General features: G+C 67.4%; 56 protein-coding genes and 1 pseudogene (2 of these 57 running past the window's edge). 14 read left to right on the top strand and 43 right to left on the bottom strand.

Annotated features, from left to right (window positions below):
* Positions 1-209, top strand: the final stretch of a protein-coding gene (ilvD, locus tag BLV15_RS02100; RefSeq protein ID WP_090224207.1) for a dihydroxy-acid dehydratase. It extends 1,630 nt beyond the left edge of the window; only the last 209 of its 1,839 coding nucleotides appear in the window; its start codon lies beyond the left edge, outside the window; its stop codon occupies positions 207-209.
* Between the two features lie 85 nt (positions 210-294).
* Here ilvD and BLV15_RS02105 read toward each other — a convergent pair whose 3' ends face one another.
* The gene (locus BLV15_RS02105) at positions 295-654 is read right to left on the bottom strand and encodes a DUF1090 domain-containing protein (protein ID WP_090224208.1); all 360 of its coding nucleotides are present in this window, start codon (positions 652-654) and stop codon (positions 295-297) included.
* A gap of 184 nt (positions 655-838) precedes the next feature.
* Here BLV15_RS02105 and BLV15_RS02110 point away from each other — a divergent pair, with 184 nt between their 5' ends.
* Positions 839-1,300 (top strand): metallophosphoesterase family protein, encoded by a 462-nt coding sequence (locus BLV15_RS02110; protein ID WP_090224210.1) that lies wholly within the window; start codon positions 839-841, stop codon positions 1,298-1,300.
* A 63-nt stretch (positions 1,301-1,363) separates the two neighbouring features.
* Here BLV15_RS02110 and BLV15_RS02115 read toward each other — a convergent pair whose 3' ends face one another.
* Entirely contained in the window at positions 1,364-1,879 is a 516-nt protein-coding gene (locus tag BLV15_RS02115; protein ID WP_090224212.1) for a dihydrofolate reductase, read from the bottom strand.
* A 102-nt stretch (positions 1,880-1,981) separates the two neighbouring features.
* On the opposite strand from BLV15_RS02115, the gene BLV15_RS02120 reads away from it, so the two are divergent.
* A complete protein-coding gene (locus BLV15_RS02120; RefSeq protein ID WP_245728120.1) occupies positions 1,982-3,373 on the top strand; it encodes a DUF2868 domain-containing protein in 1,392 nt (463 codons plus the stop codon).
* Positions 3,374-3,445: 72 nt separating this feature from the next.
* A complete protein-coding gene (locus BLV15_RS02125; RefSeq protein WP_090224213.1) occupies positions 3,446-4,816 on the top strand; it encodes a DUF3482 domain-containing protein in 1,371 nt (456 codons plus the stop codon).
* Here BLV15_RS02125 and cydX read toward each other — a convergent pair.
* Genes cydX through cydP form a run of 5 tightly spaced genes read right to left on the bottom strand, consistent with a single transcriptional unit; the run spans position 4,813 to position 8,255 of the window.
* Positions 4,813-4,926 carry a cytochrome bd-I oxidase subunit CydX gene (gene cydX, locus BLV15_RS21795; RefSeq protein WP_139210683.1) on the bottom strand — a complete coding sequence of 38 codons (114 nt, stop codon included), beginning with the start codon at positions 4,924-4,926 and terminating at the stop codon, positions 4,813-4,815. The genes BLV15_RS02125 and cydX overlap by 4 nt on opposite strands.
* A 31-nt stretch (positions 4,927-4,957) precedes the next feature.
* Complete coding sequence (locus BLV15_RS02135; RefSeq protein ID WP_090224217.1) at positions 4,958-5,296, bottom strand: NifB/NifX family molybdenum-iron cluster-binding protein; 339 nt, start codon at positions 5,294-5,296, stop codon at positions 4,958-4,960.
* A gap of 10 nt (positions 5,297-5,306) precedes the next feature.
* Positions 5,307-6,443, bottom strand: a complete 1,137-nt coding sequence (gene cydB, locus BLV15_RS02140) for a cytochrome d ubiquinol oxidase subunit II (protein ID WP_090224218.1) — start codon at positions 6,441-6,443, stop codon at positions 5,307-5,309.
* Between the two features lie 10 nt (positions 6,444-6,453).
* Positions 6,454-8,049, bottom strand: coding sequence for a cytochrome ubiquinol oxidase subunit I (locus BLV15_RS02145; RefSeq protein ID WP_090224220.1), 1,596 nt, complete (start codon positions 8,047-8,049; stop codon positions 6,454-6,456).
* A 2-nt stretch (positions 8,050-8,051) separates the two neighbouring features.
* Entirely contained in the window at positions 8,052-8,255 is a 204-nt protein-coding gene (gene cydP, locus BLV15_RS02150; RefSeq protein ID WP_090224222.1) for a cytochrome oxidase putative small subunit CydP, read from the bottom strand.
* A 183-nt stretch (positions 8,256-8,438) separates the two neighbouring features.
* On the opposite strand from cydP, the gene BLV15_RS02155 reads away from it, so the two are divergent.
* Entirely contained in the window at positions 8,439-9,758 is a 1,320-nt protein-coding gene (locus BLV15_RS02155) for a sigma-54 interaction domain-containing protein (protein WP_090224223.1), read from the top strand.
* A gap of 264 nt (positions 9,759-10,022) precedes the next feature.
* Here BLV15_RS02155 and BLV15_RS02160 read toward each other — a convergent pair whose 3' ends face one another.
* The 3 genes from BLV15_RS02160 to BLV15_RS02170 form a co-directional block, all read right to left on the bottom strand.
* Positions 10,023-10,817: a thymidylate synthase gene (locus tag BLV15_RS02160; protein WP_090224225.1), complete on the bottom strand. Its 795-nt coding sequence runs from the start codon at positions 10,815-10,817 to the stop codon at positions 10,023-10,025.
* Between the two features lie 110 nt (positions 10,818-10,927).
* Positions 10,928-11,722 (bottom strand): prolipoprotein diacylglyceryl transferase, encoded by a 795-nt coding sequence (lgt, locus tag BLV15_RS02165; RefSeq protein ID WP_090224227.1) that lies wholly within the window; start codon positions 11,720-11,722, stop codon positions 10,928-10,930.
* A 9-nt stretch (positions 11,723-11,731) separates the two neighbouring features.
* Positions 11,732-12,514, bottom strand: coding sequence for a sulfite exporter TauE/SafE family protein (locus BLV15_RS02170; protein ID WP_090224229.1), 783 nt, complete (start codon positions 12,512-12,514; stop codon positions 11,732-11,734).
* 159 nt (positions 12,515-12,673) lie between these two features.
* Here BLV15_RS02170 and BLV15_RS02175 point away from each other — a divergent pair, with 159 nt between their 5' ends.
* Entirely contained in the window at positions 12,674-13,429 is a 756-nt protein-coding gene (locus BLV15_RS02175) for an NRDE family protein (RefSeq protein WP_090224232.1), read from the top strand.
* A 13-nt stretch (positions 13,430-13,442) separates the two neighbouring features.
* Here the strand turns inward: BLV15_RS02175 and BLV15_RS02180 are convergent, their stop codons facing one another.
* The 14 genes from BLV15_RS02180 to BLV15_RS02245 form a co-directional block, all read right to left on the bottom strand.
* Positions 13,443-14,219 carry a ferredoxin--NADP reductase gene (locus tag BLV15_RS02180; RefSeq protein ID WP_090224234.1) on the bottom strand — a complete coding sequence of 259 codons (777 nt, stop codon included), beginning with the start codon at positions 14,217-14,219 and terminating at the stop codon, positions 13,443-13,445.
* A 72-nt stretch (positions 14,220-14,291) separates the two neighbouring features.
* Complete coding sequence (locus BLV15_RS02185; protein WP_090224236.1) at positions 14,292-14,594, bottom strand: DUF971 domain-containing protein; 303 nt, start codon at positions 14,592-14,594, stop codon at positions 14,292-14,294.
* A 19-nt stretch (positions 14,595-14,613) separates the two neighbouring features.
* Positions 14,614-14,799, bottom strand: a complete 186-nt coding sequence (locus BLV15_RS02190) for a hypothetical protein (RefSeq protein ID WP_090224238.1) — start codon at positions 14,797-14,799, stop codon at positions 14,614-14,616.
* Positions 14,800-14,802: 3 nt separating this feature from the next.
* A complete protein-coding gene (gene fdxA / locus BLV15_RS02195; RefSeq protein WP_090224239.1) occupies positions 14,803-15,126 on the bottom strand; it encodes a ferredoxin FdxA in 324 nt (107 codons plus the stop codon).
* 62 nt (positions 15,127-15,188) lie between these two features.
* Entirely contained in the window at positions 15,189-16,148 is a 960-nt protein-coding gene (locus BLV15_RS02200; RefSeq protein ID WP_090224241.1) for a HEAT repeat domain-containing protein, read from the bottom strand.
* Positions 16,149-16,179: 31 nt separating this feature from the next.
* Positions 16,180-16,413, bottom strand: coding sequence for a 4Fe-4S dicluster domain-containing protein (locus tag BLV15_RS02205; protein ID WP_090224243.1), 234 nt, complete (start codon positions 16,411-16,413; stop codon positions 16,180-16,182).
* Between the two features lie 73 nt (positions 16,414-16,486).
* Positions 16,487-18,220, bottom strand: a complete 1,734-nt coding sequence (locus tag BLV15_RS02210; RefSeq protein ID WP_090224245.1) for a fumarate reductase/succinate dehydrogenase flavoprotein subunit — start codon at positions 18,218-18,220, stop codon at positions 16,487-16,489.
* 8 nt (positions 18,221-18,228) lie between these two features.
* Positions 18,229-18,975, bottom strand: coding sequence for a GntR family transcriptional regulator (locus tag BLV15_RS02215; protein WP_090224247.1), 747 nt, complete (start codon positions 18,973-18,975; stop codon positions 18,229-18,231).
* A 114-nt stretch (positions 18,976-19,089) separates the two neighbouring features.
* The gene (locus BLV15_RS02220) at positions 19,090-19,962 is read right to left on the bottom strand and encodes an ABC transporter ATP-binding protein (RefSeq protein ID WP_090224249.1); all 873 of its coding nucleotides are present in this window, start codon (positions 19,960-19,962) and stop codon (positions 19,090-19,092) included.
* Between the two features lie 51 nt (positions 19,963-20,013).
* A complete protein-coding gene (locus BLV15_RS02225) occupies positions 20,014-20,901 on the bottom strand; it encodes an ABC transporter permease (RefSeq protein ID WP_090224251.1) in 888 nt (295 codons plus the stop codon).
* 100 nt (positions 20,902-21,001) lie between these two features.
* Entirely contained in the window at positions 21,002-22,384 is a 1,383-nt protein-coding gene (locus BLV15_RS02230; protein WP_090224252.1) for an ABC transporter substrate-binding protein, read from the bottom strand.
* Between the two features lie 320 nt (positions 22,385-22,704).
* Entirely contained in the window at positions 22,705-23,451 is a 747-nt protein-coding gene (locus BLV15_RS02235) for a GntR family transcriptional regulator (RefSeq protein WP_090224254.1), read from the bottom strand.
* Between the two features lie 133 nt (positions 23,452-23,584).
* Positions 23,585-25,864, bottom strand: a complete 2,280-nt coding sequence (gene ptsP / locus BLV15_RS02240; RefSeq protein ID WP_090224255.1) for a phosphoenolpyruvate--protein phosphotransferase — start codon at positions 25,862-25,864, stop codon at positions 23,585-23,587.
* A 21-nt stretch (positions 25,865-25,885) separates the two neighbouring features.
* The gene (locus tag BLV15_RS02245; RefSeq protein ID WP_090225173.1) at positions 25,886-26,365 is read right to left on the bottom strand and encodes an RNA pyrophosphohydrolase; all 480 of its coding nucleotides are present in this window, start codon (positions 26,363-26,365) and stop codon (positions 25,886-25,888) included.
* 188 nt (positions 26,366-26,553) lie between these two features.
* Here BLV15_RS02245 and BLV15_RS02250 point away from each other — a divergent pair, with 188 nt between their 5' ends.
* Positions 26,554-27,207: a histidinol-phosphatase gene (locus BLV15_RS02250; RefSeq protein ID WP_090224257.1), complete on the top strand. Its 654-nt coding sequence runs from the start codon at positions 26,554-26,556 to the stop codon at positions 27,205-27,207.
* Here BLV15_RS02250 and BLV15_RS02255 read toward each other — a convergent pair.
* Genes BLV15_RS02255 through ilvA form a run of 4 tightly spaced genes read right to left on the bottom strand, consistent with a single transcriptional unit; the run spans position 27,199 to position 31,675 of the window.
* On the bottom strand, positions 27,199-28,422 hold the full coding sequence (locus BLV15_RS02255) for an MFS transporter (protein ID WP_090224259.1): 1,224 nt from the start codon (positions 28,420-28,422) through the stop codon (positions 27,199-27,201). The two genes, BLV15_RS02250 and BLV15_RS02255, sit on opposite strands and share 9 nt — an antisense overlap.
* Positions 28,422-28,889, bottom strand: coding sequence for a DUF2269 family protein (locus BLV15_RS02260; RefSeq protein ID WP_090224260.1), 468 nt, complete (start codon positions 28,887-28,889; stop codon positions 28,422-28,424). Before BLV15_RS02260 ends, BLV15_RS02255 begins: the two co-directional genes overlap by 1 nt.
* Complete coding sequence (locus BLV15_RS02265) at positions 28,886-30,157, bottom strand: SDR family oxidoreductase (protein WP_090224262.1); 1,272 nt, start codon at positions 30,155-30,157, stop codon at positions 28,886-28,888. Before BLV15_RS02265 ends, BLV15_RS02260 begins: the two co-directional genes overlap by 4 nt.
* Before the next feature lie 3 nt (positions 30,158-30,160).
* Complete coding sequence (ilvA, locus tag BLV15_RS02270; RefSeq protein ID WP_245728136.1) at positions 30,161-31,675, bottom strand: threonine ammonia-lyase, biosynthetic; 1,515 nt, start codon at positions 31,673-31,675, stop codon at positions 30,161-30,163.
* Positions 31,676-31,816: 141 nt separating this feature from the next.
* Here ilvA and rpiA point away from each other — a divergent pair, with 141 nt between their 5' ends.
* Positions 31,817-32,488 carry a ribose-5-phosphate isomerase RpiA gene (gene rpiA, locus BLV15_RS02275; RefSeq protein ID WP_090224266.1) on the top strand — a complete coding sequence of 224 codons (672 nt, stop codon included), beginning with the start codon at positions 31,817-31,819 and terminating at the stop codon, positions 32,486-32,488.
* 229 nt (positions 32,489-32,717) lie between these two features.
* On the top strand, positions 32,718-34,664 hold the full coding sequence (locus tag BLV15_RS02280) for an autotransporter domain-containing protein (RefSeq protein ID WP_245728121.1): 1,947 nt from the start codon (positions 32,718-32,720) through the stop codon (positions 34,662-34,664).
* 31 nt (positions 34,665-34,695) lie between these two features.
* On the opposite strand, the gene BLV15_RS02285 is transcribed toward BLV15_RS02280, so the two are convergent.
* From BLV15_RS02285 to BLV15_RS02295, 3 genes are all read right to left on the bottom strand, one after another.
* Positions 34,696-35,607, bottom strand: coding sequence for an SdiA-regulated domain-containing protein (locus BLV15_RS02285; protein ID WP_090224268.1), 912 nt, complete (start codon positions 35,605-35,607; stop codon positions 34,696-34,698).
* Between the two features lie 149 nt (positions 35,608-35,756).
* The gene (locus BLV15_RS02290) at positions 35,757-36,422 is read right to left on the bottom strand and encodes a fumarylacetoacetate hydrolase family protein (RefSeq protein WP_090224270.1); all 666 of its coding nucleotides are present in this window, start codon (positions 36,420-36,422) and stop codon (positions 35,757-35,759) included.
* A 114-nt stretch (positions 36,423-36,536) separates the two neighbouring features.
* The gene (locus tag BLV15_RS02295) at positions 36,537-37,928 is read right to left on the bottom strand and encodes an FAD-binding oxidoreductase (RefSeq protein WP_090225176.1); all 1,392 of its coding nucleotides are present in this window, start codon (positions 37,926-37,928) and stop codon (positions 36,537-36,539) included.
* Between the two features lie 220 nt (positions 37,929-38,148).
* Between BLV15_RS02295 and serA the strand changes: the two genes are divergently transcribed.
* Positions 38,149-39,378: a phosphoglycerate dehydrogenase gene (gene serA, locus BLV15_RS02300; protein WP_090224272.1), complete on the top strand. Its 1,230-nt coding sequence runs from the start codon at positions 38,149-38,151 to the stop codon at positions 39,376-39,378.
* A gap of 61 nt (positions 39,379-39,439) precedes the next feature.
* Here serA and BLV15_RS02305 read toward each other — a convergent pair whose 3' ends face one another.
* Both BLV15_RS02305 and BLV15_RS02310 read right to left on the bottom strand, forming a co-directional pair.
* Entirely contained in the window at positions 39,440-39,934 is a 495-nt protein-coding gene (locus tag BLV15_RS02305) for a 2-thiouracil desulfurase family protein (protein WP_090224274.1), read from the bottom strand.
* Positions 39,935-39,938: 4 nt separating this feature from the next.
* Positions 39,939-40,571: a 2OG-Fe(II) oxygenase gene (locus BLV15_RS02310; RefSeq protein WP_407072470.1), complete on the bottom strand. Its 633-nt coding sequence runs from the start codon at positions 40,569-40,571 to the stop codon at positions 39,939-39,941.
* Between the two features lie 105 nt (positions 40,572-40,676).
* Between BLV15_RS02310 and BLV15_RS02315 the strand changes: the two genes are divergently transcribed.
* On the top strand, positions 40,677-41,426 hold the full coding sequence (locus BLV15_RS02315; protein WP_090224278.1) for a DUF2059 domain-containing protein: 750 nt from the start codon (positions 40,677-40,679) through the stop codon (positions 41,424-41,426).
* A gap of 48 nt (positions 41,427-41,474) precedes the next feature.
* Here the strand turns inward: BLV15_RS02315 and bipL are convergent, their stop codons facing one another.
* On the bottom strand, positions 41,475-42,422 hold the full coding sequence (gene bipL / locus BLV15_RS02320; protein WP_217632868.1) for a phospholipase BipL: 948 nt from the start codon (positions 42,420-42,422) through the stop codon (positions 41,475-41,477).
* Between the two features lie 90 nt (positions 42,423-42,512).
* Between bipL and BLV15_RS02325 the strand changes: the two genes are divergently transcribed.
* Together BLV15_RS02325 and BLV15_RS02330 are read left to right on the top strand one after the other, a co-directional pair.
* Positions 42,513-43,088, top strand: coding sequence for a DUF6436 domain-containing protein (locus tag BLV15_RS02325; RefSeq protein ID WP_407072472.1), 576 nt, complete (start codon positions 42,513-42,515; stop codon positions 43,086-43,088).
* 93 nt (positions 43,089-43,181) lie between these two features.
* On the top strand, positions 43,182-45,566 hold the full coding sequence (locus tag BLV15_RS02330) for a penicillin acylase family protein (protein WP_090224282.1): 2,385 nt from the start codon (positions 43,182-43,184) through the stop codon (positions 45,564-45,566).
* A 108-nt stretch (positions 45,567-45,674) separates the two neighbouring features.
* Here BLV15_RS02330 and BLV15_RS02335 read toward each other — a convergent pair.
* From BLV15_RS02335 to BLV15_RS02375, 9 genes and pseudogenes are all read right to left on the bottom strand, one after another.
* A pseudogene (locus BLV15_RS02335) lies at positions 45,675-46,400 on the bottom strand (AlgP family protein); the annotation flags it as partial.
* A gap of 178 nt (positions 46,401-46,578) precedes the next feature.
* Positions 46,579-47,049 carry a sigma D regulator gene (gene rsd, locus BLV15_RS02340; RefSeq protein WP_090224286.1) on the bottom strand — a complete coding sequence of 157 codons (471 nt, stop codon included), beginning with the start codon at positions 47,047-47,049 and terminating at the stop codon, positions 46,579-46,581.
* A gap of 274 nt (positions 47,050-47,323) precedes the next feature.
* Complete coding sequence (locus BLV15_RS02345; protein ID WP_090224287.1) at positions 47,324-47,818, bottom strand: disulfide bond formation protein B; 495 nt, start codon at positions 47,816-47,818, stop codon at positions 47,324-47,326.
* Positions 47,819-47,909: 91 nt separating this feature from the next.
* Positions 47,910-49,103: a heme biosynthesis protein HemY gene (locus tag BLV15_RS02350; protein ID WP_090224289.1), complete on the bottom strand. Its 1,194-nt coding sequence runs from the start codon at positions 49,101-49,103 to the stop codon at positions 47,910-47,912.
* Positions 49,100-50,227 (bottom strand): uroporphyrinogen-III C-methyltransferase, encoded by a 1,128-nt coding sequence (locus tag BLV15_RS02355; RefSeq protein ID WP_090224290.1) that lies wholly within the window; start codon positions 50,225-50,227, stop codon positions 49,100-49,102. Before BLV15_RS02355 ends, BLV15_RS02350 begins: the two co-directional genes overlap by 4 nt.
* A gap of 16 nt (positions 50,228-50,243) precedes the next feature.
* The gene (locus BLV15_RS02360) at positions 50,244-51,011 is read right to left on the bottom strand and encodes a uroporphyrinogen-III synthase (RefSeq protein ID WP_090224292.1); all 768 of its coding nucleotides are present in this window, start codon (positions 51,009-51,011) and stop codon (positions 50,244-50,246) included.
* Positions 51,008-51,946, bottom strand: coding sequence for a hydroxymethylbilane synthase (gene hemC, locus BLV15_RS02365; protein ID WP_090224294.1), 939 nt, complete (start codon positions 51,944-51,946; stop codon positions 51,008-51,010). The genes BLV15_RS02360 and hemC overlap by 4 nt, the downstream gene beginning before the upstream one ends.
* Before the next feature lie 139 nt (positions 51,947-52,085).
* On the bottom strand, positions 52,086-52,829 hold the full coding sequence (locus BLV15_RS02370) for a LytR/AlgR family response regulator transcription factor (RefSeq protein WP_090224296.1): 744 nt from the start codon (positions 52,827-52,829) through the stop codon (positions 52,086-52,088).
* Entirely contained in the window at positions 52,826-53,908 is a 1,083-nt protein-coding gene (locus BLV15_RS02375; protein ID WP_090224298.1) for a sensor histidine kinase, read from the bottom strand. The genes BLV15_RS02370 and BLV15_RS02375 overlap by 4 nt, the downstream gene beginning before the upstream one ends.
* A gap of 150 nt (positions 53,909-54,058) precedes the next feature.
* Between BLV15_RS02375 and argH the strand changes: the two genes are divergently transcribed.
* Positions 54,059-54,923, top strand: partial view of an argininosuccinate lyase gene (argH, locus tag BLV15_RS02380; protein WP_090224299.1) — the 5' portion only. 530 nt of this gene lie beyond the right edge of the window; the window shows 865 of its 1,395 coding nt (coding positions 1-865); its start codon is at positions 54,059-54,061; its stop codon lies beyond the right edge, outside the window.

Here is a 54,923-nt window from a genome sequence, read left to right on the forward strand (position 1 = left end):
AGGTACTGATCGACATTCCGAAGCGCTCGATCAACCTGCTGGTGAGCGACGAGGAACTTGCCCATCGCCGTATCGAACAGGACAAGAAAGGCTGGAAGCCCGCCGCCCCGCGCGCGCGCAAGGTGACCACCGCGCTGAAGGCCTACGCCCTGCTCGCCACCAGCGCCGACAAGGGCGCGGTACGCAACAAGGCGCTGCTCGACGGCTGATCCCGACCGGCACGCCCACACGAAAAGCCCGGCAACCGCCGGGCTTTTTCGTTGCGATGCCCGCGTAACCCACACGCGGCGCGCGTTACTCGCGCATCAATTCCTCACGGGCCTCACGCAACTTGCGCTCGCGCTTGGCGATCTTCTTCGGGTCGCCGTCACGCTGGGCGTCGCGCAGGTCGGCCTCGCGCTTCGACACCTCGGCCTGCTTGGCCGCGATGCGATCCTTGCGGTCGGCAGCCCGACTCTCCTCGGTGCAACGCTCGCGCACCTGATCGAGGGCCGTGGAAAGCCCGTCGATCCGCGCGCTGTCGCCCTGCTGGCGGGCCTCGTCGAGCTTCTGCTGAAGCTCCTGTTCCTTGTCGGTACAGCTCTGCGCCGCTAGCAGGGGGCTGGCGAGCAGTAGCAGCGAAGACAGGGCGCAGAGGCGAACGAGCGTGCTCATCGGTAGATCCTTTCAGTAGTCAGCGGTGTATCGGCCATGCCCGCGCGGGCGCCTGGCGGAGCCTGTTCGCCCGCGGCGAACCTGAAACGGCAACAGATCAAGCCACTTCGCCGAAGATCCCTGTTTTCTGCCGGACGCTGTGCGAAGATGGCCCTTCGCGATCATTTTCTGCACAAGGGTAGTGATGAAGATCGGACTGATTTCGGATACCCACGGTCTGTTGCGCGACGAAGCGCTGGAGGCTCTGAAGCAGTGCGATCATCTGATCCACGCGGGCGACATCGGCAATCCCGGGATTCTCGTCGAGCTGGAGAGGATAGCGCCTCTCTCGGCGATTCGCGGCAACAACGATGAAGACCAGGAATGGGCCGCGGACATTCCCGAGCGCCTGCTGATCCGCTTCGGACGCGTCTGCGTCTATGTCCTGCATGACCTCAAGGCACTCGACCTCGACCCGGTCTCGGAAGGCATCGACGTGGTGATCAGCGGACATTCCCACGCCCCGCGGCAGGAGCTGCGCGACGGCGTGCTCTACGTGAATCCGGGCAGCGCCGGCCCGCGTCGCTTCAAGCTGCCGATCGGCATCGCCTACCTGCAGATCGACGGTTCGGCGGTCAGCGCCGAGTTGAAGACGCTGCTGCCCTGATTTCGGTGCTGGCGGTGCGCACGGCGCACCCTACGAACGCCTGCGCCGCGTGCACCAGTCGCCTCAGCGCCTGACCCACCCCTCGAACGCATAACCCGGCGCCTCGCCCTCGGCCGGATGCTCGACGCTGGAGACGCGCGCCCACTGCGCCTCATCGAACGCCGGGAAGAAGGCGTCGCCCTCGGGGCTGGCAGCAATGCGCGTGAGGTACAGCCGTTCGGCCTGATCCAGCGCCTGCGCATAGAGCTGCGCGCCGCCAATCAGCATCAGCTCGTCGGCACCCTGCTCGCGCGCCCACTGCTCGGCGCGCAGGAGCGCCTGTTCCAGGGTCGGAAAGACCTCGGCGCCGTCCAGCATCAGGTTGGGCTGGCGGCTGACCACTAGGTTGAGGCGCCCTGGCAGCGGGCGGCCGAGGGAATCCCAGGTCTTGCGGCCCATGATCACCGGTTTGCCGAGGGTCATGGCCTTGAAGTGCCTGAGGTCCGCCGGCAGGTGCCAGGGCATCTTGTTGTCGAGGCCGATCACGCGGTTCTGCGCGAGGGCGGCGATCAGGGCGAGGGGTAGCCGGGTCGTATTCATCCGCGGAGGATAACGGCTCGACGTCGGCGAATGAAGCCGCGCGGGTGAAGCCGGGGCGTCAAGCGGTTATCCTCGGGATCAATCCGTCAGACGAGCCGCCGCGTGCCCGATACCGCCCTGCCCCCGATCGCTCCCCTCGACCGCCTCTGGCTGACCGAAGCCGTGCGCCTGCGCGAAGAACACGGCGGCCCGCTGGAAGACACCGAGGCCAATCGCCGGGCGAGCGCTGCCGGCGGCGAGCTGGGCGCACGCATCGAGGCCCGCGCCCTGCTGCTGGCCGAACGCGACGGCCAGCGCGCCGCGCTGCTGCACTGGCGACAGGGCGCGCGGCTGGCGCTGTTGCTGCTGGCCCTGCTGGCTCTGGTCAGCGGCGCGAGCCTCGCCGTCGCCGCACTGGGCGACGGCCTGCGGCCGGTCAACGTGTTCTGGGCGCTGGGTAGCCTGCTCGGCCTGAACCTGATCACCCTGCTCGGCTGGGCGCTGGCGTCGGCGTTCGGCAACGGCGGCGGTGGCGCGCTCGGACGGCTCTGGCTGTGGCTCAGCGAAAAACTCGCCCGCGACGCCCAGGCCGCACACCTGCTGCCGGCGCTGCTGATCCTGCTGCGCCGCCAGCGTCTGAGCCGCTGGGGCCTCGGCCTGCTGGTGCACGGGCTGTGGACGCTGCTATTGGCGACCGCCGCCGTGACCCTGCTGATGCTGTTCGCCACCCGCCGCTACGGCTTCGTCTGGGAGACCACCATCCTCGCCGGTGACACCTTCGTCGCCCTGACCCAGGCCCTCGGCGCCCTGCCCGCGTTGCTCGGCCTGAGCGTGCCGGACGCCGCGGCGATCCGCGCCAGCGGCGCCCAGGCGCTGGTCGACGAAGGCGCGCGGCAGGCCTGGGCCGGCTGGCTGCTCGGCGTGCTGCTGGTCTACGGCCTGCTGCCGCGCCTGCTGCTGACGCTGTTTTGCCTGTGGCGCTGGAAGACCGGCACGCGGCGCCTGGCGCTGGACCTCGCGCTGCCGGGCTACCAGGTGCTGCGCGAGCGCCTGCAGCCGACCAGCGAACGCCTCGGCGTGGCCGATGCCGCGCCGGCGTCGCTGCCCGAGCACAGGGCCGGCGCGCTGATCGGCGACGGCCAGGGCGCGCTGCTGGTGGCCATCGAGCTGGACGACCGCCGCCCCTGGCCGCCGGCGCTGCCCGCGGGCGTCGCCGATGCCGGCATCCTCGACAGCCGCGAACAGCGCAATCGCCTGCTCGATCAGCTCAGCCGCTTCGCGCCAGCGCGCCTGGCCATCGCCTGTGACCCGCGCCGCTCGCCCGACCGCGGCACCCTGGCGCTGATCGGCGAACTGTCGCGCTGCGCCGCGGCCACGCGTATCTGGCTGCTCGCGCCGCTCCCCGGCGAGGCGCTGGACGGCGCCCGCCTGGGCGACTGGCACCAGGCGCTGGATGCGCTCGGCCTGAAGCACGGCGATGCGCCGCTGGGCTGGCTGGAGACGGGCCATGACTGAGCCGATCGAACGCCGGATGGATGACGCCCTTTTTTTCACCCACCAAGGCCTCCCGAACAGGGGTGAGCACCGATGAGCGCCCCGCTGAAGCTGGCCGTGGTCGGCCACACCAACGTCGGCAAGACCTCGCTGCTGCGCACCCTGACCCGCGACATCGGCTTCGGCGAGGTCTCGCACCGGCCGAGCACCACCCGCCACGTCGAGGGCGCGCGGCTGTCGGTGGACGGCGATGCGTTGCTCGAGCTGTACGACACGCCCGGCCTGGAGGACGCCATCGCCCTGCTCGATCACCTCGAGCGCAGCGAGCGGCCCGGCGAACGCCTCGACGGTCCGGCGCGGCTGGCGCGCTTTCTGGATGGCAGCGAGGCGCGCCAGCGTTTCGAGCAGGAAGCCAAGGTGCTGCGTCAACTGCTCGCCTCGGACGCCGGCCTCTACGTGATCGACGCCCGCGAACCGGTACTGGCCAAGTACCGCGACGAGCTGGCGGTGCTCGCCGGCTGCGGCAAGCCGCTGTTGCCGGTGCTCAACTTCATCGCCAGCCCGGCCACCCGCGAGGACGACTGGCGCGAGGCGCTGGCGCGGCTCGGGCTGCACGCGCTGGTGCGCTTCGACAGCGTGGCGCCGCCGCTGGATGGCGAGCGGCGCCTGTACGAAAGCCTGGCGCTGCTGCTGGAGCGCTCGCGCCCGCAGCTGGAGCGCCTGATCGCCGATCACGAGGCGCAGGCCCGGGCGCGACAGGAAGACGGCCGTCGGTTGATCGCCGAGTTGCTGGTGGATATCGCCGCCTGCCGGCGTCAGGTGGCGACTGAACCCGCCGTGGCAAGGTCCGCGGTCATGGCACTGCATGAAGACGTGCGGCGCCGCGAACAACAGTGCGTCGATGCCCTGCTGCGCCTGTATGCGTTCGACGGCGGAACGGCCGACGTCACGGATTTACCCCTGCTCGACGGCCGTTGGGGTGACGACCTGTTCAACCCGGAGACGCTGAAACAGTTGAGCGTCAACCTGGGGAGTGGCGTGGCGGCTGGCGCGGCGGCTGGCGCTGGTGTCGATTTGCTGGTGGGCGGCCTCACCCTTGGCGCCGCCGCCTTGGTCGGCGCCCTCGCCGGTGGCGGGGCTCAGACTGCGCGTCATTATGGCCAGCGCTTGCTGGGCAAGCTCCGCGGCCAGCGTGAACTCACCCTGGACGACGCCGTACTGCGGCTGCTGGCGCTGCGTCAGCGGCAATTGCTCGACGCCCTGGCTCGTCGCGGCCACGCCGCCCAACAGGCCATCCGCCTCGATCTGCGGCAGGACCCGGCATGGCGCCAGGGCGACCTGCCCGAACCGCTGCGCAAGGCGCGGGCGCACCCCCGCTGGTCGAGCCTCAACGCCGGCGCCGCGCTGCACCAGCCCGAGCGGGCGGAGCAGGTAGCAGCCCTTTCGGCGCAGCTGGCGCGCTAGTCGCCCTCACGGACGACGGCGCGCGCTTCCCGGGCGTCGCCGTACAGATTGGCGAGAACCGACAGCAGCAAGGCCAGACCAAGGCCGAGAATCCAGGCGAAATACCACATGACCATTACCTCATTGGATCGACGCGTCGCCTCAGCGGCGGCCGTCGAGACAGGGGAGTGACGGCGCGCCCTCGAGGAACCGGCGCACGGCCAGCTCCGGCGACTGCTCGTCGGTGATGAATACATTGATTCCGCAGCTGGCCAACGACGCCTGCAGGCCCGGGCGCATCCCGGCCGTCACCAGTACCTTGATCCGTCCGAGCGGGTGATCGGCGCCCGGAGGGCCACGATGCAGCACTTGGCCGGCGGTCAGTTCCAAGGTGCCCATCATCGGCCCGCCCCGGTCTCCGAATAGAAAGAATCGTCGGCAACGTCCGGCATGGCCGGTCACGGTGCGCCCATCCTGGCTGCTAACGCCGATCAGTCGCATGGCAGCCTCCTCAATAGGCACTCCTGTCGTGCTGGCGGATGAACTCCAGCGTCACCTTGCCGGCCATCACCCGGTACGCCCAACTGGTGTACAGCACGACGAGCGGCATGAAGATCAGCGTGGCGCCCAGCATCAGGCCCAGGGTGAAGTGCGAGGACACCGCATCCCAGGCCGTCAGACCGGAAGAAGGGTCGGTGGACGACGGCAGAATGAAGGGGAACAACGCCACCCCGGCAGTACCGATGACGCCCGTCATCGCCAGCGCCGAGGCCACGAAGGCCGAGCCCGGACGATTCAGCAAGGCCATGGCGAACCCCAGCGCCAACGCCCCTATCCCCAACCCCGGTACGCCCCAGAGCACCGGAGCCTGGCGGAAGTTGTCAAGCCAGGCACCCGGAACCAGCGCCACTGTTTTCGCCAGCGGATCGGGCAGCGCGTTGGGGGATGCGGCGATGGTGATGACATGCCCTGGCAGCAGCTGAACCCAAAGCCCCCCAGCAACGAAGCACACCAGTGCCAACCCCGCAAAACCCATGGCAGCGCGACGGGCACGCTGATAAACCGTGCCCTCGCTGCGCAGCATCAGGTAATGGCCGCCGTGGGCAGTGATCATCGCCGTGCTCAGCAGGCCGCATAGCAGCGCGAAGGGATTGAGCAGGGCCCAGAACGTACCGGTATAGGTGGAGCGCAGGTTGTCGTCGAAGTGAAAGGGCACTCCCTGAAGCAGGTTGCCGAAGGCCACACCGAAGATCAGGGGAGGCACCGCACCGCCAATGAACAGCCCCCAGTCCCAAGTGCTGCGCCAGCGCGGATCGCTGATTTTCGAGCGGTAGTCGAAGCCTACCGGGCGAAAGAACAGCGACCACAGCACCGCCAGCATGGCCCAGTAAAAGCCCGAGAAGGCCGTGGCGTACACCAATGGCCAGGCGGCGAAGATCGCCCCGCCGGCGGTGATAAACCACACCTGATTGCCGTCCCAGTGCGGACCCACGGTGTTGATCACCACGCGTCGCTCCGGGTCGCTGCGGCCGACGAAGGGAAGCAACGTGCCGACCCCCATGTCGTGGCCATCCATGATGACGAAGCCCACCAGCAGTACCCCTACCAGCACCCACCAGATGAGTTTCAAGGTCATGTAGTCGAGCATGGCGTTGTCCTCAAATATCCACGGGACGGGCAAGCGCACCGGACGGCGCCGCAGAGGCGCCGTATCGCCCGCTGCCGAGACACGCAGGGCCGAGGCGGGCGAACTTGATCATCAGGTACATCTCCACCCCCAGCAGCAGCGTGTAGAAACCGACAAAGCCGCCCAGCGAGCCATACAGGCTGGCCGGCGTCAGGCTGGACACCGACAGGTGCGTCGGCAGTACCCCGTAGATGGTCCAGGGCTGTCTGCCATATTCGGCGACGAACCAGCCCAGCTCGCAGGCCAGCCAGGGCGTGGGCAGGAACCACAGCGCCCAGCGCAGCAGCCACGTCTTCTGCATGAAGCTGTTCTTCAGGCTGAAGTAGAGCGCCAGGCCGAACAGGGCGAAGAAGGCGAAGCCCAGCAGCACCATCAGGCGAAAGCTCCAGAACATTGGCGCTACTTTCGGGATGGTGTCGCGAGCGGCCTGGGCAATCAGATCGGGGGTCACCTGGCTGTAGTCGCTGGTATAGCGCTGCAGCAGGAGGCCAAAGCCGAGATCGGCCTTGTGCGCCTCGAACGGTATCCGTGCCTGGGCCTTGGCCTGTTCGCTGGCCTCACGACTTCGCAATACCGCCAAGGCCTGCACGGCGACGGCGCCCGAAGCGATACGTTCGCGGTTTTGCGCCTCGATCTCGCGGATACCGGGGATTTCCTGGCTCAGCGAGCGGGTGCCGATCAGCCCCATCACCCAGGGAATCTCCAGTGCGTAGCGGTTCTGCCGCGCCTCGTCGTCGGGCAGGGCAAACAGTGTGAAGGGCGCGGGCGCCGGGAGGGTCTGCCACATGCCTTCCATGGCTGCGAGCTTGGTCTGTTGCGAAGCCGTGACCGTGTAGCCCGACTCGTCGCCCAGGACGATGACCGAGCAGGCAGAGGCGAAGCCGAACGCCGCCGCCACCCGGAACGAGCGACGGGCAAAGTCGAGGTCGCGCCCCTTGAGCAGGTAGTAACTGGATATCGCCAGGACGAACACCGAGGCGGTGACGTAGCCCGCCGACACGGTATGCACGAACTTCGCCTGCGCGGTGGGGTTGAACACCACGGCCCAGAAGTCCACCAGCTCCATGCGCATGGTCACATCGCTGAACACCGAGCCCACCGGGTCCTGCATCCAGCCGTTGGCGATGAGAATCCACAAGGCCGAGAGGTTCGAGCCCAACGCCATGAGGAAGGTCACCAACAAGTGCTTGCCGCGTGACAGGCGGTCCCAGCCGAAAAAGAACAAGCCGATGAAGGTCGATTCCAGGAAGAACGCCATCAGCCCTTCGATGGCCAGCGGTGCGCCAAAGATGTCGCCGACGTAGTGCGAGTAGTAAGCCCAATTGGTACCGAACTGAAACTCCATGGTGATGCCGGTGGTCACTCCCAGCGCAAAGTTGATACCGAACAGCTTGCCCCAGAACTGCGTCATGTCCTTGTAGACCTGGCGGCCGGTAAGCACGTAACAGGCCTCCATGATCACCAGAATGAACGCCAAACCCAGGGTCAGTGGAACAAATAGAAAGTGGTACATGGCCGTAACGGCGAATTGCAGCCGCGAGAGGTCCACCAGTTCATCGGTGAGCATGGTCAGGGATTCCTCGGAGGGTGTGAGGCGACGGAAGAGGAAGCAGAAACCCTGCTGAGCAGCCCCTCGGCGAGCGCTTCGCCCTTGATCCGAGGCTGGTGTGCAAAGCACGCCCACCAGATCAGGCCGAGCAGTACCAGCTTGAGCAGCACGATCAGGAACAACTCACGAGCCAACGGCGGCGTGGATGGAAGGTCTACGTTCATCTCGGCTCCAGGGTCCTGCTTCCCCCAGGACGCAGTACAAGAGCCGTGCCATCGGCATCAACGCCTTGCCAGGGCGCGAATTCCGGGCATTTGGGGCCGGACGCGGGAGGCGGCGACCTGCCCTTGCGACAGCCGCTCGCCAGATATGGCAAACTGCTTTGACATATCTGTCAAAGGTGTCCCATGGACTCCTATTCGCTGCCGGAGTTGGTCTCCTTCCTCGACGGCCTGCCCGAACCCCGCATCGTCATGGATAGCGAATTCCGCATCGTCGGCGCCAACCGCGCATACATCCAAGAGTTCGGCTCCGCCAGCAGCCCACTGGGGCGCACCTGCTATGCCGTGTCACACCACTATGACGTGCCCTGTGATCAGGCGGGGGAAGCCTGCCCGCTGAGCCGCTGCCAAGAGAGCGGCACCGCCCAGCGCGTCCTGCATCTGCACCACACGGCCCGCGGCGAGGAGCACGTCGACGTCGAGTTGAGTCCGATCCGCGACGAGGATGGGCGCATCAGCTACTTCGTGGAGACCCTTCGCGTGGTGCGCCAGGCCAGCAGCCAGACCGCCGCCCGAGGCCTGGTGGGACGCTCGCCGGCGTTCGTGAGGATGCTGGAGCGCATGTTGCGTGTCGCCAGCGCCAGCACCTCGGTCCTGCTGCTGGGGGAAACCGGGACCGGCAAGGAGCTGGTGGCGCGCGCGCTTCACGAGGCCAGCGACCGCCGCGACAGCCCCTTCGTCGTCGTCGATTGCGCCGGGCTGACCGAAACCCTGTTCGAGAGCGAACTGTTCGGCTATGAAAAGGGCGCCTTCACCGGCGCTACCCATCGCAAACTGGGCCTGGTGGAAGCGGCTGCCGGCGGCACGTTGTTTCTCGATGAAATCGGCGAGCTCCCCCTGACCCTGCAGGTGAAGCTGCTGCGCCTGCTGGAAAGCGGCACCTTTCGCCGGGTCGGCGGACTGGATAGCCGTCCCGCCGACTTCCGCCTGATCGCGGCGACCCACCGCGACCTGCGCGCCATGGTGGAGGCCGAAACCTTCCGACGCGACCTCTACTTTCGCCTCAACACCTTCCCGATCCATACCCCCGCCCTGCACGAAAGGGCCGAGGACATCCCGCTACTGGCCAGCTCGCTGCTCAGTCGGGTCGACCGCCGCCCGGGACGCCCTTTCACCGCGCAAGCCATGGCCTGGCTCAGCGCGCGTCGCTACAGCGGCAACATCCGCGAGCTGCGCAACCTCATCGAACGCGCCACCCTGATGGCCGACGGCGAGAACATCACGCTCGCGGACCTGCTGGACGGCGACGAACCGGCACTCACCGGGCCCGCCACCCAAGGCTTTACCCTGAACGAAGCGGTGGACCTGGACACGCTGGAACAGCGTTATCTGAGCTGGCTGCTCGCGCAGTTCAACGGCGATCTTGGCGCCATGGCGAAAACCCTGGGAGTCAGCGTCCGTACCCTCTACCGCAAACTTCCCGCCGGCGCCCTGCCCCCTCGCTGAGTACCCGAGGCCCACGCAGGCGGCATAACCTGCCCGCAAATCGGCACGAACAGCGGCTCGCAGCGATCGGCAACAGCCAAGGATGCACGGCGGGTGATTGGGGCGGGGAAAGCAAACAGGACGGTGGAAAGCAAAAGGCGATGCGAAAGCGCACGACGTATCGAGCGCGTTGCGGTGGGAATCGGAGCCGATCGCCGGTTTACCCGCCGGGCTTCGCCCCCACCCACCGCAGCCTGCGGTTGAGCGCCGCGACAACCGGGCCGCTCAGACCGCGACGGGCGCCTTGATGTGGGGATACGCCTCGTAGTTCTGCAGCTCGAAGTCCTCGAAACGGAAGGCGAACAGGTCCTTCACCTCGGGATTGAGCTTCATCGTCGGCAGCGCCAGCGGCTCGCGGGTGAGCTGCAAGTCGGCCTGTTCGAGGTGGTTGGCGTAGAGGTGGCAGTCGCCGCCGGTCCAGACGAAATCGCCCGGCTGCAACCCGGCGACCTGCGCCAGCATCAGCGTCAGCAGCGCGTAGCTGGCGATGTTGAAGGGCACGCCGAGGAAGATGTCGGCCGAGCGCTGGTAGAGCTGGCAGCTGAGCTTGCCGTCGGCGACGTAGAACTGGAACAGCGCGTGGCACGGCGGCAGCGCCATCTGGTCGACCAGCGCCGGGTTCCAGGCGGAGACGATCAGCCGGCGCGAATCCGGGTTGCTCTTGAGCATCGCCACCAGCTTGGCGATCTGGTCGATCGCCTCGCCGTTGGGCGCCGGCCAGTTGCGCCACTGGTAGCCGTAGACCGGGCCGAGATCGCCGTTCTCGTCGGCCCACTCGTCCCAGATGCGCACGCCGTTTTCCTTCAGGTAGCGGATGTTGGTGTCGCCCTGCAGAAACCACAGCAGCTCGTGGATGATCGACTTCAGGTGGCACTTCTTGGTGGTCACCAGCGGGAAGCCGGCGCCCAGATCGAAGCGCATCTGATAGCCGAACACGCTGTAGGTGCCGGTGCCGGTGCGATCGCTCTTGAAGGTGCCGTGGTCACGCACGTGGCGCATCAGGTCGAGGTACTGTTTCATCGCGGGGCTCGTGCGGGCCGGTCATGCCGGCGCGGATGGAGGCAGCATGGTAAGAGTCGGGCGGGCTTGTCTCAAGTGGATAGCGACCGATGCCCGCCGACCCGGGTGAATCAGGCCGGCTGCGGCTGCCGGCGATAGGCCCAGACCATCAGGCCGAGACCGCCGAGGATCATCGGCATGCACAGCACCTGGCCCATGGTCAGCCAGCCGAAGGCCAGGTAGCCGAGCTGGGCGTCCGGTACGCGGACGAACTCGACGATGAAGCGGAAGATCCCGTAGCACAGCGCGAACAGCCCGGACACCGCCATGGTCGGCCGCGGCTTGCGCGAGTAGACCCAGAGGATCAGGAACAGCGCCACGCCCTCGAGGGCGAACTGGTAGAGCTGCGAGGGGTGCCGCGGCAGTTGTGCCGGGTCGGTGGGGAAGATCATCGCCCAGGGCACGTCGCTGGCCTTGCCCCACAGCTCGGCGTTGATGAAGTTGCCGATGCGCCCGGCACCCAGGCCGATCGGCACGAAGGGCGCGATGAAGTCCATCAGCTCGAAGAAGCTCTTGCCGTTGCGCTTGCCGAACCACCAGGTCGCCAGCATCACGCCGAGCAGGCCGCCGTGGAACGACATGCCGCCCTTCCACACCTCGAAGATCAGCAGCGGGTTGGCCACGTAGGCGGCCAGGTCGTAGAACAGCACGTAGCCGAGGCGGCCGCCGAGGATCACGCCCATGGCTGTCCAGAACACCAGGTCGGAGAGCTTCTCGTTGTTCCAGCTCGGCTCGAAGCGGCTCAGCCGGCGCGACGCCAGCCACCAGGCGCTGCCGATGCCGATCAGGTACATCAGGCCGTACCAGTGGATTTTCAGCGGACCGATGGCCAGCGCCACCGGGTCGATTTGCGGGTAAGGCAGCATTGCGACTCCTTAAATCAGGAAACTCAGCCCCACGCTGAACAGCAGCAGGGCAAACAGGCGCTTGAGCACTTTCGGAGACAGCCGGTGCGCCAGCCGCGCGCCGAAGCGGGCGAAGAACATGCTGGCGACGGCGATGCCGAGCAGCGCCGGCAGGTAGACGAAACCGAAACTGTATGCGGGCAGTTGCGCATTGCCCCAGCCGACCAGGACGAACGAGGCCGCGCCGGACAGTGCGATCGGCAGCCCGCAGGCCGACGAGGTGGCCACCGCCTGCTGCATCGGCACGCTGCGCCAGGAGAGGAAGGGCACGGTCAGCGAGCCGCCGCCGATGCCGAAGATCGCCGAGGCCCAGCCGATCACCACGCCGGCAACCGTCAGCCCAGGCTTCCCGGGCAGCTCCTTGCTGGCCTTGGGACGGATATCCAGGGCCATCTGGATCGACACCAGCACGGCGAAGCTGCCGATGATCTTCTGCAGGATCGGGCCGTGGATGTGCGCCGCGGTCAAGGCGCCGAGGCCGCTGCCGACGACGATGCCGACGGTCATCCAGACGAACACCGGCCAGCGCACCGCGCCGCGCTTGTGGTGCTCGCGGATCGCGTTGATCGAGGTGAAGCAGATGGTCGCCAGCGAGGTGCCGACCGCCATCTGGGTCAGCACTTCGACGGGGAAGCCGTGGGCGGTGAAGCTGTAGACCAGCACCGGCACGATGATCAGGCCGCCCCCGACGCCGAACAGCCCGGCAAGCACGCCGGCGCAGGCGCCCAGCACGAGGTAGAGGAGGAATTCCATCGAGGTCTCCGAAAACGAACCGGCATGGTAGCGGAAGCCCCGCCGCCACTCCACCGGCGAGGTTGGCAGCGCCGCGGGGCTTTCCGTAGAGTGGGGGAAACAAGGAGAACAACGGATGAACGCTTTCTACCGTCGACCCGGCAGCGGGAGCGGTGCGCCATGTGCCTGATCGTTTTCGCCTGGCGGCCGGGCCACGAACTGCCGCTGATCGTCGCCGCCAACCGCGACGAGTTCTACAGGCGCCCGACCCAGGCCCTGGGCGAATGGGCGGATTGCCCCGGCGTGTTCGCCGGGCGCGACCTGCAGGCCGGCGGCACCTGGCTCGGTGTCGGCCCGGGCAACCGCTTCGCCGCGCTGACCAACATCCGCGATCCGCGGCAGGCCCTGGGCGACCGTTCGCGCGGCGAGCTGGTCGCCGATTTCCTGCGCGGCAGCCTGGACGCCGAACGCTATCTGGAACGGCTGCGCGAGCGAATCGCCGACTACGCCGGCTTCAACCTGCTGCTCGGCGACGGCGCGCAGCTGTGGCACCTCAACTCCCGCGCCGGGCGGATAGGGCGGCTGCCGGCGGGCGTCTACGGCCTGTCCAATGCCGACCTCGATACCCCCTGGCCGAAGCTGCAGCGCACCCGCTCGGGCCTTGCAGAACGGCTGGAAGCCCCCACTCCGGCGGCGCTGCTGGAACTGCTGCAGGATGCCGCTCCCGCGGCCGACGAAGCCCTGCCGGACACCGGCGTCGGCCTCGCCACGGAGCGCCTGCTGTCGAGCCCGTTCATCGCCAGCGCGACCTACGGCACCCGCGCCAGCACGGTGCTGATCGACGATGCCCAGGGCCACCGCGAGCTCGTCGAGCGGCGCTTCGGCGAACGCGGCCGCGCCCTCGGCGAAACCCGCCTGCAGTTGCCCGCGGGCTGAGTGCCCGCCGCGCTCACTTCTCGACGAAAGCCCGTTCGATCACGTAGTCGCCTGGCTCGCCCTGCTGCGGCGAGGCCTCGAAACCGCGCGCATCGAGCATCCGCGTCAGCTCGTCGAGCATCGCCGGGCTGCCGCAGAGCATCACCCGGTCGCTCTGCGGGTTGAGCGGCGGCAAGCCGATGTCGTCGCAGAGCTTGCCGTTGTCGATCAGCGTGGTGATGCGGCCCTGGTTGCGGAACGCCTCGCGGGTCACCGTCGGGTAGTAGACCAGCTTGGCGCGGACCTCCTCGCCGAGGAATTCGTGCTCGGGCAATTCGTGGCTGATGTAGTCGTGGTAGGCCAGTTCGCTGATCGTGCGCACGCTGTGCACCAGCACGATCCGCTCGAAACGCTCGTAGGCCTCGGGGTCGCGGATGATGCTCATGAACGGCGCCAGGCCGGTGCCGCTGCCGAACAGGAACAGGTTCCGGCCGGGGCGCAGGTCGTGCATCACCAGGGTGCCGACCGGCTTGCGGCTGATGAAGATCGGATCGCCTTCCTTGAGGTGCTGCAGGCGCGAGGTCAGCGGGCCGTCCGGCACCTTGATGCTGAGGAACTCCAGGTGCTCGTCGTGGTTGGCGCTGACGATGCTGTAGGCGCGCATCAGCGGACGCCCTTCGACGCCCAGGCCAATCATCACGAAATGGCCGTTCTCGAAGCGCAGCGCGGGGTCGCGGGTGGTCTTGAAGCTGAACAGGGAGTCGTTCCAGTGATGGACGCTGAGAACGCTTTCGGTACCAATGGCTGCCATGCAGGCTCTCCGGAATGCATCGCCCGCAGGCGGTTGGGTGAATGAAAAGAGACGTTTCGGGTGCGGCGGATCTCAGGCGCCCTCGCCCAGTTCCCGCAGGTAGCGCCACGGGTAGACGCCGCGCGAGTGGCCGTCGCTGAAGTGCAGTTGCAGGCCGCTGACGCCGAACAGCTCGACGCGCTCCAGGCCGAGACCGGCATCCAGCAGGCGCAGTTGCTCGCCGCGTCGCGCCTGGGTGCAACTGGAGCAGGCGCAACAGCGGCGCAGCATCAGGCAGCTCAACTGGCTGACCGCGCCGTCCGGCCAGGTCAGTTGCAGGTGGCGCTCGCGGCGGTTGAGGCGCACTTCCAGCGGCGCGGCGATCTGTGCGGACATGAGTATTCCTCCTGCGGCGCTACAGCCGCGCATAGTGAACGGGAGCCAGCGCCTGCCAGTCGGGCAGGATCAGCGCGGCGACTTCGGGCGGACGCAGAACCGCCGCGTCGATATCCAGCGGGCGGGCGCTGCCCTGGGTGGCGGCGCCGATCAGCACCAGCAGCAGGAGCGCACGCTGCCAGCGACTCAGGTCGAACGCGGTCACGGCCTAACGCTCCAGGTATTGCAGCTTGTCGCCACGGTCGACCCAGTCCTCGGCCTCGCCGAGCGGCGACTTGGAGGCGGCGATCACCGGCCAGACCTCGGCCAGCTCGACGTTGAGCTGAAGGAAATGCGCCTGCCCGGCTGGCAGCGCGTTGTCGGCGAAGATCGCGTCGGCCGGGCACTCTGGCGCGCACAGCGAGCAGTCGATGCAGGTCTCCGGGTTGATCACGAGGAAGTTCGGCCCCTCGTGAAAGCAGTCCGCCGGGCACACTTCGACGCAGTCGGTGTATTTGCAGCGGATGCAGTTTTCCGTCACCACGTAGGTCATGGCGTGTTTCTCCAGCAGGAAGGTCGAGCCACACGGCGCCGGACGCGCCGCGGGCAACGGGTTCAGGCCGCGGCGTCGAGCTTGGACATGGCCCAGCGCGCCAGTTTGCGAACGTCCGGGTCGGCGTCGTCCATCGCCGCCTCCACGTAGGGCCGCCCGTCCGCGTGGGCAATCGTGCCCAGCGCGCCGATGGCGGCCTTGCGCAGGTTCGGCATCGGGTCATGGCTGCACGCACCGATGGCGGGAATCGCCGGCACCGCCGCCAGCTTGCCTAGGCTGTCCACGGCCTTCTCGCGCACCTGCCAGAACTCATCCTCGGTCGCCTTGACCAGGGCGGGAACACCGTCCCGGTAGTTCAGCTTGCCGATGCTCACCGCCGCCTCGATGCGCACCTGCCAGTGCTCGTCGCGCAGGATCTGGATGAGCATCGGCCCGACCTGCCCGGCTTCGGCATACACCAGCGCACCGGCGGCGGCGCGACGCACCTCCGGGTCGGAATCGCCGTGGGCGCGCTCCATCAGCGCCGGCAGGTTCTGCAACTGGCGCAGCCAGCCGAGCACCGCCACCGCCTCGCGGCGCACCTGCGGGTCGGCATGGCCCAGGCATTCCAGCGCCGGGCCCTGGCTGCGCGGGTCGCGCAAGGCCTTCAGCGCCCGCAGGATGCCGGCGGTCACGAACGGCGCGCTGCTCGCGCTGAGGGCGGCCAGCAGCGGCGTGGCCGCCGCCGGGTCCTTGAGATCGGAGAGTGCATGGGCCGCGGCATTGCGCACCACTTCATCGTCGTCGCCCAGCGCGGCGAGCAGCGCGTCGGCGATCTCCGCCGCGTCGAACTCGTCGACCACCTTCGCCGCCTCCTGGCGAACCGAGGGGTCGGGGTCCTTCAGCGCCAGGATCAGCAGCTCGGCCGCTTCCGGCTCGCCGCTGTCGACCAGATCGAGCACCGCGACGCGGCGAATCTCCGGGTCGTCGGAGGCCAGCTCGCCGGCCAGGCGCTGCAGTTCGGGATCGTCGTATTGCTTCATAGGGTTTCTCCGGCAAGCGCGGCTGCGCGGGTCAGCTCAGCAGGTAGGGAATGTTCACTTTCACGGCGTCCGTCGGGCAGTCGGCCTCGCAGGGCATGCAGTACCAGCACTCGTCGTACTTCATGTGCGCCTTGCCGGTCTCTTCGTTGATCCACAGGACGTCCAGCGGACAGACCTCGATGCACACGCGGCAGCCCTTATCGGCGATGCACTTGTCTTCGTCGACGATCACCGGGACGCTGGATTTATGGTTGGCCAATGGCATGAAACTCTCCTCGCACTCAGGCAATGGTTCTGTCGCGCGGGAATGGCACGGCCCGTTCCCGCGTCATGGATGGTCAGCCGTTGGCGGCTTTCTTGACCCGCAAGCGGTTGTAGGCGTCCTTTTCCTCGCCCAGCTCGACCACGTAGTCGGCGATCGGGCGCTTGCCATGGGCCATGTTGCCGTTGGCGTCCTTGAACAGGCGGCTGTGGTAGAACCACTCGGCGTTGTCCTGCTCGGGGAAGTCGACCCGGTAGTGATAGAGGCCCCAGCGCGACTCCGTGCGGTACAGCGAGGCGCGGGCGGCCATCTCGGCGCAGTCGATGATCGACTGGACCTCCAGCGCCCGCAGCAGCTCGTGCGGGTCGCGGGCGACCAGCTTGTCCACGTCCTCGCGCACGGCGAGGATTCGCTCCAGGCCGATCTCCATCTTGCGGGTGACCTTGGGCGGCTGGAGGTAGTCGTTCACCAGGCGGCGGACCTTGTATTCCATCTGCTCGGGCGGGATGCCATCGGTGCGCGCCAGCGGCGCGCGAATCCGCGCCAGCTCGGCGGCGATGTAGGCTTCGTCCAGCTGCGGTTCGGCGCGGTCCCTGGCGAAGGCCGCCGCGTTCTCGCCGCAGATCTGCCCGTAGACGAACGCGCCGAGCATGTAGCTGTGCGCCACCGAGGCCATGTCGCCGGCGCCATAGAGGCCCGGCACGGTGGTGGCGCCGGTCTCGTCGGTCCACACGCCCGAGGCGGAATGCCCGCTGCAGAAACCGACTTCGGAGATGTGCATCTCCACCATCTTCTGCCGGTAGTTGGTTTGCCGGCCGTCGTGGAAGCGCCCGCGGCTGGGGCGCTCGTTGGTGTGCAGCACCGTCTCGATTTCCTGGATGGTTTCCTCGGCGAGGTGGTCGAGCTTGAGGAACACCGGGCCGCTGCCCGATTCCAGCTCCTTGAAGAACTCCAGCATCATCTGCCCGGACCAGTAGTCGCACTCGATGAAGCGCTCGCCCGCCGCGTTCGTCGTGTAGCCGCCGAGCGGACCGGTGACGTAGGCGCAGGCCGGGCCGTTGTAGTCCTTGATCAACGGGTTGATCTGGAAGCACTCGAGGTTCGCCAGGTCCGCCCCGACGTGGTAGGCCATCGCGTGGCCGTCGCCGGAGTTGGCCGGGTTCTCGTAGGTGCCGAACAGGTAGCCCGAGGTCGGCAGGCCGATGCGCCCGGCGGCGCCGGTGGCCATGATCACCGCCTTGGCGCGGATGATGATCGGCTCGCCGGTGCGGGTGTTCACCCCGACCATGCCGGCGATCCGGCCTTCGGCGTCCTTCAGCAGGCGCGTCGCCTGGTAGCGGTTCTCGATTTCCACGCGCACCCGGCGCAGGCGGCGGTAGAGGATCTTCTTGACGTTGTGGCCCTCCGGCATCGGCAGCACGTAGGTGCCGAGGTGGTGGACCTTCTTCATGTCGTAGTCGCCGGTCTCGTCCTTCTGGAAGTGCACGCCCCAGGAGTCGAGCTTCTCGATCATCGGGAAAGAGCGCTGCGCGTAGGCCATGATCGCCGGCTGGTGGACGATGCCGTCGTTGGCGATGGTGATTTCGCGCACGTACTGCTCGGGCGTCGCGTGGCCGGGCACCACGGCATTGTTGAGCCCGTCCATGCCCATGGAAATCGCCCCGGAGCGCTTCACGTTGGCCTTTTCCAGGAGGATCACCCTGAGGTTCGGGTCCTGCTCCTTGACGGTCACTGCGGCCATCGGGCCGGCCGTGCCGCCACCGATCACCAGCACGTCGGTGTCGATCACCGGGATGTCTTGAATCTGCATGCTGCCTCCTATTTCCGCTCGACGCGGAACTGGTACTTGAAGGAATCGCCGCGAAAGCGGAGGTATTCAAAATCGATCGGCCGCCCGTTGCGGTCGTGGGTGAGGCGCTCGACGCGCAGGATCGGCTCGTCGGCGCCCAGGCTCAGGTGGCGCTGCGCGGCTTCGTCGCAACGCACCGACTCCAGGCCGATGTCCGCCGCGCCCAGCGCGATGCCGAGGCGGTTCTCCAGCAGCGGGAAGATGTCGCCGGACAGGTCGAGGCCGAACAGCCGGCGACCGATGGTGAGCGGGAAGTAGCTGCTCTCGACGCACACCGCCTGCTGGTTGAGGTAGCGCACGCGGGTCACCTCGATCACCTCCTCGCCCGTGGCCAGACCCAGCGCCTCGCTCACCGCGCGCGGCGGCCGGCGCTCCTGGAAGCCGAGCAGGCGCGCGCTCGCCGCGTAGCCCTGCGCCGCCATCGCCTCGCCGAAGCCCTGCAGGCGCTGGATGTTCTGCACCGCCTTCGGCCGGCTGACGTAGGTGCCCTTGCCCTGGGCGCTGAACACCAGACCCTCGCTGTGCAGGTCGCTGAGCGCCTGGCGAACGGTGATGCGGCTGACGCCGAAAGCGCCCATCAGGCTCTTTTCCGAGGGCAGTTGCTGGTACGCGGAGTAGCCGCCTTCGAGGATCTGCCGACGCAGCTGATCGCGAATCTGCGCGTACAGCGGCTGCGGCGAGTCACTCGGGTTGAGGGTCGCAACGGCAAGGTTCATCTCAGCTCCTCCCTACTTGTTATGACAAGTTATAAACTAGATATCCGATTGTCAACGTCCGATCTGCTCCGGATGAACCGCCCGTCGCCATTACCGACGGGCGTCCGTGAAGGATCAGTGCGTGGCGTTCTGTTGTTCGAAGGCGTGCAGGGTTTCCTGGCGGATCAGCGCCAGGCATTCGCGCTTCAGGGCGATGAATGCGGGTTCGGTGAGCAGGTCCTGGCTGCGCGGTCGCGGCAGCCTGACCGGGATGTCGGCGATGATCCGCCCCGGACTCGCGCTCATCACCACGATGCGGTCGGAGAGGAACACCGCCTCGTCGATGTCGTGGGTGACGAACAGCACGGTGTTGTGGAACTCCCGCCAGATATCCAGCAGGTTCTCCTGCATCATGATCCGCGTCTGCGCGTCCAGCGCGCCGAACGGCTCGTCCATCAGCAGTACGCTGGGGTAGTTGGCCAAGGCGCGGGCGATGCCGACGCGCTGCTGCATGCCGCCGGACAGGGTCTCGGGAAAGGCATCCTCGTAGGCCGAGAGGCCGACCAGCCCAAGGAAGGTGCGCCCCACCTGATCCGCCTCGAACTTGCCAACGCCCGCCATCAGCGGCCCGAAGGCGACGTTCTCCTTGACCGTCTTCCAGGGGAACAGAGAATGCTGCTGGAACACCATGCCGCGCTCGGGCCCGGGGCCCTTCACCCGCTGGCCGTCGACGCGCAACTCGCCGGCGCAGGGCTCGACGAAGCCGGCGACCGCATTGAGCAGGGTCGACTTGCCGCAGCCGGACGGTCCCAGCAGGCAGACGAACTCGCCTGGGCGAATCTCCAGGTTGGCGTCCTGCACCGCCACGCGGCGCCCGGCATCGCTGCCGAACTCCACCTGCACGTTGCGAACGCTGATGTGGCCCTTGCGACTGCTGCCTTCCTGGCTGCGCGCCAGGCGGCTGTGGTCGAGCACGGCGAGACGGTTGAGCTGGGTGGCGCTGTTCATGTCCTGATCCTCCACGGGCGACGGGGCGGGGCTTGCCGAAGGTGCGTCCACTCAGTGCCCTCCGCGCTTCTGCCAGCGCAGCAGCGGCGAGCAGGCCAGCCGCACGAGCAGCGTGCAGAGCGTGCCGAGGCCGCCGATGGCGAGCATGCCGATGATGATCTTGGGGTACTCGATGAGGGTGTAGGAGGCCCAGGTGAAGTAGCCGATGCCGTACTGCCCGCTGATGATTTCCCCTGCCAGCAGGGAGAACCAGGCGACGCCCATGCCCACCGCCAGGCCGGTGACGATGCTCGGCATGGCGCCGGGAATCACCACATGCCAGAGGATCGCGGTGCGACTGGCGCCGAGGCTGCGCGCGGCGCGCACCAGCAGCTTGGAACTCTGCTCGACGCCCTGGCAGGTGTTCAGCACCACCGGGAACAGCGCGCCGAGGAAGGTGATGAAGATGATGCTCGACTCCTCGCTGGGCATCATCAGGATCGCCAGCGGAATCCACGCCACCGCCGGAATCGGCCGGAGCAGCTCGATGTACGGCAGGATGATGTCCTCGGCCAGCGGCGAACGGCCCATGGCGATGCCGAGGGAAACGCCGAGCACCGCGGCCAGGGCGAAGGCGATACCGATACGCTGCAGGCTATGCAGGATGTGCAGGTAGAACTCGCCGCTGGACAGTTCCACCAGCAGCGCCTGCCAGACCGCGACCGGGGTCGGCACGTTCTCGAATTTGACGAACAGCTCGAAGCCGGTGCTCGACGCCAGCTGCCAGAGCAGCAGCGCCACCAGCAGCGCCAAGCTGCGCACCAGGTAACGCCGGACCCGCGGCGGCACCTTGCGTCGCGGGGCGTTGGCGACCGGCAGCACGGCGACCGGCGGCACCTCGTGAACGGGCACGCTCGGCGCCTCCACCGGCTTGAAGACGGGACTGGGTTTCACACTCATCACACACCTCGCGGCTACACGGGGCACGGGCTCTGCGAGCCGCGTACAAGGCATTGCGGGTCGGCGGCGGGATCTGGCGTCCCGCTCGTCCGCTGCGGATTCAGTCGGCGGCGGCCACCTTGGCGTCGGCGAAGGTCGCCAGCGTCAGCGGCTTGCCTCCGGACTGGGCGACGTACTGTTCGGAATCCACCTTCTTGCGAAAGGCGACGACCGCGCCGGAAGCGTCCTGCACCAGGTAGGCCGACTTGCCGAACAGCTTGATCCCGCTCGGCTTGTCGTAGACGTAGCTGGCGTTGACCTTCTTGCCCGCCGCGCCGGCCTGCTTATAGGCCTCGAGCATCGCCGCGACGCTGTCGTAACCGACCACGCCGGCGTCGGCGAACCAGATTTCCGCCGGTTTGAGCGCCGGGTTGCCGGGGATCGGCTCGACCATCGCCTGCAGCGCCGCCGGGTAATCCTGGCCAGCGGCGGCATAGGCCTTCTTCAGGTAGCTGTCGTCGATCCACTGGGCGAAGTCGAGGTCGGGAATCTGCTTCTCCTTCTGCAACAGCGCGTGGTCGTACTTCAGCGCATCGACCCAGGCCGGCTTGATGCTGGCGTCCATCGTGGTGATGCCGCCTGCACTGAAGTAGAGGTAGAGCACCTCCTTGTCGACGCCGGTCCACTCGGCCACCTGGGTCGCCGCGCGCACCGGATCGGCCTGAATCCAGCGCTGCGCCTCCAGCGTGGCGCGCAGCACCGCCTCGACCACTTCCGGGTACTTCTTCGCGTAATCCTCGCGCACGACGATGCCGTGGAAGGTGGGAATGCCCGCCTCGCTGCCGTCGAAGATCTTCCGCCCGGTACCGCGGAACTCCATGATTTCCGACCACGGGCAGAAGTCGGCATGCGCGTCGATCTTGCCGGCGGCGATGTTCGCCGCGCCCACCGGTGGCGCCTGGTTGATGATCGTCACCTGGTCGAACAGCTTGGCGTCGCGCAGGGCTTTCAGCGTCATGCCCCAGGCGGCGCTGCCAACCGGCGTGGAAATCGACTTGCCGGCGAGATCGGCAAGGCTCTGCGCCGACGAACCGGTCGGCACCACGATGCCGTTGCCGGTGCCGCGGCGGTTGTAGCCGGTGATGCCGACGAGGCGCGTCTGCAACTTGCCGGTTTCCTGGAACTTGGCGCCGTTGACGATCAGGGGGTAATCGCCCATCACGCCGAAGTCGAGCTTGCCGGCGAGCATCTGGTTGGTGATCGGAGGGCCGGAATCGTAATCCTTGAAATCGATCTTGTAGTCGGCATCCGCGTACTTGCCGTCCTTGGGCAGGTATTTCTCGATCAGCTTGAGTTTCTCCAGGACCACGCCGCCGGAGACCGTATTGGTCACCATGCTCTGGTGGCCGATGCCGATACGGATGGTTTCGGCGAACGCTGGGTTGCCCAGCATCGACAGTGACGCGAACACGCATGACACGATCAGGCTTTTACGGTTGTTCATGGTTGTGCACCTGTAGTCCGGGCAACTTGTACTAACAAGCCATAACGGCTTCAAATACGGGTGCATTGGCCGTGCCACTTGGTCGCAGCAGGGGTATAGCCGCTTGTTTCTCAAGGATTAATTGACGGATGGAGGCTCAGGCCTACGGGCCGTCGCGGCACGCCGTTGCGCCCTCCGCTGGTGCGAGCGGAGCGGCCGGGTTCCAGCGAGGCGCAGGCCGCGCGCGGATCGATGCGACAAGTAGGACAAGTGCCGGCGCCGGCCGGCGGCAGAAACGAAGAGACCGTCCATGGACGGTCTCGGGGACTGCGCAAAGGAAACTAGCGGTCGACGCGCAGGCGGTACTGGAAGGCATCGCCGCGGTAGTAGAGGAACTCGAAATCCAGCGGCGTGCCGTCGGCGGCATGGGTCAGGCGTTCGATGCGCATGATCGGCGCATCCACCGACACCTGCAGCGCCTTGGCCAGCTCGGCGTCGGCGAGGATCGCGTCGATGGCCAGGTCGGCGTGGCCCAGCGGCACGCCGCAATCGTTCTCCAGGATCAGGAAGATGTCACGGGTAACCAGGTCGGCCTTCTGCAGCCGCTCGCCAAGCGCCTGGCTCAGGTAGGTGACCTCCAGCGACACCGGCTCGCGGTTGATCAGCCGCACCCGCTTGATCTCGCAGACCGTGGAGCTCTCCTCCACGCCCAGGCGCTCCGCCACCAGCCGCCCGGCCGGCACGAAGCGCTGGCTGAGCATGCGGTTGAGCACCTCGTGGCCGGAGGCCGACATCGCCTCCGAAAGGCCCTGCAAGGTACTGACGTTCTGCACCGCCTTGGGCTTGGCGACGAACGTGCCCTTGCCGTGGATCTTGAAGATCAGCCCTTCCTTCTGCAGGTCGCCCAGCGCCTGGCGCACGGTGATGCGGCTGACCCCGTAGGCCTCGCCCAGCTCGCTTTCCGAAGACATCCGCGTATGCGGCGCGAACACCCCGTCGAGAATCTGCGCGCGCAGCAGCTCCTTGAGCTGGGTGTACAGCGGTACCGGCGAATGGGGAATCAGCTGGGCGGGCGTCTTGGAGTTCATCGGGTACGCGTCATGACGAGTCGTGACATGAACTGTAAAGCAAGACTCGGCAGCCGGCCAACGCGCGCCGCGAACATCCGGCAGCGGCGCCGGCGCGAAAACCTGCAGAAACGGCGGGGAGGCGCCGGCCGACTCAGGACTGGACGCTCGCCGCCGGGTTGATCACGCGGCCCAGGCCGAGGTTGCGCAACGCCAGGTGCAGCGTGCTGTGGATGACCTGCGGGTTGTCGATGGTCATCAGCTGCGTCAGCAATTCCTTCGCCTTGCTCAGGCTGATCTGCCGCAGCAGCCACTTCACCTTGGGCAGGTTGGTGGCGTTCATCGACAGGCTGTCGAAACCCATCGCCAGCAGCAGTACGGCGGCGGAAGGATCGCCGGCCATCTCGCCGCAGATGCTCACCGGCTTGCCTTCGGCATGCGCGTCGCGTACCACGTGCTGCAGCGCCTGCAGCACCGCGGGGTGCAGGTAGTCGTAGAGGTCGGCGACCCGCGGGTTGTTGCGGTCCACCGCCAGCAGGTACTGGGTCAGGTCGTTGGAGCCGACCGAGAGGAAGTCCACCTGGCGCGCCAGATCGCGGGTCTGGTAGACCGCCGCGGGGATCTCGATCATCACGCCCACCGGCGGCAGCGGCACGTCGGTGCCCTCGTCGCGCACCTCACCCCAGGCGCGGTGGATCAGGTGCAGCGCCTCTTCCAGTTCGTGGATGCCGGAAATCATCGGCAGCAGGATGCGCAGGTTGTTCAGCCCTTCGCTGGCCTTGAGCATGGCGCGCGCCTGGACCAGGAAGATTTCCGGATGATCGAGGGTGACGCGGATGCCGCGCCAGCCGAGGAACGGGTTGCTTTCCTTGATCGGGAAATACGACAGCGCCTTGTCGCCGCCGATGTCCAGGGTACGCATGGTCACCGGCAGCGGGTGGAAGGCGGCGAGCTGCTCGCGGTAGATCGCCAGCTGTTCCTTCTCGCTGGGGAAGCGCTGGCCGTTCATGAACGGCACTTCACTGCGGTACAGGCCGACGCCCTCGGCGCCGCGCTCCTGCGCCCGCACCACGTCGGCGAGCAGGCCGGTGTTGACCCACAGCGGCATGCGATGACCGTCCAGCGTCTCGCACGGCAGGGCGCGCAGGGCGTCCAGGCCCTGGGTCAGCTGGCGCTCTTCCTCGACCACCTCGGCGTACTGTCGGCGGAGGATTTCGCTGGGGTTGGTGAAGACCTCGCCGTGGTAACCGTCGACGATCAGCTGGATGCCGTCGACCTTGGAGTACGGCAGGTCGACCACGCCCATCACCGTGGGAATGCCCATGGCGCGGGCGAGGATCGCCACGTGGGAGTTGCCCGAGCCCTGCACCGAGACCAGGCCGACCAGCTTGCCCTGCGGCACTTCGCCGAGCATCGCCGGCGACAATTCCTCGCTGACCAGGATGGTGTTGTCGTCGTAGACCAGGTTCTGCTTGCGCTCTTCCTGCAGGTAGGCGAGCAGGCGGCGGCCGATGTCGCGCACGTCGGAGGCGCGCTCGCGCAGGTAGTGATCGTCCATCAGCTCGAAGCGCTTGACGTGCTCCATCACCACCTGGCGCAGCGCGCCCTGGGCCCACTGTCCGGTGCGGATCACGCGCTTCACTTCCAGGCCGATGGAGGCGTCGTCGAGCATCATCAGGTAGACGTCGAACAGCGCGCGCTCTTCCTTGCGCAGCTGGCTGGCGAGCTTGCTGGAGAGCTCGCGCATGTCCTGGCGCACGCCCTCGAGCGCCGCCTTGAAGCGCTCGACCTCGGCTTCGATGTCCTTGATCGGTTTGTCCGGCACCACTTCGAGGTCCGCCGGCGGCAGCACCACCACCGCGGTACCGACCGCCGCGCCGGGCGCGCCGGGCACGCCGACGAAGCGCGCCTCCTGGATACCCTTGCCCTGGCGGCCCAGGCCGCGGATCGAACCGGTGGCCTCGGCGTGGGCGATGACGCCGGCGAGCTGCGCGCTCATGGTCACCAGGAAGGCTTCCTCGCCCTCGTCGAACTGGCGGTTTTCCTTCTGCTGGATCACCAGAACGCCCATCACTCGGCGGTGGTGGATGATCGGCGCGCCGAGGAAGGAGGCGTAGCGCTCCTCGCCGGTCTCGGCGAAGTAGCGGTAGCGCGGGTGATCGGAGGCGTTTTCCAGGTTGAGCGGTTCTTCGCGGGTGCCGACCAGGCCGACCAGGCCTTCGTTCGGCGCCATGCTGACCTTGCCGATGGAGCGCTTGTTGAGGCCCTCGGTAGCCATCAGAACGAAGCGGTTGGTGTCCGGATCGAGCAGGTAGACCGAGCAGACGTGGCTGCCCATGGCCTCCTTGACCCGCAACACGATGATGCCCAACGCCGTCTTGAGGTCCTTGGCGGCATTCACTTCCTGGACGATCTTACGCAGCACGTTGAGCATGGCTGGGCTCTAGGTCGGTGGTCAGTCCCGCGCCAGCAGGCGGGGGGCGAGTTCTTTCAGGGCCCGGCGGTAAACCTCGCGCTTGAAGGTCACCACCTGGCCCAGCGGATACCAGTAACTGACCCAGCGCCAGCCGTCGAACTCGGGCTTGCCGGTCAGGTCCATGCGCACCCGCTCCTCCGAGCCGGTCAGGCGCAGGAGGAACCATTTCTGTTTCTGGCCGATGCAAAGCGGCTGACTGTTGGTGCGCACCAGGCGCTGGGGCAGGCGGTAGCGCAACCAGCCGCGGGTGCAGGCGAGGATACGCACATCCTGCTCCTCGAGACCGACTTCCTCGGTCAACTCGCGATAAAGCGCTTCTTCGGGGGTTTCGCGGTCGTTGATACCGCCTTGAGGGAACTGCCAGGAATCCTGATTGATGCGACGCGCCCAGAGCACCTGCCCGACATCATTGGTCAGGATGATGCCGACATTGGGGCGGAAACCATCAGGATCGATCACGGCGAGCAACCTCGTAAACGCATGTTTCGGCATTGTTCCATAAAAGGGCACGCGGCCGAAAGGCGGCTGGCGCCTGCGCGCCGCGATTCGCCGAAATCGCCGTCGCGGCGTGTCGCTAATGCCGGCGTACCTGCAGCGCGCGGGGCTTTTTCGCTATGCTGCGGGCTTTTCGCCAAGAGAGGTTCACCGTGCGCCTGGCCCTATTCGATCTCGACAACACCCTCCTGGGCGGCGACAGCGACCACGCCTGGGGCGACTGGCTGTGCGCCCGCGGCATCCTCGACGGCGTCGCCTACAAGGCGCGCAACGACGCCTTCTACCAGGACTACCTGGCCGGCAAGCTGGACATCCAGGCGTACCTCAACTTCAGCCTGGAAATCCTCGGCCGCAGCGAGATGCGGCAACTGGCCGACTGGCACCTGGAATTCATGAAGGAGTGCATCGAGCCGATCATCCTGCCCAAGGGCGAGGCGCTGCTCGCCGAGCACCGCGCGGCCGGCGACAAGCTGCTGATCATCACCGCCACCAACCGCTTCGTCACCCAGCCCATCGCCGCGCGCCTGGGCGTGGAGACCCTGCTCGCCACCGAATGCGAGATGGCCGACGGGCGCTACACCGGGCGCACCACCGACGTGCCCTGCTTCAAGGAAGGCAAGGTCACGCGGCTGAACCGCTGGCTCGCGGAGAACGGCCTGGATCTCTCCGACAGCGCCTTCTACAGCGACTCGATGAACGACCTGCCGCTGCTCGAACAGGTCACCCGCCCGGTCGCCGTCGACCCCGATCCGACCCTGCGCGCAGAGGCCGAGCGCCGCGGCTGGCCGGTCATCTCGCTACGCTGACAGCGGCGCCGCGTCCCGGTTGCGCCACCACCCCGCGGCCAGCACGGCGAGCATCAGCCCGCCGCCGCCGTACAACCAGATGAAGCCTCCGGGCAGCGGCACCAGCAGGAACGCCAGCACCGGCCCCAGCGCGGCGCCCAGATCCTGGGCCACGGAATAGCGCGTCATCGCCCGCACCACGTCGCCGCGCCGGGCGGCATCCGCCGCCAGCGCATCGTTGAGCGTGGTCAGCGCGGTGCACAGCAGCATCACCAGCAGGCAGGTCGGCAGCCACAGGCCCAAGGGCAACCCGCTGCCGAGTCCGGCAAATCCCAGCGCGCCCAGCACCAGCGTGCCGATCAGCAGCGGCAGGCGGCCGCGCGCGCCATCGCTCCAGTGACCGATACGGCCACCCAGCCAGGTTTCCCAGCTCCAGCGCGCCGCCTGCAGCAGCCCGGACAGCGCGGTGACGCTGAGCAACAGGCCGAACAGGTCGATGCGGGCGCCGTAGTAATGCTCGATCAGGGCGCTGAGCGTCGCGGCAAGCACGCCCTGTATCAGCAGCGCGATGCAGAAACCGCTGAGCACCACGCGGTTCCAGAAGCGTCCTAGCAATGGCTCGCCCTGCGCCACCGCCACGGCAGCGGACGCCGCCTGCTCGTGGCCCGGCGGCAGCCGGAAGCCCATCAGCAACAGCGGGATGCCGAGCAGCGAGGCGATGCCGAAACCGGCGGCCAGCGCCGGCAATCCGTATAGCGGAACCAGCAACCCGCCGATCAGCATGCCGCCGAGGCTGCCGAGCCGGTACAGCCCGTTGTACAGCCCCATCGCCCGCCCGCGACCGCCCTCGGCCGCGCTGTAGACCACCGTCGACATGCCGCCGATGCGGAAGAACGACCAGGCCACGCCCCACAGCGCCCGCAGCGCAAGCCAGGCGACGAAGCTGCTGGCCAGCGCGTAGCCGAGCGTGGTGATGACGCCCAGAACGACCGCCAGCAGCAGGCCGGTCTTCAGCGAGATGCGCCGGTACAGCGCGCCAATCAGCGGGTTGAACGGCAGGCGCACCAGCCGGTTCACCGACAGCAGCACGCCGACCTGCCAGAGCGAATCCAGCCCCGCCTCGCGCCAGTAGATCGGCAGGGCGATGTAGAGCATCGAGTCGCCGGTCAGGCAGAGGGCGGTCACCAGCGCCACGACGACGACAGCGGAGGGGGCTTTTCTGGCTGCCTGCGTCATCAGAAGCCCTTGTTCACCATGAGATGGAAGATGATCAGAAAAGCCGCGAACGCCGGCCAGCCGAGGATGAACCACAGGCGCATGTAGCGCGCGGCGACCGGCGCGATGGGCGTACCGTCGCGCAGCGCGTCCTCGGCGAGGCGATGGATGCGGATCTGCAGCCAGACCACCGGAAGCCAGCAGGCGCCGGCGAACACGTAGAGCCCCAGGCTCCAGAGCAGCCACGGCTGGGTGATGTCGAAGCCGGCCAGGTGCGCCAGACCCAGCCCGGAAAGCGGCTGGAACACCGCCGCGGTGGCGGTGAACACCCAGTCGGCGAAGACCAGGTGGCGGAAGGTCACCGCGATCACCTCGACGCGGCCGCTGAGCCAGGCGCGCAGGCTGTAGTAGGCCGAACCCAGGCCGGTGCCGAAGAGCACCGTGGACGAGAGGATGTGCAGGGTCTTGAGGGTCAGGTAGAAGCTCATCGGCGCATTTGTCCAGCTCCAGGCTCGGTCCACAACAGCCAGAGCGTGGCGACCATGAGGACCAGATTCTTGCCCAGCGCAGCGAACGGATCGAACCAGTAGTACGGCAGGATCGCCGTGAGGATCAGGCTGTAGCCGAGCATCAGCGCCAGCTGCGCGCGCAGGGCCGGCCTGCGCCAGCGGCGGCTGAGCAGGCCGAGGCCGAGCAGCGCGTCGCAAACGGCGCCGACGCGAACCAGCCAGGCCGCGCCCTCGCCGCGCACGCCGGCCTCGGCGAGGATGCTCAGGCCCCAGTTGAAGCCCGGCCCCAGGCAGACGTAGGCGGTGCCCAGCCAGACCAGCAGCAGGCTCGCCAGCAGCAACGGGCGCAGGGCATCGCTGGCGGTGCTGCGGGCGTCCGGCCACTCGTGCAGGCGCGCGCGCAGGGGCGCCACGCGGTAGCCGCAGGCATCCTGCAGCGGCTCGCCGGAGGCGATGTTGTCGCGCCGCGCCAACGTGCGCGTCTGCGAATTCAGCGCGCGCCAGCCGAAGGTGTCGCCGAGGAAGGCGCCGATCGCCGCCAGCCAGCCCGGCAGCGCGAAGGTCAGCGCGCGCCCGCGGCCCTGCTGGCGACGCAGCAACTGGACGATCTCGGCCTGGGTCATCGGCTCGCCGCCCACCACCGGCAGCACGCAGGATTCCTCCGGCCAGTGCCGCAGCAGCGCCAGCACGGCGCCCATCAGATCGTCGATGTGCAACGGCTGCAGCTGCGCGCGGGTATCCAGCAGCGGCGCCAGCGGCCACACCGACAAACGCCCGAGCCAGGCGCTGCTGGCGCTGCCCTGGCCAAGGACCAGCGACGGGCGCAGCACCACGGCCGGCACGCCGAGTTCGAGCAGGTGGTCGTCGGCGATGGCCTTGCTGGCGAGGAAGGGAACGTCGCGCTGGCTGCCGGCACCCAGCGCGGAAATGTGGATGACCTTCACCGGCCATTGCGCGGCGAGGTCGAAGAGCGCGCGGGTGCCGCGGTGCTGCACGCGGTCGAGGTGTTCGGCGTCGGTATCGAGCAGCCCGGCGGCGTTGATCAGCAGCTCGACCTGCTCCGGCCAGGCGAACGCCGTGGGGTCGTCCGCCAGCGTGGCGAGGTCCAGAGCGCGCCAGCTGACGCCCGGCAGCTCGGCGCCCCGTCCCGAGCGCGAGGTAGCGACCACTTCATGGCCGCCCGCCTGCAAGGCTGTCAGCAGGTGACGGCCGATGAAACCGCCCGCGCCCACCAACAGGATGCGCATCGGTCAGCCGAGGAACAGTTTGTAGGCGGGATTCTCGGTCTCGTCCCAGTAGGGATAGCCGATGGCTTCCAGCGCGGCCGGCACCTGGTGGCGCTCCTCCGGCGGCACCTGCAGCGCGGCCAGTACGCGACCGTCGGCGGCGCCATGGTTGCGGTAATGGAACATCGAGATGTTCCAGCGCCCGCCGAGCTTGTTGAGGAAGTTGAACAGCGCGCCCGGCCGCTCGGGGAACTCGAAGCGCAGTACCATCTCGTCGTCGACCTGCGCGCTGTGGCCGCCGACCATGTGACGAATGTGCAGCTTGGCCAGCTCGTTGTCGGTCAGGTCGAGTACCGGGAAGCCCTGGCCGCGGAGATTCTCCACCAGCGCCGCGCGCGGGTCGTTCTCCGGGTGGGTCTGCACGCCGACGAATATCTGCGCCTCGCGCTCGCTGTGGTAGCGGTAGTTGAACTCGGTGATCTGGCGCTTGCCGATCGCCTCGCAGAAGGCCTTGAAGCTGCCGGGCTGCTCGGGGATGGTCACGGCGATGATCGCCTCGCGCTTCTCGCCCAGCTCGGCGCGTTCGGCGACGTGGCGCAGGCGGTCGAAGTTGACGTTGGCGCCGGAGTCGATCGCCACCAGCGTCTGCCCGCGCACGCCTTCGCGCTCGACGTACTTCTTGATCCCGGCCACGCCCAGCGCGCCGGCCGGCTCGGTGATCGAGCGGGTGTCGTCGTAGATATCCTTGATCGCCGCGCAGATCTCGTCGGTGCTGACGGTGATCACTTCGTCGACGTAATGCCGGCAGATCTCGAAGTTGTGCAGACCGATCTGCGCCACGGCGACACCGTCGGCGAACAGCCCGACCTGCGGCAGCACGACGCGCTCGCCGGCGGCCAGCGCCTGCTGCAGGCAATTGGAATCGTCCGGCTCGACGCCGATGACCTTGGTCTGCGGGCGCAGGTACTTGATGTAGGCAGCGATCCCGGAAATCAGGCCGCCGCCGCCGACCGGAACGAACACGGCATCCAGCGGGCCCTGGTGCTGGCGGAGGATTTCCATCGCCACGGTGCCCTGACCGGCGATCACGTGGGGGTCGTCGTAGGGGTGGATGTAGACGTAGCCCTTTTCCTCGACCAGTTTCAGTGAATGCGCCAGCGCCTCGGGGAACGCGTCGCCGTGCAGCACCGCCTTGCCGCCGCGGGCGCGCACACCCTGCACCTTCAGCTCGGGCGTGGTGCGCGGCATGACGATGGTCGCCTCGATGCCCAGCTCGCGGGCGGCCAGCGCCAGGCCCTGCGCGTGGTTGCCGGCCGAAGCGGTGACCACGCCGCGCGCCAGTTCCTCGGCGGACAGCTGCGCCAGCTTGTTGTAGGCGCCGCGCACCTTGAAGGAATACACCGGCTGCAGGTCTTCGCGCTTGAGCAGAATCTGGTTGCCCAGGCGCTCACTGAGCTGCCGGGCGGGCTGCAGCGGGGTTTCCACGGCGACGTCGTAGACGCGCGAGCTGAGGATCTTCTTGACGTACTGTTCGAGCATCACGGCTTCACTGGCGGGCACTTCGGGGACCCGGAAGTCTACTCCAGCCGTTCCGCCACGGACCACAACGAATGCGCGGTTTTGGCGGTTCGCACGGCTATAATGGCGTCTTTTGAAAGCCCCAGCGGCGCGGAAACGGACATGACCCAGGACCAACTCAAGCAGGCGGTGGCCCAGGCCGCGGTCGACTTCATCCTCCCCAAACTCGACGCCAAGAGCATCGTCGGCGTCGGCACCGGCTCCACCGCCAACTGCTTCATCGACGCGCTGGCCCGGCACAAGATGGAGTTCGACGGCGCCGTGGCCAGCTCCGAAGCCACCGCCGCGCGCCTCAAGGGCCACGGGATTCCGGTCTACGAGCTGAACACGGTCAGCGACCTTGAGTTCTACGTCGACGGCGCCGACGAAGCCAACGACCGCCTGGAGCTGATCAAGGGCGGCGGCGCCGCGCTGACCCGCGAGAAGATCGTCGCCGCGGTGGCGCGCACCTTCATCTGCATCGCCGATGGCAGCAAACGCGTGCCGCTGCTCGGCGGCTTCCCGCTGCCCGTGGAAGTGATCCCCATGGCGCGCAGCCACGTCGCCCGGCAGATCGTCAAACTCGGCGGCGACCCGGTGTACCGCGAGGGCGTGCTGACCGACAACGGCAACATCATCCTCGATGTGCACAACCTGCGCATCGACAGCCCGATGGCACTCGAGGAAGACCTCAACAACATCGTCGGCGTGGTCACCAACGGCCTGTTCGCCGCGCGCCCCGCCGATCTGCTGCTGCTGGGCACCGCCGATGGCGTGCAAACGCTGACCCGCTGAGGGCAGCTCACCACCCAGCCGCCTCTGCTGCCAAGCGAAGCGCACCTGCCCGGTGCGCTTTTTTTATGGCTCTGGAACGGGCCTCACAGGCCAATGTAAAGTACCTGATACAAACGTGTACAAAGGCGACTCATTCGGACAGCCAGGCGCCAACCTGACGTTCGTGCCAGATTGAGGCGCACATCCTGCAAACGGCTCCGCGCCAAAAAACAAACCGCAGGAGCGTCTCGTGTCAAAGCTTTCGATTCTGAGCCTGGCCCTCGCCAGTGCACTGCTGCCCAACTGGGCAGGCGCATACGAGTACGGCGAGCATGCCGCCACTACACTCGACACCCTGATCAACGACTATCCGGGTCGCTATCGGGGCACCGCGAACTTCGCCGGCGCCGCCGACTGGATGGCGGCGCAGATGGGCAACAGCTACACCCTGAGCCGGCAGAATTTCACCTGGTCCAACGGCACCCGCGCGTCGCAGAACGTCATCGCCTCCGCCGCCGGCACCACTGACCGCTACGTGGTCATCGGCGCCCACTTCGATACCTACTATGGCAGGCCCACCCTGCAAGGCCTGGACGACAACGGCTCCGGCGCCGCGGTGCTCACCGAGATCGCGCGCAACCTCGGCGGCCTGAAGATGGAGAACGGCGTGCAGATCGTCGGCTTCGGCGCCGAGGAAGAAGGCCTGCGCGGTTCGGCCGCCTACGTCGCCTCGCTGGACGCCACCCAGCGCGCCAACATGCTCGGCATGATCAACCTCGACAGCCTGATCACCGGCGACAAGATGTATGCCCACTCAGGCCAGAACAGCGCGAACAACACGGCGCTGGCCGCCTGGCGCGACCAGACCCTCCGCATCGCGGACGAGCTCAACATCGCACTGGAATCCAACCCCGGATATAACGACGAATACCCGATAGGCACCGGCTGCTGCAGCGACGGCGAATCCTTCGAGAACCTCGGCGTGCCGATCCTCTACATCGAGGCGACCAACTGGGACATCGGCGATCTGGACGGCTACGAGCAGACCACCAACCCGGCGATTCCCGGTGGCGCGACCTGGCACAACCCGACGCTGGACAACGAGGAGGTGCTGACCGACGCCTTCGGCGCCGAGCGCATCGAGCAGCGCCTGCGCGACTACTCGCGCCTGCTCAGCCGCCTGGTACTGGAACTGACCAACGCCGACCTGCTGGCCTCCACCGCATCCGGCGGCGCCGTCGCGCGCAACATGCAGGACAACCTGCAACGCCAGCACCAGACCCTCAGCCGCCTGCACGAACGCCGCTGGCTGACGCTGCAGAGCATGAGTCGCGAAACCGGCAGCTTCGATGGCGAGATCGGTGCCGACGGCGAAATCGCCCCCGACCAGGGCTTCGACGAAGCGCCGAACCCCGAGGCGCGTCGCTTCGGCCTGTACATGCTGGGGGACTATCAGCTCAGCGACAGCCTCAACCTGGGTGCCAGCCTGAGCTACCAGAACGGTCGCGACGAACTGGAACATCGCGGCAAGCTGGACAACGACACCTGGCTGGCCGGCGTCTACGCCCTGCTCAACGACGGCGGCCCGGCCTGGCTGGCCGGCGACCTCAGCCTGGGACACGCCAGCTTCGACAGCGACCGCCACCTGCAGATCCAGAGTGACGGCGGCCCGGTGCTCCTCGACCAGGAACTCAGCGGCGACACCAGCGCGCTGTTCTGGAGCGCCCGCGTCGAAGGCGGCTACGACTTCAGCTTCGGCGAACTGCGCAGCGGCCCCTTCGCCGGCCTGGACTACAGCCACTACCGCATCGACAGCTTCAACGAACGCGAAGACCTGCGCACGGCCCTCGGCTACGAGGATCAGACCTTCGACTCGCTGGAAGCCAGCCTCGGCTGGCGCCTGCGCGGCAACCTGGCCCTGGGCAACGGCATGCAGTTGCAGCCTTACGGCAGCGTGGCACTGGTCAAGGAACTGGGTGACGGTCGCCTCGAAGACGTCGACCTGGTCAGCCGTGGCGATCGCCAGGTGCGGGTCGCCGAACTCGGCAGCGTGGACACCCGCTTCGGCCGCGCCCAACTGGGCAGTCGCCTGCTGATCAACCCGATGTTCGCCGTGTTCGCCGAAGCGAACAGCCGCTTCGGCCACAGCGAAGGCAGCCAGACCGGCTACTCGCTGGGGGTCAGCCTGCAGTTCTGACGCAAGACGCCACGCCGCAACGGCGTGGCGTTCACCTGGCGGGTTTCTCGAACTTGTAGAAGAGGTTCGGCTCGCTGACCACGTACAACGCGCCCTCGTCGTCCATCGCCAGACCCTCGGCCTGCGGGACGCTTTTCGCCAGGCCGTTCTGCCCGGCGCGCAGCGACAGGCTGCTGATCGGCCGGCCCTCCACGTCCAGCTCCAGGATCATCCGCGACTCGTCGGAGAGCACCAGCAGGTGACCGCTCTGGCGGTCGTATTCGAGGCTGGAAAGGTCGCGCACGAACAGCCTGGCATCGCGCTTGCGATCCTCCAGTACGTGCACCGAGATCGACTCCGCCGACGTGCCGTAGGGGAACCCGCGGACCTCGTAGATACGCACCGGATCGCGCTCCTTGGCGACGAACAGGCGCTTGCCCGCGGTATCGTAGCCGAGCCCCTCGAAGCCCTTGTTACCGTTGGTGCCGATTCCCAGGGAGAGCTTCTGCGCCGAGCTCGCGTCGACCGAACGGGTGTTCTCGTCCAGCTGCACGCGCACCAGTTGCTGGCGGCGCTCATCGGCGATCACGTAGACGTTGGGTTCGATGTATTCGACCGCCTCGGGGTCCTTGAAGCCCACCAGCTCGACGCTGCGCAGCAGGCGTCCGTCCAGCGACAGCTCGACCAGTCGCTGATGCTTGTTGGTCACCGAGAACAGCGTCTTGCGGTCCGGGTCGTAGGTCAGCGCCGAGAGGTCCTCGTCGAGGCCTTCGATCGGCTGGCCGTCCAGCGTCACCCGGTAATCGGGCAACCATACCGAGCGCGCTTCCCACGCATCGGCGTGGCGCCATTCCTGGAGCGCGAACCAGCCGCGCTCGAACAGGCGGAAGTACTGACCGCTCAGCACCAGCAGGACAGCCAGCGAGGCGGCCAGGAGTATTTTCGGATTCAGGGCGACACGCATCGACGCTACTACTCGGAAGGGAAAGGTGGCGCAGGGATATCAGGCGGAGCTTACGCCGAGCTGAACGCCCGGCAGGATGCCCGGGGGAGCTTTCGCCAAGCCGTCGAAAGCGCATCGTCCGGCCCGCCGCGCGGCGGGCCGTTCAAGCGTCAAAGCACCTGGCTGTCGAAGCTCGAACGGCCGACCAGTTCCAGCTTCAGGGTGCTGCCCGAGGCGAGCGGCCCCACGCCCACCGGCGTACCCGTGGAGATCACGTCGCCCGGTTGCAGGCTGAAGTGGCTGGCGATGTGCTGGATCAGCGGCAGGATCGGGTTGAGCATGTCGCGGCTGTTGCCGTCCTGGCGCACTTCGCCGTCGATCACCAGGCGAATGCCGATGTCGCCCAGGTCGCCGATCGAATCGCCCGGAATGAAGGGCGCGAGGACGAAGGCGCCGTCGAACGACTTGGCCAGCTCCCACGGGTAGCCCTTCTCCTTCAGCTTGGCCTGCACGTCACGCAGGGTCAGGTCGAGGGCCGGGGCGAAACCGGAGATGGCGTCGATGACTTCCTCTTCGCTCGGCGTGCGCGACAGCGGCTTGCCGATCAGCACGGCGATTTCCGCCTCGTAATGCACCGAACCGCGATCCTGGGGAATGCTGAAGCCGCCAGCGATCGGCACCACGCAACTGCCCGGCTTGATGAACAGCAGCGGTTCAGTCGGCACGGCGTTGTTGAGTTCCTTGGCATGCTCGGCGTAGTTGCGACCGATGCAGACCACTTTGCCCATGGGGAAGTGGATATGGGTGCCGTCGACATATTGATGCTGGTAACTCATGGGGGCGACTCCTTGGGCAGGGGTGGAAGGAAAAACCGTTGGGGTTTCAGACCGCAGGCCGGGCCTGCGCCCGCCTGCGAAACTGCATGAAGCGCATCCCCGCGCCCGCGGCGCTCAGGCGAAGATCTTGCCGGGGTTCATGATGCCGTTCGGGTCGAACGCGGCCTTGATGGCCCTCATGTAGGCGATTTCCGCCGGCGAACGGCTGTAGGTCAGGTAATCGCGCTTGGTCATGCCGACGCCATGCTCGGCGGAGATCGAGCCGTTGTACTTCTGCACCGTCTCGAACACCCACTTGTTCACCGTGGCGCACTTGCCGAAGAACTCGTCCTTGCTGAGATTGGCCGGCTTGAGGATGTTCAGGTGCAGGTTGCCGTCGCCGATGTGCCCGTACCAGAGCACTTCGAAGTCCGGGTAGTTGGCGCTGACGATGCCTTCCAGCTCGGCCAGGAACGCCGGGACCTTGGACACGGTGACCGAGATGTCGTTCTTGTACGGGGTGAACGGCGCGATGGTTTCCGAGAGGTCTTCGCGCAGGCGCCAGAGGTTGCGCAGCTGGGTCTCGCTCTGGCTCATCACGCCGTCGATCACCCAGCCCTGCTCGACGCAATGCTCGAAGGTGGCCAGCGCCTCGTCGGCGCGCTGCTCGGTGATGGCCTCGAACTCGAGCAGCGCATAGAAGGCGCAGCGGGTCTCGAACGGCGCCGGGATGTCGCCACGCTCGAGGATCTTGCCCAGCGCATTATCGGCGAAGAACTCGAAGGCGGTCAGGTCCATCTTGCTCTGGAAGGCGTGCAGCACCGGCATGATCGACTCGAAGTCCGGCGTGCCGAGGACCATCGCGGTGAGGTTGGTCGGCTGGCGTTCCAGGCGCATGGTGGCCTCGACGACGAAGCCCAGCGTGCCTTCGGCGCCGATGAACAGGTGGCGCAGGTCGTAACCGGTGGCGTTCTTCGCCAGGTCCTTGTTCAGCTCCAGCAATTCGCCCTCGCCGGTGACGACCTTCAGGCCGACCACCCAGTTGCGGGTCATGCCATAGCGGATCACCTTGATCCCGCCGGCGTTGGTGCCGATGTTGCCGCCGATCTGGCTGGAGCCGGCCGAAGCGAAGTCCACCGGGTAATACAGCCCGTTTTCCTCGGCGAAATTCTGCAGCTGTTCGGTGATCACGCCGGGCTGGCAGACCACCGAGCGGTCGGTGGCGTTGAAGTCGAGGATGCGGTTCATGTAGTCGAACGCCACCACCACTTCGCCATGCGCGGCGACGGCGGCGGCCGACAGCCCGGTGCGGCCGCCCGAGGGCACCAGCGCGACGCGGTGCTGGTTGGCCCAGCGCACGATGGCCTGCACTTCCTCGACGGTCTTCGGGAAGACGATGGCGGACGGTGCCGGCGCGTAGTGCTTGGTCCAGTCCTTGCCGTAGGTGTCCAGCGACGCGCTGTCGGTCAGCACCTTGCCGGGCTCGACCAGGGTTTTCAGCGCTTCGATCAGGGCGGGGTCGATCAGGGCAGCATCGGTCATCAGTGCAACTCTCGTGTCGTTCATGCGCCACCTGAGAAGCTTTCAGGTCGCAGCCAAGCCAGAAAAAAGGAGATCATGTTAGCATGCGCTCCCCGTGGATCGCGCCTCCCAGGCGATTCCGGACGGTTTCACACGAGCAGCCCCGAGCTGCCGTTTCCTGCCACTTTTGCCGGCTTACCGGCTCCGGGACAACAGGTTCAAGCAGATGAGCAAGACCTCCCTCGACAAGAGCAAGATCAAGTTCCTTCTTCTCGAAGGCGTCCACCAGAATGCCGTGGATACCCTGAAGGCGGCTGGTTACAGCAACATCGAATTCATCAAGACGGCGCTCTCCGGCGACGAACTGAAGAACAAGATCGCTGACGCCCACTTCATCGGCATCCGCTCGCGCACCCAGTTGACCGAAGAAGTCTTCGACTGCGCGAAGAAACTGGTGGCGGTCGGCTGCTTCTGCATCGGCACCAACCAGGTCGACCTGAACGCTGCCCGCGAGCGCGGTATCGCGGTGTTCAACGCGCCCTACTCAAATACCCGCTCGGTGGCCGAACTGGTGCTCGCCGAAGCCATCCTGCTGCTGCGCGGCATCCCCGAGAAGAACGCTTCCTGCCACCGTGGCGGCTGGATCAAGAGCGCGGCGAACTCCTTCGAGATTCGCGGCAAGAAGCTCGGCATCGTCGGCTACGGCTCGATCGGCACCCAGCTCTCGGTCCTCGCCGAAGCGCTGGGCATGCAGGTCAGCTTCTACGACGTGGTGACCAAGCTGCCGCTGGGCAACGCCACCCAGGTCAGCAACCTGCACGACCTGCTCGGCCAGAGCGACATCGTCACCCTGCACGTGCCGGAGCTGCCGTCCACCCAGTGGATGATCGGCGAGCGCGAGATCCGTGCGATCAAGAAGGGCGGCATCCTGATCAACGCCGCCCGCGGCACCGTGGTCGAACTCGACGCGCTGGCCGAAGCGATCAAGGACGAGCACCTGATCGGCGCGGCCATCGACGTGTTCCCGGTGGAGCCCAAGTCCAACGACGACATCTTCGAGAGCCCGCTGCGCGGCCTGGATCGCGTGATCCTGACCCCGCACATCGGCGGTTCCACCGCCGAGGCGCAGGCCAACATCGGCCTGGAAGTCGCCGAGAAGCTGGTCAAGTACAGCGACAACGGCACCTCGGTGTCCTCGGTCAACTTCCCCGAAGTCGCCCTGCCGGCGCACCCGGGCAAGCACCGCCTGCTGCACATCCACCAGAACATTCCGGGCGTGATGAGCGAGATCAACAAGGTCTTCGCCGACAACGGCATCAACATTTCCGGCCAGTTCCTGCAGACCAACGACAAGGTCGGCTACGTGGTCATCGACGTCGATGCCACCTATTCCGATCTGGCGCTTGAGAAGCTGCACCAGATCAACGGCACCATCCGTACCCGCGTGCTGTTCTAAGCGCGGCGCGGCAATGAAAAGGGAGGCCTCGGCCTCCCTTTTTCATGCGCGGGCGAAACGGTTAGCCGCGCCCCTCCAGCTCCGCCAGCGCCTGCGTCACCTCGGCGAACTGCCCCTCGTGGAACACCCGCACACCGGCCTGGCGCAGCAGCGCGGCGGTCACGCCTTCGCCATCGACCAGGGCGCCGGAGAAGCTGCCGTCGTAGTTCTGCAGGTTGCCGCAGGACGGGCTGCGCGCCTTCAGCACGGCCAGGCGGATGCCGTGCTGGCGAACCAGGGCCAGGGCGACCTCGGCGCCACGGACGAAGGCCGCGGTGACGTCAGCGCCGTCGACGGTGAGTACCGGCAGGCGCCCGTCGAGTACCTCGGCGCCCTGCCCGCCGGGGATTTCCGCGGGCGAGCGCGGCGTCGGCAGGCCACCGGCGACTTCCGGGCAGACGGCGACCACGCGGCCCTCGGCCTGCCACTGCCGCAACGGCGAGAACGGCCCATGGGCGCCGCCGTCATAGCGCACACGCTGGCCGAGCAGGCAGCGGCTGACGAGGAGCTTTTCCATGGGATCAGAGGACGTTGTCGCTGCGCCGGCGAAACCAGCCGGTCAACGACAGGCGATCACGGCTGGCCGGCAGCACTTCGTGGGCGAACTCCGCGGAGACGAAGCAGGCCAGGGTGCCGGCCTCGGGCAGCACGTCGAGGCTGCGCGACTCGTCCAGGTACAGGCGCAGTGCGCCGCCCTGCTCCGGCAGCCAGTCCGGATTGAGGTAGAAGACCACGGTAATGGTGCGCAGGTCGTCGTCGCGGAAGCGATCGAAGTGGCGCAGGTAGTAGGCGCCGGGCGCGTAGAAGGCGAAGTGGCACTCCAGCTCCTCGAGGCCGAGGAACAGCTGGCGATTGAGCGCCTGGCGCAGCGCCTCCATGGCGTCCAGGAACTGCTCGCAGGCAGCCGACTGCCCGCCCTCGATCCACAGAATCCGGTCGCCCCGAATGCCCTCGACGATCGCCTGCCCGGCGGCCCGGCCGATCGCCGCCGGGGCCAGTTCTCCCGCGGCCGCGCGGGAACGGCACTCTTGCGCCAGTTCGGCGGTCAGAGACTGCGGGAGAAAGGCAGGCTGCTGCGACCAACCCTGCACGGCAAGGTCATCGATCAGGGCTTGCAACGACGGTAGGTTCGGGGGGGTCGACATGCGCGGCATTCTAGCAGGCCGGATCGACGCGCAACCGTCGCAGATCATCTCCCGCGCGCTCGACAATGCCGGCCACCGCCCCCGACAATACGTCCCCTGCCCACAGGAGCTTCCATGCGCGTATTTCTCAGCCTGATTCTCGTCTTCCTCAGCCTCGGCGCCCGCGCCGACGCGTACAGCGACCTTTACCAGGCCGCCGGCTGGCCGCAGCAACGCGCGCACTTCAGCGATGCCCTGGGCGCCGCCCAGCAGCGCTACCGCAGCACCCTGCCGCCGGCGGTCTACCAGACGCTGGTGGAGAACAGCAATCGGCGCTTCGCGCCGCAGGCGATGGACCAGCGGGCGATCGGTGCGCTGCGCCAGAACCTGCCCCAACCGCAACCCGCGCTGGCCTTCTTCCAGGCGCCGCTGGGACGCAAGATCGTCGCCGCCGAGCAGCTCGCCACCCGCAGCGACCAACTCGCCCGCCACGCCAACGGCCTGCCGCCGATCGAGGCCAGCGCCACCCGCCGACTGCTGGTACGGCACCTGGCGCAGGCGATCCCGATTGGCGACGCCGCCGCGGAGGTCAGCCTGGCGCTGGCCGGCGTCGCGGCCGACAGCCTCAGCCAGATGATCCCCGGCCTGCTCGGCGGCGGTCAGGCGCAGGGCATGCTCGATGGCCAGCGGCAGCGGATGAAGCAGCAGATCGAGGGCAACATCGATAACACGCTGCTGCACGTCTACAGCGAACTGTCCGACCCGGAACTGGAGGAGTACGTCACCTTCGCCGAGTCGCCCGACGGCAAGCAGTATTACCAGGCCGCCCTGGCCGCCCTGCGCGCCGGACTGGCAGCGAACGCGACAACCTCGCAGGGCATCTGATTCGCCCGCGCCGCACCGCCACGCGCGGTGCGGCAGGCGACGCCCCGCTCAGCCTTCGAGACGCTGGCTGAGAAACTCGAAATAGCGCTCGCGCAGCGCTTCCCTCTCGTTGGCCAGATGATGCCTGGCGTCCGCCAGCATCAGCACCTGCGGCGTGGCGAACTTGTCTTCCAGCACTTCGAGGTTGTGCCGCCAGTCGACGGTCAGGTCGGCGTCGCCCTGGATGATCAGCGGGCTGCGCCGGCTGCGCGGCGCGCCCTCGATCTTCGGCACCCAGCGTGACAGCGCGCCGACCCAGGCGGTGGGCAGGGTTCGCGGCTGCAGCGGGTCGAGGCGATGGACGAAGTCGATGAATTCCGCGTCGCCGGAGTTGACGCTGAAGCGCCGCGGGATGGATTCGACGAAGGGCTTGAGCAGCCGATAGCTCAGCTGCGACCAGCCCCACGAACGCGGCCGCACCAGCGGCGCCAGGAGGATGGTTTCACCGAGCTGCGCCGCCGGCTCGCCGAGCAGCAGGTGATCGAGCAGGATCGCCCCGCCGGTGCTCTGCCCGCACAGGTGCCAGGGTTGCGGCAGATCCAGCGTCGCCGCTTCGGCGATCAGCCCCTGCAGCACGGTCTGGTACTCGGCGAAATCGCCGATGCTCGCACGCTCGCCGCTGGACAGCCCGTGGCCCGGCAGGTCGCAGGCGAGTACCGCGTAGTTCATTCGCAGCGCCCAGTCGATCACGTGGCGATACAGCCCCATGTGATCGTAGTAACCGTGCAACAGCAGCAGGCTGGCGACCGGCTTGGGCGGCAACCAGGCCTGCACGACGATCTGGTAGTCGCCGGCCTGGAAGCAGCCGAGCCGGCTGCGCACCTGCGGATGCCGCGCCACCGGGTCCAGCCCGTAGTAGTGGCGGTAGCCGAGCACCTGCGGCGCGTCCTCCTCGTCGGCGGACAAGCGCCTGAGCGCCAGGCGCAGGCTATCGGGCTGGAAGGGAGGCGACGACATGGGTACTCCGGGGACTCGCTTGACGTTCGACATTCTACCCGCGACGCCGGCATGGCAAGCTATGCCACCCTCGGAAACCGCCGTATGCCCATGTCGCCGCGCCGCAAAATCGTTCTCGCCAGCCTCTTCGGCCTGATCTGGTTGATCGCCCTGCTGTTCGCGATCTGGTGGTACCAGGCGCGCTACATCCGCGCGTTCGACAACCGCACCACGCTGTTCGACGGCGGCAGCCTGCAACTGCCGGCACGCCTCGCCGGACCGGGGCCGGTGCGCCTGGTGCACTTCTGGGACCCGGCCTGCCCGTGCAACGTCGGCAACCAGCAGCACCTCGCCGAACTGATCGAGCGCTTCGCCAGCCGCGGCGTGAGCTTCTACGCGGTGCAGAAGCCCGGCAGCACGGGCCATCTGCCGAAAGCGCTGGAGGCGTTGCAGCCGCTGGAGCAGTTGCCCGGTTCGGAAGACCTTCCGGCGAGCCCGGCCGTGGGCATCTGGGATGCAAACGGGCGACTGGTCTATTTCGGCCCCTACAGCGAGGGTGCCAGCTGCACCTCGGGCAACAGCTTCATCGAGCCGGTGCTAGAGGCACTGGCCGAGGGCCGCACGGTGAGCGCCACCAACACCCTCGCCGTCGGCTGCTACTGTCCGTGGAACGATACGGAAGACTGATCTCGCAGTATTTGCGCCGCGGGGCACCACCCCGCCGCCCTCCGCGCACGGCAGAATGCGCAACGGATCAGCCCATAACAACAAGGAACACCGATGAAACGCGTGCTCACGCTGCTCGTCCTGCTGCTCGCCGTCGTGGCCGGCGGCGGCGCCTGGTACTTCCACGGCAAACAACCGACGCGCTCCGGCGAACGGCACCTGGCCGGCCTCGAAAAGCCCGTCGAGATCCGTTACGACGACCGCGGCGTGCCGCACATCCGCGCGCAGACCGAAGCCGACCTGTACCGCGCGCTCGGCTACGCCCACGCCCAGGACCGGCTGTTCCAGATGGAACTGATGCGCCGCCTGGCACGCGGCGAGCTGGCGGAAATCTTCGGCGCCAAGCTGGTCGATACCGACCGCCTGTTCCGCACCCTGCGCCTGGGCGAACATGCCGAGGCCTACGCCGCGCGCGTCGACCGCAACGGCAAGCCCTGGAAGGCGCTGGAGGCCTACCTGGCCGGCGTCAACCAGTTCCAGGACAGCCATCCGGCCCCGCTGGAGTTCGATCTGCTGGGCATCCGCAAACGGCCTTTCACCGCGGCAGACACCTTCGCCATCAACGGCTACACCGCGTACAGCTTCGCCGTATCCCTGCGCACCAATCCGCTGCTGACCTTCATCCGCGACCGGTTGGGCGCCGACTACCTGCGCGCCTTCGACATCGACTGGCAGCCTCAGGGCGCGCTCGCCGGGCCAGCCCTGGCCGCTGGCGACTGGAAGGATCTGGGTCGCATCGCACAATTGAGCGCGGAGGGGCTGGAAGATGCCGGCCTGCCGCAGTTCGAGGGCAGCAACGCCTGGGTGGTTTCCGGCGCGCGCACCGCCAGCGGCAAGGCGCTGCTGGCCGGCGATCCGCACATCCGCTTTTCCAATCCGGCGGTGTGGTACGAGGCGCACACGCAGATGCCAGGCAGCGAGCTGTATGGCCACTACCAGGCGCTGACGCCGTTTGCCATGCTCGGCCACAACGCCGGGCATGCCTGGAGCCTGACCATGTTCCAGAACACCGACCTCGACCTGATCGCCGAAGAGGTCAACCCGGACGACCCCGAGCAGGTTCGCTACCAGGGTCGCTGGGTGACGATGGAAAAGACCGAGCAGACCATCCGGGTGAAGGGCGCCGAGCCGGTCACCTTGACCCTGCGCCGTTCGCCGCACGGACCGATCATCACCGACGCCCTGGGCAAGGCCGCCGGCAAGACGCCGATCGCCATGTGGTGGGCCTTCCTGGAAACCGAGAACCCACTGATCGACGCCTTCTACGGTCTGCGCGACGCCGACAGCCTGGAACAGGCGCGCGCCGCCGCCGAGAAGATCCATGCGCCCGGCCTCAACCTGGTCTATGCCAACGCGCACGGCGACATCGCCTGGTGGGCCGCGGCGAAGCTGGTCAGGCGCCCCGAGGGGGTCAATCCGCTGTTCATCCTCGATGCGCGCCGCGGCGAAGCGGAGAAGCCCGGCTTCTACCCGTTCAGCGCCAACCCGCAGGAGGAGAACCCGGCGCGCGGCTACATCATCTCGGCCAACTTCCAGCCGGTCTCGCCGACCGGCATCGAGATTCCGGGCCACTACAACCTGCCCGACCGTGGCCGCGAGCTTGACCGCCAGTTGGCCGACGCCACGGTGAAATGGGACCGCAACAACAGCCAGGCGCTGCAACTGGAGGCGAAGACCGACTACTACGAACGCATCCTGCTGCCGATCCTCGCCGACCTGCGCAGCCAGGTCGGCGAGGGCGAAGACCGCGCGCTGCTCGAGCGCCTCGCCGCCTGGGACGGCGAACACAGCCTCGACTCGGTGGAGGCCAGCCTGTTCAACCAGTTGCTCTACGAGATCGCCCGCGCCGCCATGGCCGACGAACTGGGCGCGGACTATTTCGACACCCTGCTCAGCACCCGCGTCCTCGACCATGCGCTGCCGCGGCTGGTGGCCGATGCCCGCTCGCCGTGGTGGGACGACCGCACCACGGGCGAGACGGAAAACCGCGCCGTGATACTGGGCAAGGCCTGGCAGGCCACCCTCGCGCACCTGCGCGAACACTTCGGCAAGGACCCGCAGGGCTGGGCCTGGGGAACCCTGCACCAGGTCACCCATGCCCACGCGCTGGGCCAGCAGAAGCCGCTGGATCGCCTGTTCAACGTCGGCCCCTTCGCCGCTCCGGGTGGCCATGAGTTGCCCAACAACCTGTCCCAGCGCATCGGCCCGGCGCCCTGGCCGGTCACCTACGGCCCTTCGACGCGCCGCCTGGTGGATTTCGACGACCCGCTGCACAGCCTCGGCATCAACCCGGTCGGGCAGAGCGGCGCGCTCTTCGATCGTCACAACGCCGATCAAGCACGGGACTACATCGCCGGACGCTACCAGCCGATGCGCATGAGCGATGACGATGTCGCGGCGCACGCCGAGGGCACCCTGCACCTGCTGCCGGCGGACTAGACCCGATCGCCGCTACGGCACGAACGAAAAAGCCAGGCTCGAAAGCCTGGCTTTTTCATGGCGTCGCGAAAGCCGGTGGTGCCTTTCAGTGCCTCAGAGCGTATCGCCCGGGGTCGCCGGAGCCGCGCTGGAGACCGCGGCAACCGCGGCCGGAGCGGCGGGCTTGGCCGCCGGCTTGGCGACGCGCTTGACGGCCGGACGTGCCGGTTTGGCGGTACTGGCGGCCTTCGCCGGAGCGACGGGCGCCTTGCTGGCGGGTTTAGCAGTGGGCTTGGCGGCCGGCTTCGCGCTCGCGGCGGGCTTGACGGCAGCCGAGGCCGCAGCGGGTTTGGCAGCGGCTCGGGTGCGCGGCTGGGCCGGCTTCGCCGCAGGCTTGACCACGCGGCTGACGGCCGGCTTGCTCGCGGTTTTCACCGCAGGCACGGCGGTGCGGGCATCGAGGGCCTTGTCCGCGGCGTCCTTCACCTTCTCGACGCCTTGCGCAAGCTTCAGGCTCTGCTGGGCATCCTTCTTCAGTTGGACGATGTAGACGCGCGTCTCGGCCTGACGGGATTCCAGCGCGGAGAGCAAGCCTTCCAGCTCGTCGATGACCTTGCGGGCCTTGGACTGCGCCTTGGCTTTGCCCGCCGCGGCAGCGAGCTGCAGCTTGCTGTGCGCGCCATGCAGTTTGTCCTGAGCCTTGCTGCGCTGCTTCTCCAGCTTGGCGAGCAGCTTCTCGGCATCCGCCTGCGCCTGGGTGCAGGCGTTGTCGAGGTGTTCCAGCAGGCTTTGGGAGAGTTGTTGCAACAGATGCAGCGGCGTGGGCACCGCTTTCTTGCTTTTTTTCGCCGACATGGAGGGCTCCTGGGCAATTTGACTGGCCCATAGTAGTCGTCCGAGCGAAGGCCCGCCAATGACAGGAATGTGACAGCGCCGTTACGGGAGTTCGAGAGCCTGCGAATGAGGCCCGGAGAAGATCAAGCGGCAGCGTCCCACCTGAAGCCGCCCGTGCGGGGCGGCTTCGTGACACCGGTCAGACCGCCGCGGCGGTCTGCTGGTGGGCGGTGTGGAGGACTTCGATGAGGCAGTCTTCGAGCTCGAAACGTTCGTGGAGCAGCTGCCCCAGGTGTTTCAGTTCGTCCAGCAGGTCCTTGCTGGCGGCGCAATCGCCCTTGGCGCAGCGGTCGTTGAAGCGCAGCGCGACTTCGGTGATCGCCTCGATGCGCGGGAATATCCGCTTGGCCAGCTCCAGCCCGCGGCTCTCGTTGAACGCGCGCCCTTCGCCGAGCAGCTGTTCGTAGATTTCGAAATGCCCGGCCGACACGTAGTCGAGCAGCAATTCGCAGAAGGCCTGCAAGGCCTCGGGAGTTACGGCCAGGCCGTCCGGCTCGGCCTCGAAGGTGTAATAGGCGCTGATCAGCTGATGGCGCTCCTGCAGCCAGCGGTCGATCATCTGGTGTACGCCACCCCAGCGCTCCTGGGCGTTATGACAGCTCTCGAGCATGATGTCCTCGCTTCCCTTTATCGGTGTTTTCTGTACTTCGGCGCCGGACGTGGTGCTTGGTCGGCAGCGCATGCGCGTGGGAAGAGACCCGGAAATGACGCCTTCCGGGCCGCGTGAAAAACCAGAGTATGCCCCAGACCATGGACCATCAAGGTGCCCGGTCGGAAAAATCGAACGGGATGTTTACCTCGATTCCGTCATCGCCGGGGAAGGCCCGCGCCCCGTTCGGCGTTTCGCTTCCCGGCAGGGCGTGCGCGCGGTGCGAGCTCGTCGCTCAGTCGCGGCGTAGCAGCTGGAACAGCGCGAAGAGGATCAGCCCGGCGAACGCCAGCATGCTCCACTCCGGCAGGCTGAGGCCAAACAGCGTCCACTTCACTTCGGCGCAGTCGGCGGTGCCGTGCAGCACCAGGCGGATGATGTCCTGGAACGGCAGCGCCTCCATCATGTAGTCGAGGCTCGGCAGGCAGGCGGGCAGTTCTTCGGCAGGAATCTTCTGCAACCAGACCTGGCGCCCGGCGACCGCAGCGCCTGCGACCGCCGCGATCAGGGCGAACGTCGAGTAGACCCGGCGACCGCGACGACGCGGGCCGTGGATGGCCGCGACCAGGCAGACCAGCCCGAAGGCGATCACGCAGATGCGCTGGAGAATGCACAGCGGGCACGGCTCGAGACCGACCACATGCTCCAGGTAAAGCGCGCCGGCCATGACGAGCACGCAGGCGAGAAAGGCGAGCAGGAACAGCGAACGCGAACTGGCCAGGGAAGACATGAAGGCACCGATTGACGGGAAAGGCCGCTACGGTAGAGGAAAGCGCCCCGGCCTTTCAAGCCGCGGCGCCATCCGGCCGCCGGCGTGGTGCTCAGGTGGTCGCAGGCAGGTTGCGCGGCAGCAGGCCGAGACCTTCCTGGAACAGCTGGTTGCTGCGTTCGTGCTCGCCCAGGCGAGTGAACAGTCGCGCCAGTTCGGCGCAGGTGCGCGGATCGCGGGAGAAGCCGAGGCTCGCCTCGTAGTAGTCCCGCGCCTTGCCCCACAGCGCGCTGTTCTGACTGATCCGCGCCAGCGCGCGCAGCAACAGCGGGTCCTCGGGATGCTGCTTCAGCCAGCCCTCGGCGATCTCCAGCTGGGCCGCCGGATCGCGCCCCTGCAGGTCGCCGTAGAAATCCATCAGGCGGCTGTCGTAATGCTTCTTCAACGGTCCGCGCAGCGCTTCCTCGGCGTCGGCGTCGCTGCCCAGGTAACGCAGCTGGCTGGCGTAGGCGAAGAGCATCTCCGGGTCCTGCTTCTGCGCCGAGGGCAGGTGTTGCCAGGCCTGTTGCAACGTCGCCAGATCGGTCGACTGGCTGAGCCGTCCGCGCCAGCTGGCGCGTTCCAGCTCGAGCAGCTCTTCGTTGCCCAGCAGCTTGTGCTTGCGCAGCTCCGGCAGCAGCGCGCCGCACGCCGCCCACTCGCCCCGCTGGCGATGCACCGCGAGCAGTTGCAGCAGCACCTGGTGATGCCCCGGATGACGCTCGTGCATGGCCTGCAGGGTGTCGCGCGCGCCTTCCAGGTCGCCGCGCTCGCATTGCAGCTCGGCGTGGGTCAGCGCCACCGCCAGTTCGGCCTTGGGCTGACGCTGCAGGGCGCTCTCGAGCAGGTTGTCGCTCTCTTCGTACTGGCCCAGGCGATTGGCTGCACGGGCAGCTCCCAGGTAGTACATCAGCGGCTGCGGCTCGTTCTCGGCAGCCAGCTTGAGGTGACGCAGGGCACGCTCCCAGCGACCTTCGAGCATGTCCAGTAGCCCGTGCTCGGCGGCACGCCGGGTGCGCAGGCTGCGGCGCTTCTTCGACCAGGGGTTGAGCGCGCCGTTGGAGGCGACCAGCAGGCGCGCCACCAGGCGCAGCAGATACAGCGTCAGGCCGAGCAGCACCAGCAGGGCGAGAAAGACCCACAGGCTGGATTCGTAGCGAAAGCCGCGGTAGGCGATCAGCACGTAGCCGCTGCTCTCGGAGATCGCCAGGCCGAGCAGCGTGGCAGCGACGGCGACGACCAGCAGCACCAGCAATGCGCGGATCATTCGCCTGCCTCCACGGCATCCGCCGGCTGTTCGGCCTCATCGGCCGCGGGCTTGTCCTGCCGTGGCGCCTCGCGTTCTTTCAGATAGGCCTGCAGGCTAAGCAGCGCCGGACGCAGGTCGGGAATCTCGACGCTCACCGGTTGCTCGGCGAGCTGCGCCAGGCGCGATGCCAGGGCGCCGACCTCGTGGCTTTGCGCATCGAAATAGGTTTTCAGCAGTTCCTGCGCCTGCGTCAGGGCGGCGCGGTAGATTTCCGGCTGGGCGTTCAAGGCCGCCCACTGCGCCTGTTCGAGCGCCAGGGAAAGGGTCAGACGCACCTGGGCCAGGCTCTGCCCGGCCAGTTGCGGACGAATGTCCTGGTCGGCATGCAGCTCCAGGCGCACGTATTTGGAGAGCTTGTCCCAGGTGCGCTGCCACCAGGGCGCCTGCGTCGGGGCCGGCGCCGCGCCCGTCTCGTCGATCTCATACTCCGGCGCGAGGGTCTGCAACTGATCGGCCTGGCTGCGCAACGCCGAAAGCTGCAGGAACAGGCCGTTACGGTCGGGCTGCGGCAGCGCGCGAAGCGTCTCCAGGGCCTTGATCAGCTCACCGCGGGCGGCGAAGGCCAGCGGATCGTCCTGCGCGCGCAGGATGTCGTCGGCACCTTGGACCAGGGCGGTGGCGCTGGCGATGTCCTGCAGCGCGGTGAGACGCAGGATCGCCAGGCGCAGCAGGTGCTCCGCCTCCGCCAGACGCCAGCTCTCGCGGCTGGCGCCGAGCACGCTGGTCATGGTCTTCGCCAGTTGCTGCTGGTCGCCCTGCAGGGTCACCAGGAGGCGCCGCTGCTCGTCGATGCTCTGCGCGCTGGGCAGGCCCTGCAAGCGAGCTTCGACCTGCTGGCCGTTCTGCTGCAGGCGTTCGTCGACCTGCTTCGCGAGGCTCGCCTGCTCGGCCTGGCGGCGTTGTTCGAGCTGCTGCTGGGTATGCGACTGCCAGCTCGCCCAACCGCCTATGGCCAGCGCGGCGATGCCCACCAGCAGCGCCAGAACGGCAACGCCGTTGCCCGGCCGCCTGGGCTCGGCAGCGACTTCGACGGGGGTGACGGGGTCTTGTGCTTCGGCGATCTTCGCGTCGGTTTCGCTCACGTATCCATCCTTTGCATCAGGGGGCGGGCCGGTCCTCCAGCGCCGCCAGCAACGCCGCGACCTGGGCACCGCGACAATCCACAACGATTCGGGCACCGGCCTCGCGGGCCAGCTCGGCGACCCGCGGGCTCGGTACGAACAAGGGTAACTCGGCCAGCAGCGGCCAGGCCTGCTCCGCCAGCAGGCGCAGATGTTCCAAACCCTGCCCACTGCTGACCACCAGGCCGTTCAAGCGTTCCGATCTGACCCGCTCGGGCAGGGCGCCCGCAGGGTATTCCGGCAGGGCGCGGCGATAAAGAGGAAGGTAGTCGACATGCGCGCCGCGTTCACGCAACCGCTCGGCGAGCAGTTCGCGGCCACCCTCCCCGCGCAGGATCAGAATCCGCGGCTCGGCCTGCGCCAGCACCTCGGCCAGCTGCGGCATGGCGAGCAGGGCCTCGCTGTTATCGCCCGTGTGCGGCCAGCAGGCGTCGAGCCCGTGGTCGCGCAGCAACGCTCCGGTGGCGGCGCCGACGCTGAACCAGCGCAGACTTTCCGGCACCGCTGTCCCGTGGCTCGCCAGCCGTGCGAGGCCGATGCGCGCGGCGGGTTTGCTGATCACGATCACCGCGTGATAGCGGTTCAGGTCACGCAGCAGGCGCTGCTGTTCGGCGCTTTCTTCCAGCGCCTGGATCTCCAGCAGGGGCATGCAGCTGGCATGCACGCCATGCTCGGCGAGCTGCGCGGCGCTGCTGGCACAGTCCTCGGCCGGGCGGGTGAGCAGCAGGCGCCAGCCGGATTTCACGGCTGCCCGGCCTCGCCATAGACCTCGGCGAGAATGTCCTGCGCGCCCTGCGCCAGCAGTGCCTCGGCGATCCGCACGCCGAGCGCTTCGGCGTCGCCCGCCGGCGCGCGGCCTTCGGCGCGCAGCAGCAGGCCGCCATCTGGCTGGCCGACCAGGCCGCGCAGCCACAGCTGCTCGCCTTCCAGCTCGGCGTAGCAGGCGATCGGCACCTGGCAGCCGCCATTGAGGTGTTTGTTCATCGCCCGCTCGGCGTTGACCCGCACGGCGGTCGGCGCGTGGTTCAGCGGCGCCAGCAGCGCGTGCAGGTCGAGGTCGGCGGTACGACATTCGATACCTACGGCGCCCTGGCCACCGGCGGGAAGGCTGTCCTCGACACTGATGCGGGCGCGGATGCGCGACTCGAAACCAAGACGGATCAGCCCGGCGGCGGCGAGGATGATGGCGTCGTATTCGCCGGCATCCAGCTTGGCCAGACGCGTGTTCACGTTGCCGCGCAGGAAGTGGATGGTCAGGTCCGGCCGCCGCGCCAGCAGTTGCGCCTGCCGGCGCAGGCTGGAGGTGCCAACGATGCTGCCGGCCGGCAGCGACTCGAGACTGTCGTAGGTGTTGGAGACGAAGGCGTCACGCGGGTCTTCGCGTTCACAGATGCAGAACAGGCCGAGCCCGGTGGGGAAATCCATCGGCACGTCCTTCATCGAATGCACCGCGATGTCCGCTTCGTCCTCCAGCAGCGCGGTTTCCAGCTCCTTGACGAACAGCCCCTTGCCGCCGATTTTCGCCAGCGGGGCGTCGAGCAGCTTGTCGCCGCGGCTGACCATCGGGACCAGGCTGACGGTCAGGCCGGGGTGGGCGGCTTCCAGGCTTTCCTTTACGAATTCGGCCTGCCAAAGGGCCAGGGCGCTCTTGCGGGTGGCGATGCGGATTTCGCGGGACATCGGGGCAATTCCAGAGAATGAACTGCGCCGAATGATAACAGGCCGCGACCGACGCAATCGCTGACCCGGCTCAGGGCCGGGCGCGCGTCGGACTGCGGCGTGTCGGGTGGCCCCGCTGAACGGGGCCGAAGCGCGGAAGCTAGAGGTGGTTCATCAACTTGCGCACACCGGCGACATGGCGCCGGCTAACGGTCAGCGCATCGCCGTTGAGACCCTTCAGGTGCAACTGGAAATGCCCGAGGGGCGTGCGTTGCAGGCGCTCGATGCGTTCGCGGGCGACCAGCGCATTGCGGTGGATGCGCACGAAGCGATCGCCGAACTCGTCTTCCAGCGCCTTGAGCGGCTCGTCCAGCAGCACCTCGCCGCCCTCGTGGCGCAGGGTCACGTACTTGTGGTCGGCGATGAAGAACACCACCTGATCCAGCGGAATCAGTTCGATGCCCTTGCGGGTGCGCGCGCTGATATGGCTGCGCGGGCCGCTGTGCTCGACCGAGGGCCGGGTAAGCGCGGCGAGCTGCACACGGTTCGGTCGTTCGGCCTTTTTCAGTGCATCGGCGAGGGCCTCGGCGCGTACCGGTTTGACCAGGTAACCCACCGCGCTTACCTCGAAGGCGTCGATGGCGAATTCATCGTGTGCGGTGCAGAAGATCACCGCCGGCGGCGCATCGCTTTCGCATAGCTTGGCAGCCACTTGCAGGCCATCCAGGCCGGGCATGCGGATGTCGAGCAGGACCACGTCGGGCCGCAGGCTTTCGATCAGGGCGAGCGCCTCTTCGCCGTTGCTGGCCGAGGGCTCCAATACACGATAACCATCAAGTTCGCCCACCAGTCGGCTAAGGCGCTCACGAGCGAGAGGTTCGTCGTCGACAATCAGGACATTCATATTGCTCTGGCTTCCTGCGTGAGTCTTGCACAAGGATAGCGTAGACAGGTGAAGTGCCGCCCATCACGGCGCTCCACGCTGAGACTCGCTCTTGGCCCGAAAAGTGCCGTGATGCGCGCCTCAATGTTCACCAGCGCCTGTCGTGTTCCCCTGGACGGTTTCGCTTCGGCGATTTCTTCATAAGGGTTGCTCACCCGCAACGTGAATACTCCCGCCTCGTACTCCGCCTCGATACAGACAAGGCCGCCTTCGATGCGTGGCTGGATACCGTAGACCAGTGCGTTTTCCAGCAGCGGCTGCAAGGTCAGCTGCGGAATCGGCAGATCGTCCGGCACCCCCTCCACCTGCCACTCAAGGTGTAGACGCTCGCCAAGTCGATATTGTTCGATCGACAAATAGCGTTTCGCCAATTCGAGTTCGTCCTTCCACGACACCAGCGTTCCGGGTTTGGCCAGACTGGCGCGAAACAGGTCGGAAAGATCGAGCACCGCCTGCTCGGCCTTGTACGGATCGATCGCCACCAGGCTGGCGATGCTGTTCAGGCTGTTGAACAGGAAATGCGGGCGGATGCGCGCCTGCAGCGACTCGATGCGCGCGCGCAGCTCGGCCTGCTCCTGGCGGCGCCACTGGCTCTGCAGATAGAAGTAGCGCAGCAGCAGCGCGGACATGATCAGCCCGATCAGGCCGTGGCGCAGGTAGAGATTGACCTCGCCGCTGCGCGGCAGCGGACCGCCGAGGCTGAAATGATCGGCGAACGCGGTGCAGGTCAGGGTCAGCGCGACCACGATCGCGCAGCACACCGCGCCGGCCAGCGCCGCACGCAGACGCGCCAGCAGCGGGCGCAGGCGGCAGAGCACGGCGGCGGAGAGCAGCACGATCCATTGCACGAACAGCGAACTCAGCGCCAGGCGCACCCAGTTGAAGCCCGGCAGCATCGGTTCGGCGAGCACCAGCACCAGCACCAGCAGCTCGGCGAGCAGGATCAGCGCCAGCAGCGCCTCGGGCTCGCACAGCTCGGGCACGAAGAAGTCATCGATGGGCGCCGTGGTGCGGGCGCGGTTCAGCCAGTCGACTCGCATCCCGGCAGGTCTCCCCCTCTGATAATCGGCACAGGCTACAGGCAAAGCCTGCCGCCCACAGCAGCGCCTGAAGCCGGTGGCGGCTTTTGCTATCATCGCCGCACGTTTCAGGCCGCTGCCGCGGCCCCGCGCCTAGCCGAGAGAATGTCCATGAGTGCCGAAAAAACCAACCAGTCCTGGGGCGGCCGCTTCAGCGAACCCGTCGACGCCTTCGTCGCGCGCTTCACCGCCTCCGTCGAGTTCGACAAGCGCCTCTACCGGCACGACATCATGGGCTCCATCGCCCACGCCACCATGCTCGCCGAGGCGGGCGTACTGACCGCCGGCGAGCGCGACGCGATCGAGAACGGCCTGAAGGAAATCCAGGCGGAGATCGAGGCCGGCACCTTCGAGTGGCGCGTCGACCTGGAAGACGTCCACATGAACATCGAAGCGCGCCTGACCGACCGCATCGGCATCACCGGCAAGAAGCTGCACACCGGCCGCTCGCGCAACGACCAGGTCGCCACCGACATCCGCCTCTGGCTGCGCGACGAGATCGACCTGATCCTGGCCGAGATCACCCGCCTGCAACAGGGGCTGCTGGAACAGGCCGAGCGCGAAGCCGAAACCATCATGCCCGGCTTCACCCACCTGCAAACCGCTCAGCCGGTGACCTTCGGCCACCATTTGCTGGCCTGGTTCGAGATGCTGTCGCGCGACTACGAGCGCCTGGTCGACTGCCGCAAGCGTACCAACCGCATGCCGCTCGGCTCGGCCGCGCTGGCCGGCACCACCTACCCGATCCGGCGCGAAACCACCTGCCGCCTGCTCGGCTTCGAGGCGGTCGGCGGCAACTCGCTGGACGGCGTGTCCGACCGTGACTTCGCCATCGAATTCTGCGCCGCCGCCTCGCTGGCGATGATGCACCTGTCGCGCTTCTCCGAAGAGCTGGTGCTCTGGACCAGCGCGCAGTTCCAGTTCATCGACCTGCCCGACCGCTTCTGCACCGGCTCCTCGATCATGCCGCAGAAGA

The organism is Pseudomonas kuykendallii (assembly GCF_900106975.1).
GTDB classification, from domain to species: Bacteria; Pseudomonadota; Gammaproteobacteria; order Pseudomonadales; family Pseudomonadaceae; genus Pseudomonas_O; species Pseudomonas_O kuykendallii.

Bases quoted from the DNA above. Each gene is read 5' to 3' on its own strand.
- BLV15_RS02105 (WP_090224208.1), bottom strand. From the start codon at position 654: ATGAGCACGCTCGTTCGCCTCTGCGCCCTGTCTTCGCTGCTACTGCTC.
- BLV15_RS02110 (WP_090224210.1), top strand. From the start codon at position 839: ATGAAGATCGGACTGATTTCGGATACCCACGGTCTGTTGCGCGACGAA.
- BLV15_RS02115 (WP_090224212.1), bottom strand. From the start codon at position 1,879: ATGAATACGACCCGGCTACCCCTCGCCCTGATCGCCGCCCTCGCGCAG.
- BLV15_RS02125 (WP_090224213.1), top strand. From the start codon at position 3,446: ATGAGCGCCCCGCTGAAGCTGGCCGTGGTCGGCCACACCAACGTCGGC.
- cydX (WP_139210683.1), bottom strand. From the start codon at position 4,926: ATGTGGTATTTCGCCTGGATTCTCGGCCTTGGTCTGGCCTTGCTGCTG.
- BLV15_RS02135 (WP_090224217.1), bottom strand. From the start codon at position 5,296: ATGCGACTGATCGGCGTTAGCAGCCAGGATGGGCGCACCGTGACCGGC.
- cydB (WP_090224218.1), bottom strand. From the start codon at position 6,443: ATGCTCGACTACATGACCTTGAAACTCATCTGGTGGGTGCTGGTAGGG.
- BLV15_RS02145 (WP_090224220.1), bottom strand. From the start codon at position 8,049: ATGCTCACCGATGAACTGGTGGACCTCTCGCGGCTGCAATTCGCCGTT.
- cydP (WP_090224222.1), bottom strand. From the start codon at position 8,255: ATGAACGTAGACCTTCCATCCACGCCGCCGTTGGCTCGTGAGTTGTTC.
- BLV15_RS02155 (WP_090224223.1), top strand. From the start codon at position 8,439: ATGGACTCCTATTCGCTGCCGGAGTTGGTCTCCTTCCTCGACGGCCTG.
- BLV15_RS02160 (WP_090224225.1), bottom strand. From the start codon at position 10,817: ATGAAACAGTACCTCGACCTGATGCGCCACGTGCGTGACCACGGCACC.
- lgt (WP_090224227.1), bottom strand. From the start codon at position 11,722: ATGCTGCCTTACCCGCAAATCGACCCGGTGGCGCTGGCCATCGGTCCG.
- BLV15_RS02170 (WP_090224229.1), bottom strand. From the start codon at position 12,514: ATGGAATTCCTCCTCTACCTCGTGCTGGGCGCCTGCGCCGGCGTGCTT.
- BLV15_RS02175 (WP_090224232.1), top strand. From the start codon at position 12,674: ATGTGCCTGATCGTTTTCGCCTGGCGGCCGGGCCACGAACTGCCGCTG.
- BLV15_RS02180 (WP_090224234.1), bottom strand. From the start codon at position 14,219: ATGGCAGCCATTGGTACCGAAAGCGTTCTCAGCGTCCATCACTGGAAC.
- BLV15_RS02185 (WP_090224236.1), bottom strand. From the start codon at position 14,594: ATGTCCGCACAGATCGCCGCGCCGCTGGAAGTGCGCCTCAACCGCCGC.
- fdxA (WP_090224239.1), bottom strand. From the start codon at position 15,126: ATGACCTACGTGGTGACGGAAAACTGCATCCGCTGCAAATACACCGAC.
- BLV15_RS02200 (WP_090224241.1), bottom strand. From the start codon at position 16,148: ATGAAGCAATACGACGATCCCGAACTGCAGCGCCTGGCCGGCGAGCTG.
- BLV15_RS02205 (WP_090224243.1), bottom strand. From the start codon at position 16,413: ATGCCATTGGCCAACCATAAATCCAGCGTCCCGGTGATCGTCGACGAA.
- BLV15_RS02210 (WP_090224245.1), bottom strand. From the start codon at position 18,220: ATGCAGATTCAAGACATCCCGGTGATCGACACCGACGTGCTGGTGATC.
- BLV15_RS02215 (WP_090224247.1), bottom strand. From the start codon at position 18,975: ATGAACCTTGCCGTTGCGACCCTCAACCCGAGTGACTCGCCGCAGCCG.
- BLV15_RS02220 (WP_090224249.1), bottom strand. From the start codon at position 19,962: ATGAACAGCGCCACCCAGCTCAACCGTCTCGCCGTGCTCGACCACAGC.
- BLV15_RS02225 (WP_090224251.1), bottom strand. From the start codon at position 20,901: ATGAGTGTGAAACCCAGTCCCGTCTTCAAGCCGGTGGAGGCGCCGAGC.
- BLV15_RS02230 (WP_090224252.1), bottom strand. From the start codon at position 22,384: ATGAACAACCGTAAAAGCCTGATCGTGTCATGCGTGTTCGCGTCACTG.
- BLV15_RS02235 (WP_090224254.1), bottom strand. From the start codon at position 23,451: ATGAACTCCAAGACGCCCGCCCAGCTGATTCCCCATTCGCCGGTACCG.
- ptsP (WP_090224255.1), bottom strand. From the start codon at position 25,864: ATGCTCAACGTGCTGCGTAAGATCGTCCAGGAAGTGAATGCCGCCAAG.
- BLV15_RS02255 (WP_090224259.1), bottom strand. From the start codon at position 28,422: ATGACGCAGGCAGCCAGAAAAGCCCCCTCCGCTGTCGTCGTCGTGGCG.
- BLV15_RS02260 (WP_090224260.1), bottom strand. From the start codon at position 28,889: ATGAGCTTCTACCTGACCCTCAAGACCCTGCACATCCTCTCGTCCACG.
- BLV15_RS02265 (WP_090224262.1), bottom strand. From the start codon at position 30,157: ATGCGCATCCTGTTGGTGGGCGCGGGCGGTTTCATCGGCCGTCACCTG.
- ilvA (WP_245728136.1), bottom strand. From the start codon at position 31,675: ATGCTCGAACAGTACGTCAAGAAGATCCTCAGCTCGCGCGTCTACGAC.
- rpiA (WP_090224266.1), top strand. From the start codon at position 31,817: ATGACCCAGGACCAACTCAAGCAGGCGGTGGCCCAGGCCGCGGTCGAC.
- BLV15_RS02285 (WP_090224268.1), bottom strand. From the start codon at position 35,607: ATGCGTGTCGCCCTGAATCCGAAAATACTCCTGGCCGCCTCGCTGGCT.
- BLV15_RS02290 (WP_090224270.1), bottom strand. From the start codon at position 36,422: ATGAGTTACCAGCATCAATATGTCGACGGCACCCATATCCACTTCCCC.
- serA (WP_090224272.1), top strand. From the start codon at position 38,149: ATGAGCAAGACCTCCCTCGACAAGAGCAAGATCAAGTTCCTTCTTCTC.
- BLV15_RS02305 (WP_090224274.1), bottom strand. From the start codon at position 39,934: ATGGAAAAGCTCCTCGTCAGCCGCTGCCTGCTCGGCCAGCGTGTGCGC.
- BLV15_RS02310 (WP_407072470.1), bottom strand. From the start codon at position 40,571: ATGCCGCGCATGTCGACCCCCCCGAACCTACCGTCGTTGCAAGCCCTG.
- BLV15_RS02315 (WP_090224278.1), top strand. From the start codon at position 40,677: ATGCGCGTATTTCTCAGCCTGATTCTCGTCTTCCTCAGCCTCGGCGCC.
- bipL (WP_217632868.1), bottom strand. From the start codon at position 42,422: ATGTCGTCGCCTCCCTTCCAGCCCGATAGCCTGCGCCTGGCGCTCAGG.
- BLV15_RS02325 (WP_407072472.1), top strand. From the start codon at position 42,513: ATGTCGCCGCGCCGCAAAATCGTTCTCGCCAGCCTCTTCGGCCTGATC.
- BLV15_RS02330 (WP_090224282.1), top strand. From the start codon at position 43,182: ATGAAACGCGTGCTCACGCTGCTCGTCCTGCTGCTCGCCGTCGTGGCC.
- rsd (WP_090224286.1), bottom strand. From the start codon at position 47,049: ATGCTCGAGAGCTGTCATAACGCCCAGGAGCGCTGGGGTGGCGTACAC.
- BLV15_RS02345 (WP_090224287.1), bottom strand. From the start codon at position 47,818: ATGTCTTCCCTGGCCAGTTCGCGTTCGCTGTTCCTGCTCGCCTTTCTC.
- BLV15_RS02350 (WP_090224289.1), bottom strand. From the start codon at position 49,103: ATGATCCGCGCATTGCTGGTGCTGCTGGTCGTCGCCGTCGCTGCCACG.
- hemC (WP_090224294.1), bottom strand. From the start codon at position 51,946: ATGTCCCGCGAAATCCGCATCGCCACCCGCAAGAGCGCCCTGGCCCTT.
- BLV15_RS02370 (WP_090224296.1), bottom strand. From the start codon at position 52,829: ATGAATGTCCTGATTGTCGACGACGAACCTCTCGCTCGTGAGCGCCTT.
- BLV15_RS02375 (WP_090224298.1), bottom strand. From the start codon at position 53,908: ATGCGAGTCGACTGGCTGAACCGCGCCCGCACCACGGCGCCCATCGAT.